Source organism: Cupriavidus sp. 21MJTG02-4, assembly GCF_057798975.1.
Genome location: NZ_JBYOJP010000001.1, coordinates 521,622 through 579,292, shown reverse-complemented (window position 1 = coordinate 579,292; position 57,671 = coordinate 521,622). Strand labels below are relative to the sequence as shown.

Annotated in this window: 45 protein-coding genes (1 of these 45 only partly in view); 27 read left to right on the top strand and 18 right to left on the bottom strand. The window is 61.1% G+C overall.

Annotated features, from left to right (window positions below; translation table 11 throughout):
- Positions 1–456: 456 nt before the first annotated feature.
- The 5 genes from dnaA to AC3FKH_RS02770 all read left to right on the top strand — a co-directional run bounded on the left by dnaA (position 457) and on the right by AC3FKH_RS02770 (position 9,818).
- Complete coding sequence (gene dnaA, locus AC3FKH_RS02790) at positions 457–2,184, top strand: chromosomal replication initiator protein DnaA (protein ID WP_488672709.1); 1,728 nt, start codon at positions 457–459, stop codon at positions 2,182–2,184.
- 384 nt (positions 2,185–2,568) lie between these two features.
- The gene (dnaN, locus tag AC3FKH_RS02785; protein WP_483730823.1) at positions 2,569–3,684 is read left to right on the top strand and encodes a DNA polymerase III subunit beta; all 1,116 of its coding nucleotides are present in this window, start codon (positions 2,569–2,571) and stop codon (positions 3,682–3,684) included.
- A 214-nt stretch (positions 3,685–3,898) separates the two neighbouring features.
- Entirely contained in the window at positions 3,899–6,424 is a 2,526-nt protein-coding gene (gene gyrB, locus AC3FKH_RS02780; RefSeq protein WP_488672706.1) for a DNA topoisomerase (ATP-hydrolyzing) subunit B, read from the top strand.
- 599 nt (positions 6,425–7,023) lie between these two features.
- Positions 7,024–8,562 (top strand): AAA family ATPase, encoded by a 1,539-nt coding sequence (locus AC3FKH_RS02775; protein ID WP_488672705.1) that lies wholly within the window; start codon positions 7,024–7,026, stop codon positions 8,560–8,562.
- 176 nt (positions 8,563–8,738) lie between these two features.
- The gene (locus AC3FKH_RS02770; RefSeq protein ID WP_488672703.1) at positions 8,739–9,818 is read left to right on the top strand and encodes a hypothetical protein; all 1,080 of its coding nucleotides are present in this window, start codon (positions 8,739–8,741) and stop codon (positions 9,816–9,818) included.
- Between the two features lie 15 nt (positions 9,819–9,833).
- On the opposite strand, the gene AC3FKH_RS02765 is transcribed toward AC3FKH_RS02770, so the two are convergent.
- A complete protein-coding gene (locus AC3FKH_RS02765; RefSeq protein ID WP_488672701.1) occupies positions 9,834–10,937 on the bottom strand; it encodes a DNA-methyltransferase in 1,104 nt (367 codons plus the stop codon).
- A 241-nt stretch (positions 10,938–11,178) separates the two neighbouring features.
- Between AC3FKH_RS02765 and AC3FKH_RS02760 the strand changes: the two genes are divergently transcribed.
- The gene (locus AC3FKH_RS02760) at positions 11,179–12,156 is read left to right on the top strand and encodes an HNH endonuclease (RefSeq protein WP_488672700.1); all 978 of its coding nucleotides are present in this window, start codon (positions 11,179–11,181) and stop codon (positions 12,154–12,156) included.
- Positions 12,157–12,525: 369 nt separating this feature from the next.
- Here the strand turns inward: AC3FKH_RS02760 and AC3FKH_RS02755 are convergent, their stop codons facing one another.
- The 5 genes from AC3FKH_RS02755 to AC3FKH_RS02735 all read right to left on the bottom strand — a co-directional run bounded on the left by AC3FKH_RS02755 (position 12,526) and on the right by AC3FKH_RS02735 (position 19,577).
- Complete coding sequence (locus AC3FKH_RS02755) at positions 12,526–14,691, bottom strand: DNA-directed RNA polymerase subunit alpha C-terminal domain-containing protein (protein WP_488672698.1); 2,166 nt, start codon at positions 14,689–14,691, stop codon at positions 12,526–12,528.
- A 521-nt stretch (positions 14,692–15,212) separates the two neighbouring features.
- Positions 15,213–15,605 (bottom strand): hypothetical protein, encoded by a 393-nt coding sequence (locus AC3FKH_RS02750; RefSeq protein WP_488672696.1) that lies wholly within the window; start codon positions 15,603–15,605, stop codon positions 15,213–15,215.
- The gene (locus AC3FKH_RS02745; RefSeq protein WP_488672694.1) at positions 15,602–17,587 is read right to left on the bottom strand and encodes an AAA family ATPase; all 1,986 of its coding nucleotides are present in this window, start codon (positions 17,585–17,587) and stop codon (positions 15,602–15,604) included. The genes AC3FKH_RS02750 and AC3FKH_RS02745 overlap by 4 nt, the downstream gene beginning before the upstream one ends.
- Positions 17,584–17,787: a DNA modification system-associated small protein gene (locus AC3FKH_RS02740; protein WP_488672692.1), complete on the bottom strand. Its 204-nt coding sequence runs from the start codon at positions 17,785–17,787 to the stop codon at positions 17,584–17,586. The genes AC3FKH_RS02745 and AC3FKH_RS02740 overlap by 4 nt, the downstream gene beginning before the upstream one ends.
- Positions 17,784–19,577: a DEAD/DEAH box helicase family protein gene (locus AC3FKH_RS02735; protein WP_488672690.1), complete on the bottom strand. Its 1,794-nt coding sequence runs from the start codon at positions 19,575–19,577 to the stop codon at positions 17,784–17,786. The genes AC3FKH_RS02740 and AC3FKH_RS02735 overlap by 4 nt, the downstream gene beginning before the upstream one ends.
- Before the next feature lie 772 nt (positions 19,578–20,349).
- Between AC3FKH_RS02735 and AC3FKH_RS02730 the strand changes: the two genes are divergently transcribed.
- Positions 20,350–20,682, top strand: coding sequence for a DUF1484 family protein (locus AC3FKH_RS02730; RefSeq protein WP_488672689.1), 333 nt, complete (start codon positions 20,350–20,352; stop codon positions 20,680–20,682).
- A gap of 106 nt (positions 20,683–20,788) precedes the next feature.
- Here the strand turns inward: AC3FKH_RS02730 and AC3FKH_RS02725 are convergent, their stop codons facing one another.
- Positions 20,789–21,376, bottom strand: coding sequence for a YdcF family protein (locus tag AC3FKH_RS02725; protein ID WP_488672892.1), 588 nt, complete (start codon positions 21,374–21,376; stop codon positions 20,789–20,791).
- Entirely contained in the window at positions 21,331–21,600 is a 270-nt protein-coding gene (locus tag AC3FKH_RS02720) for a hypothetical protein (RefSeq protein WP_488672687.1), read from the bottom strand. The genes AC3FKH_RS02725 and AC3FKH_RS02720 overlap by 46 nt, the downstream gene beginning before the upstream one ends.
- A 460-nt stretch (positions 21,601–22,060) precedes the next feature.
- Between AC3FKH_RS02720 and AC3FKH_RS02715 the strand changes: the two genes are divergently transcribed.
- From AC3FKH_RS02715 to AC3FKH_RS02700, 4 genes are all read left to right on the top strand, one after another.
- Positions 22,061–23,650 carry a B12-binding domain-containing radical SAM protein gene (locus AC3FKH_RS02715; protein WP_488672685.1) on the top strand — a complete coding sequence of 530 codons (1,590 nt, stop codon included), beginning with the start codon at positions 22,061–22,063 and terminating at the stop codon, positions 23,648–23,650.
- Positions 23,650–24,264, top strand: coding sequence for a LysE family translocator (locus tag AC3FKH_RS02710; protein ID WP_488672684.1), 615 nt, complete (start codon positions 23,650–23,652; stop codon positions 24,262–24,264). Before AC3FKH_RS02715 ends, AC3FKH_RS02710 begins: the two co-directional genes overlap by 1 nt.
- Positions 24,265–24,305: 41 nt before the next feature.
- A complete protein-coding gene (locus AC3FKH_RS02705; protein ID WP_488672683.1) occupies positions 24,306–24,629 on the top strand; it encodes a hypothetical protein in 324 nt (107 codons plus the stop codon).
- 67 nt (positions 24,630–24,696) lie between these two features.
- Positions 24,697–25,239: a hypothetical protein gene (locus AC3FKH_RS02700; RefSeq protein WP_488672681.1), complete on the top strand. Its 543-nt coding sequence runs from the start codon at positions 24,697–24,699 to the stop codon at positions 25,237–25,239.
- A gap of 119 nt (positions 25,240–25,358) precedes the next feature.
- Here AC3FKH_RS02700 and AC3FKH_RS02695 read toward each other — a convergent pair whose 3' ends face one another.
- A complete protein-coding gene (locus tag AC3FKH_RS02695) occupies positions 25,359–27,254 on the bottom strand; it encodes an SWIM zinc finger family protein (protein ID WP_488672679.1) in 1,896 nt (631 codons plus the stop codon).
- 266 nt (positions 27,255–27,520) lie between these two features.
- Here AC3FKH_RS02695 and AC3FKH_RS02690 point away from each other — a divergent pair, with 266 nt between their 5' ends.
- The 13 genes from AC3FKH_RS02690 (at position 27,521) to AC3FKH_RS02630 (ending at position 45,674) form a co-directional block, all read left to right on the top strand.
- Positions 27,521–28,159, top strand: a complete 639-nt coding sequence (locus AC3FKH_RS02690) for a hypothetical protein (RefSeq protein WP_488672678.1) — start codon at positions 27,521–27,523, stop codon at positions 28,157–28,159.
- Complete coding sequence (locus tag AC3FKH_RS02685) at positions 28,156–28,284, top strand: hypothetical protein (RefSeq protein WP_488672676.1); 129 nt, start codon at positions 28,156–28,158, stop codon at positions 28,282–28,284. The genes AC3FKH_RS02690 and AC3FKH_RS02685 overlap by 4 nt, the downstream gene beginning before the upstream one ends.
- Positions 28,285–28,631: 347 nt before the next feature.
- Complete coding sequence (locus AC3FKH_RS02680; protein WP_488672674.1) at positions 28,632–31,103, top strand: two-partner secretion domain-containing protein; 2,472 nt, start codon at positions 28,632–28,634, stop codon at positions 31,101–31,103.
- Positions 31,100–32,851, top strand: a complete 1,752-nt coding sequence (locus AC3FKH_RS02675; RefSeq protein ID WP_488672672.1) for a ShlB/FhaC/HecB family hemolysin secretion/activation protein — start codon at positions 31,100–31,102, stop codon at positions 32,849–32,851. The genes AC3FKH_RS02680 and AC3FKH_RS02675 overlap by 4 nt, the downstream gene beginning before the upstream one ends.
- 23 nt (positions 32,852–32,874) lie before the next feature.
- Positions 32,875–33,693 carry a peptidylprolyl isomerase gene (locus AC3FKH_RS02670; RefSeq protein WP_488672670.1) on the top strand — a complete coding sequence of 273 codons (819 nt, stop codon included), beginning with the start codon at positions 32,875–32,877 and terminating at the stop codon, positions 33,691–33,693.
- A gap of 112 nt (positions 33,694–33,805) precedes the next feature.
- The gene (locus AC3FKH_RS02665; RefSeq protein WP_488672668.1) at positions 33,806–41,470 is read left to right on the top strand and encodes a two-partner secretion domain-containing protein; all 7,665 of its coding nucleotides are present in this window, start codon (positions 33,806–33,808) and stop codon (positions 41,468–41,470) included.
- A gap of 388 nt (positions 41,471–41,858) precedes the next feature.
- Positions 41,859–42,200: an Imm40 family immunity protein gene (gene imm40, locus AC3FKH_RS02660; protein WP_488672666.1), complete on the top strand. Its 342-nt coding sequence runs from the start codon at positions 41,859–41,861 to the stop codon at positions 42,198–42,200.
- 90 nt (positions 42,201–42,290) lie between these two features.
- Positions 42,291–42,581 carry a hypothetical protein gene (locus AC3FKH_RS02655; RefSeq protein ID WP_488672664.1) on the top strand — a complete coding sequence of 97 codons (291 nt, stop codon included), beginning with the start codon at positions 42,291–42,293 and terminating at the stop codon, positions 42,579–42,581.
- A 413-nt stretch (positions 42,582–42,994) separates the two neighbouring features.
- Entirely contained in the window at positions 42,995–43,291 is a 297-nt protein-coding gene (locus AC3FKH_RS02650) for a hypothetical protein (RefSeq protein WP_488672662.1), read from the top strand.
- On the top strand, positions 43,200–43,742 hold the full coding sequence (locus AC3FKH_RS02645) for a hypothetical protein (RefSeq protein WP_488672902.1): 543 nt from the start codon (positions 43,200–43,202) through the stop codon (positions 43,740–43,742). Before AC3FKH_RS02650 ends, AC3FKH_RS02645 begins: the two co-directional genes overlap by 92 nt.
- Positions 43,739–43,942: a DUF4926 domain-containing protein gene (locus tag AC3FKH_RS02640; protein WP_488672661.1), complete on the top strand. Its 204-nt coding sequence runs from the start codon at positions 43,739–43,741 to the stop codon at positions 43,940–43,942. Before AC3FKH_RS02645 ends, AC3FKH_RS02640 begins: the two co-directional genes overlap by 4 nt.
- A gap of 29 nt (positions 43,943–43,971) precedes the next feature.
- The gene (locus AC3FKH_RS02635) at positions 43,972–44,292 is read left to right on the top strand and encodes a DUF4926 domain-containing protein (RefSeq protein ID WP_488672659.1); all 321 of its coding nucleotides are present in this window, start codon (positions 43,972–43,974) and stop codon (positions 44,290–44,292) included.
- A gap of 113 nt (positions 44,293–44,405) precedes the next feature.
- Positions 44,406–45,674, top strand: coding sequence for a DUF445 domain-containing protein (locus tag AC3FKH_RS02630; protein ID WP_488672657.1), 1,269 nt, complete (start codon positions 44,406–44,408; stop codon positions 45,672–45,674).
- 28 nt (positions 45,675–45,702) lie between these two features.
- Here AC3FKH_RS02630 and AC3FKH_RS02625 read toward each other — a convergent pair whose 3' ends face one another.
- The 3 genes from AC3FKH_RS02625 to AC3FKH_RS02615 all read right to left on the bottom strand — a co-directional run bounded on the left by AC3FKH_RS02625 (position 45,703) and on the right by AC3FKH_RS02615 (position 50,417).
- Positions 45,703–48,198: an EAL domain-containing protein gene (locus AC3FKH_RS02625; protein ID WP_488672655.1), complete on the bottom strand. Its 2,496-nt coding sequence runs from the start codon at positions 48,196–48,198 to the stop codon at positions 45,703–45,705.
- A 227-nt stretch (positions 48,199–48,425) separates the two neighbouring features.
- The gene (locus AC3FKH_RS02620; RefSeq protein ID WP_488672653.1) at positions 48,426–49,490 is read right to left on the bottom strand and encodes a beta-keto acid cleavage family enzyme; all 1,065 of its coding nucleotides are present in this window, start codon (positions 49,488–49,490) and stop codon (positions 48,426–48,428) included.
- Between the two features lie 24 nt (positions 49,491–49,514).
- Positions 49,515–50,417: a TauD/TfdA dioxygenase family protein gene (locus tag AC3FKH_RS02615; RefSeq protein ID WP_488672891.1), complete on the bottom strand. Its 903-nt coding sequence runs from the start codon at positions 50,415–50,417 to the stop codon at positions 49,515–49,517.
- A gap of 299 nt (positions 50,418–50,716) precedes the next feature.
- On the opposite strand from AC3FKH_RS02615, the gene AC3FKH_RS02610 reads away from it, so the two are divergent.
- Positions 50,717–51,766: an AraC family transcriptional regulator gene (locus AC3FKH_RS02610; RefSeq protein ID WP_488672651.1), complete on the top strand. Its 1,050-nt coding sequence runs from the start codon at positions 50,717–50,719 to the stop codon at positions 51,764–51,766.
- A gap of 106 nt (positions 51,767–51,872) precedes the next feature.
- Here the strand turns inward: AC3FKH_RS02610 and AC3FKH_RS02605 are convergent, their stop codons facing one another.
- Positions 51,873–52,697 carry a YdcF family protein gene (locus AC3FKH_RS02605; RefSeq protein ID WP_488672649.1) on the bottom strand — a complete coding sequence of 275 codons (825 nt, stop codon included), beginning with the start codon at positions 52,695–52,697 and terminating at the stop codon, positions 51,873–51,875.
- Positions 52,698–53,116: 419 nt separating this feature from the next.
- Between AC3FKH_RS02605 and AC3FKH_RS02600 the strand changes: the two genes are divergently transcribed.
- Positions 53,117–53,800 carry a type 1 glutamine amidotransferase domain-containing protein gene (locus tag AC3FKH_RS02600; protein WP_488672647.1) on the top strand — a complete coding sequence of 228 codons (684 nt, stop codon included), beginning with the start codon at positions 53,117–53,119 and terminating at the stop codon, positions 53,798–53,800.
- Between the two features lie 70 nt (positions 53,801–53,870).
- Here the strand turns inward: AC3FKH_RS02600 and AC3FKH_RS02595 are convergent, their stop codons facing one another.
- The gene (locus tag AC3FKH_RS02595) at positions 53,871–54,530 is read right to left on the bottom strand and encodes a methyltransferase family protein (protein ID WP_488672646.1); all 660 of its coding nucleotides are present in this window, start codon (positions 54,528–54,530) and stop codon (positions 53,871–53,873) included.
- A gap of 117 nt (positions 54,531–54,647) precedes the next feature.
- Here AC3FKH_RS02595 and AC3FKH_RS02590 point away from each other — a divergent pair, with 117 nt between their 5' ends.
- On the top strand, positions 54,648–54,980 hold the full coding sequence (locus AC3FKH_RS02590; protein ID WP_488672645.1) for a nucleotide pyrophosphohydrolase: 333 nt from the start codon (positions 54,648–54,650) through the stop codon (positions 54,978–54,980).
- A gap of 135 nt (positions 54,981–55,115) precedes the next feature.
- Here the strand turns inward: AC3FKH_RS02590 and AC3FKH_RS02585 are convergent, their stop codons facing one another.
- The 4 genes from AC3FKH_RS02585 to AC3FKH_RS02570 all read right to left on the bottom strand — a co-directional run.
- A complete protein-coding gene (locus AC3FKH_RS02585) occupies positions 55,116–55,865 on the bottom strand; it encodes a carbonic anhydrase (RefSeq protein ID WP_488672644.1) in 750 nt (249 codons plus the stop codon).
- 268 nt (positions 55,866–56,133) lie between these two features.
- Positions 56,134–56,469 (bottom strand): hydroxyisourate hydrolase, encoded by a 336-nt coding sequence (gene uraH, locus AC3FKH_RS02580; protein WP_488672642.1) that lies wholly within the window; start codon positions 56,467–56,469, stop codon positions 56,134–56,136.
- A gap of 30 nt (positions 56,470–56,499) precedes the next feature.
- Positions 56,500–57,006 (bottom strand): hydroxyisourate hydrolase, encoded by a 507-nt coding sequence (gene uraH, locus AC3FKH_RS02575; RefSeq protein WP_488672641.1) that lies wholly within the window; start codon positions 57,004–57,006, stop codon positions 56,500–56,502.
- Position 57,007: 1 nt separating this feature from the next.
- Positions 57,008–57,671, bottom strand: partial view of an MFS transporter gene (locus AC3FKH_RS02570; protein WP_488672640.1) — the 3' end only. It continues 677 nt past the right edge of the window; only the last 664 of its 1,341 coding nucleotides appear in the window; its start codon lies off the right edge, out of view — the gene reads right to left on this strand; its stop codon occupies positions 57,008–57,010.

Here is a 57,671-nt window from a genome sequence, read left to right as displayed (position 1 = left end):
CGACAGCGCTACGTAAACCATCGTGCGTCATTGTCCACAACAGCCTGTTAACAAGTTTGTATACGGTTTTATGCACTGCGACAGGCTTGGTAATTGAGCGAAGTCCCTGTTTCCGCTGGATTTTCCGGCACTGCAGCATGCCGGAAACCCGCGCCACTGCTTGGGTTGTGCACATCAATCCACTGAATTTGCACAAGTTGTCCACAGACTTATCCTTTGTGGATAACTTGGGGCCGGGGGTACAATCCCGGTCCAATCACAACACGGGCTGCGTGGCGCAGGCGCATCCCGGGCTTCCCCCCAATGTTTTGCAGGTCGTCGCGGCGGACCGTATACATCTACGTATACGTAAGTCGCTGCCGGCGTTGCAGACATGGGTACGGGGAAGGCCGGGCTGACGAGGCGCGACAGCAGCCAGTGGCGCACCCTGGGGATGCGCTTACTTAACAAAAAACAATGCAAGACTTCTGGCAGGCGGCAGCCGCGCAGCTCGAGCGCGAACTGACGCCGCAACAGTTCAAAACCTGGATCAAGCCGTTGGCGCCCGTCGGTTTCGACGAGGAAGCGCTCACGCTGCGCATTGCTGCGCCGAACCGGTTCAAGCTGGATTGGGTCAAGAGCCAGTTTTCGGGGCGTATTACTGCCCTTGCCTGCGAATATTGGGAAGCGCAGGTCAGTGTTCACTTTGTCCTGGATCCTTCTGCATCGGGCCGTGCCGCGGCCTATGCGCAGCCGCCGGTGGGCGGCGGCATGGGGGCCGGACAGGACGGTCACGCAGCACCGGGTACGGGTATGCAGGGCTATGGCGGCCAGTCGACGGCGCAACCCATGGGGCAGCCGATGGGCCAGCAGTTCGCCCAGCCGGGCTATGGCGAGTACCAGTCTCCCCGTGGCCAGGCTGGCTACGGGCAGGGTCAGGCGCCCTACCCTGGCCATCCGCTGCAAGGCGGTTCCCGCCAGCAGCCGGCGCAAGGTGTGCAGCACGGTTCGGACGTGGGCGAGATCGATGTGGTCCAGATGGATCCGTCTGAAGCCGCGGCCCGCTCCTACCGCATGCAGCAGCAACAGCAGCCGACGATGCAGTCGGGCCCGATCGTGCAGCACCCCAGCGGGCCCGGTGCCCAGCCCGGCCAGCCGAACCAGTCCAGCGACACGGTGCATGAGCGCTCGCGCCTGAACCCGATCCTGACGTTCGACAACTTCGTCACCGGTAAAGCCAACCAGCTGGCGCGCGCCGCCGCCATTCAGGTAGCCAACAACCCGGGCAAGTCCTACAACCCGCTGTATCTCTATGGCGGCGTAGGCCTGGGTAAGACGCACTTGATCCACGCCATCGGCAATTTCATGCTGCTGGAGAACCCGCGCGCGCGCATCCGCTACATCCACGCCGAACAATACGTGTCCGACGTGGTGAAGGCCTACCAGCGCAAGGCGTTCGACGAGTTCAAGCGCTATTACCACTCGCTCGATCTGCTGCTGATCGACGATATTCAGTTCTTCTCCGGCAAGAACCGCACGCAGGAAGAATTTTTCTACGCGTTCGAAGCACTGATCGCCAACCGGGCGCAGGTGATCATCACCAGCGATACGTACCCGAAGGAGATCACCGGCATCGACGATCGCCTGATCTCGCGTTTCGACTCCGGCCTGACCGTGGCCATCGAGCCGCCCGAGCTGGAAATGCGCGTGGCGATTCTGATGAAGAAGGCCGCCGTCGAGAACGTGAGCGTTCCGGAAGATGTCGCCTTCTTCGTCGCCAAGCACCTGCGCTCCAACGTGCGCGAGCTCGAAGGCGCGCTGCGCAAGATCCTGGCGTTCTCGAACTTCCACGGCCGCGACATCACCATCGAGGTGACGCGCGAGGCGCTGAAGGACCTGCTGACGGTGCAGAACCGCCAGATCTCGGTCGAGAACATCCAGAAGACGTGCGCGGACTTCTACAACATCAAGGTCGCGGACATGTATTCCAAGAAGCGGCCTGCCAACATTGCCCGGCCGCGCCAGATCGCGATGTACCTGGCCAAGGAACTCACGCAGAAGAGCCTGCCCGAGATCGGCGAGCTCTTCGGCGGGCGCGATCACACGACCGTGCTGCACGCGGTGCGCAAGATTGCCGACGAGCGCAGCAAGGACGCGCAGCTCAACCACGAACTGCACGTGCTGGAGCAGACGCTCAAGGGTTGAGTTTGGATGGATCCGACCCGAGAAACCGGGCCGGATGGATTTTGAAGGGCCACCCCGAACGGGGTGGCATACTGTAGGTTCGGCGTCACTGGAGACCTCTCCGTGGCGCCAGTTAAACAACATCGGTCCAGCCGCAGCCGAGTGCAGTGTCAGCCACAGATAAGGCTTTGCGGTGAGTCGGGACGAAATGCCGAAAGTGCGGTAGGAAGTGCGCAGCGAGCATCGTCGCTTTTTGTGCACAGACCCCACTTCCGGCGGTTTCGCCCCGCTTCACCGCAGCGGCTTATCCTTGGTACAATGGCATATTAACTCCTTGATTTCTAAGTGAATTGGAGTTGCCTGGAGTTTGCGGTCGCCGACGACAAACGACGAAGGATAAATTCAATGCAATTGGTCAAAACCTCGCGAGACAATCTGCTGCGTCCGCTGCAAATCGTGAGCGGCATCGTGGAGCGCCGCCACACCCTCCCGATCCTGGCCAACCTGCTGATTCGCAAGTCCGGCTCGAACGTATCCTTCCTCTCGACCGACATCGAGATCCAGATCACCACGCACGCCGAATGCGGCGTGGGCAATGACGGCGTGGCCACCACCGTGGCCGCACGCAAGCTGCTCGATATCCTGCGCGCCATGCCCGACGGCGACGTCGCCCTGTCGCTCAACGACAAGCGCATGACCGTGCAGTCCGGCAAGAGCCGCTTCGCACTGCAGACGCTGGCCGCGGAAGAATTCCCGACCGTTGCCGAAGCCACCGAATTCAACGCCAGCGTCTCGCTGCCGCAGAAGACCTTCAAGCACCTACTGGCGATGGTCCACTTCGCCATGGCGCAGCAAGACATCCGTTACTACCTGAACGGCATGCTGCTCGTCGTCGACGGCAAGAAGGTCATGGCAGTCGCCACCGACGGCCACCGCCTGGCGTACTGCGGCGTGGAGCTGGACACCGAAGCCGCCGGCGTGGGCGCGCGCCAGGAAGTCATCATCCCGCGCAAGACCATCCTGGAACTGCAACGCCTGCTCGAAGACAACGACGATCCCGTGCAGGTGCAGCTGGCCGCCAACCAGGTCAAGTTCAGCTTCGCCAATATCGAGCTGATCTCCAAGCTGGTGGAAGGCAAGTTCCCCGACTTCCAGCGCGTCATTCCCAAGGGCTACAAGAACGCCTTTGCGATCGACCGCGTGAAGCTGCAGCAAGCGCTGCAACGCACCGCCATCCTGACGACCGACAAGTTCAAGGGCGTGCGCTGCATCATGGACACGCACATGCTGAAGATCAGCTCCACCAACGCCGATCAGGAAGAGGCGCAGGAAGAGCTGGAACTCGATTACTCGGGCGACGCGCTCGACATCGGCTTCAACGTGACCTACCTGCTCGACGTCCTCGCCAACCTGAAGAGCGAGCAAGTGCAGGTCAGCCTCGGCGACTCGAATTCGAGCGCGCTGATCACCGTGCCGGAAGACGACAACTTCAAGTACGTCGTCATGCCGATGCGTATCTGATGCCCCGGTAACAGGACACGCAGACAACGAGATACCGGAGCAGCAAACGGCACGCACCGACACCCGAGTCATTCCGGGCAGTCTTCTCGCAGCGGGGGCAGGATCGAAAGCGGTCCGCCCCTTTTGCCGTTTTTAGTAACCGCCTTGCGGAAGCCCCTGGCCTGGCAAATTTGCCGACATGGCCGGTTTCCGTATTTGCCGTGAGTAGGAAAACATGACCCAAGCGCAAGCACCACAACAGGAAAACACCTACGGAGCCTCGTCGATCCAGATCCTGGAAGGCCTGGAGGCGGTACGCAAGCGTCCGGGCATGTACATCGGCGACACCTCCGACGGCACCGGCCTGCACCACCTGGTGTTCGAGGTGCTGGACAACTCCATCGATGAAGCGCTGGCCGGCTACTGCACCGAGATCCAGGTCACCATCCACAGCGACAACTCGATCTCCATCGTCGACAACGGCCGCGGCATCCCGCCCCTGGTCAAGTTCGACGACAAGCACGAACCCAAGCGCAGCGCGGCGGAAATCGCCATGACCGAGCTGCACGCCGGCGGCAAGTTCAACCAGAACAGCTACAAGGTGTCCGGCGGCCTGCACGGCGTGGGCGTGTCTTGCGTGAACGCGCTGTCCAAGTGGCTGCGCCTGACCGTGCGCCGTGACGGCAAGGTCCACCTGATCGAATTCGCCCGCGGCGACGTGCAGAACCGCATCGTCGAAACCGTCAATGGCCCGGACGGCCAGCCGGTCGAAGTGTCCCCGATGAAGGTCATCGGCGACACCGACAAGCGTGGCACCGAAGTCCACTTCCTGGCGGATGAGGAAATCTTCACCAACGTCGAGTTCCACTACGAGGTGCTGTCCAAGCGCATCCGCGAACTCTCGTTCCTGAACAACGGCGTCCACATCAAGCTGGTCGACCAGCGCACCGGCAAGGAAGAAGACTTTGCCTTCTCCGGCGGCGTGAAGGGCTTTGTGGAATACATCAACCGTTCCAAGACCGTCCTGCACCCGAACATCTTCTACGCCAACGCCGAGAAAGACGGCATTGCCGTGGAAGTGGCCATGCAGTGGAACGACGGCTACAACGAGCAGGTGCTCTGCTTCACCAACAACATCCCGCAGCGGGATGGCGGCACCCACCTCACCGGCCTGCGCGCCGCGATGACCCGCGTCATCAACAAGTACATCGAAGAAAACGAGATCGCCAAGAAGGCGAAGATCGAAACCAGCGGCGACGACATGCGCGAAGGCCTGGCCTGCGTGCTGTCCGTCAAGGTGCCCGAGCCCAAGTTCAGCTCGCAGACCAAGGACAAGCTGGTCTCGTCCGAAGTGCGCCTGCCCGTGGAAGAGTTGGTCGGCAAGGCGCTGACCGACTTCCTGCTGGAAACGCCCAACGACGCCAAGACCATCTGCGGCAAGATCGTCGACGCCGCCCGCGCGCGCGAAGCCGCCCGCAAGGCCCGCGAAATGACCCGCCGCAAGGGCGTCATGGACGGCATGGGCCTGCCCGGCAAGCTGGCCGACTGCCAGGAAAAAGACCCGGCCCAGTCCGAACTCTTCCTGGTGGAGGGTGACTCCGCAGGCGGCTCCGCCAAGCAGGGCCGCGACCGTAAGTTCCAGGCCATCCTGCCGCTCAAGGGCAAGATCCTGAACGTCGAGCGCGCGCGCTTCGACAAGATGCTCTCCAGCCAGGAAGTGCTCACGCTCATCACCGCGCTGGGCACCGGCATCGGCAAGGACGACTACAACCTGGACAAGCTGCGCTACCACCGCATCATCATCATGACTGACGCGGACGTGGACGGCTCGCACATCCGCACGCTGCTGCTGACGTTCTTCTACCGCCAGATGCCCGACATCATCGAGCGCGGCTACGTGTACATCGCCCAGCCGCCGCTCTACAAGATCAAGCACGGCAAGGAAGAGCGCTACATCAAGGACGACGTCGAGCTCAACGCCTACCTGCTCAAGCTGGCCATGGAAAAGGCCGTGCTGGTGCGCCCGGATAGCACGGAGATCAATGGCGAAGCGCTGACCGAGCTGGCGCGGCAGTACCAGCTGACGGAAGGCGTGATCGGCCGTCTGTCACGCATCGTGGATACGGATGCGCTGCGCGCGATTGCTGATGGCGTGACGCTGGATCTGGACAGCGCGCCGGCGGCTGAGGCATCGGCCGTGGCGCTGAAGACCAAGCTGGCGGAGATGCATGCCAAGACGTTGATTGGCGCCGCGGTCAATGACGATGGCACGGCGGATGTGTATGCCCAGTTTGATGAGAAGACGGACAAGCATCGGCTGATGATTGCGCGTCGTCATCATGGCAACGTGCGGCTGTCGCACCTGGATGCGGACTTTGTCCACGGGGCGGATTACGCGGCGCTGGCCAATGCGGCCAAGACGTTCCAGGGGCTGACGCCTGAGGGGACCAAGGTGCAGCGCGGGGAAGGGGACAAGCTGAGGGATCAGACTGTCAATGACTTCCATGGGGCGATGCAGTGGTTGCTCTCCGAAGCCGAACGTGGGGTGTCGCGTCAGCGCTATAAGGGTCTTGGGGAGATGAACCCTGAGCAGTTGTTTGAGACGACGCTGGATGTTACGCAGCGGCGTTTGCTGAAGGTGCAGATTGAGGACGCTATTGCTGCTGACCAGATCTTCACCACCCTTATGGGGGATGAGGTGGAGCCGCGGCGGAACTTTATTGAATCTAATGCGTTGGTGGCACGGAATATTGATGTCTAAACATTCTTGAGGGGCGTAGCGCCGAAATAGTTGCGCCTCGCGCCATAGTTTTCTGGCTGCCGGGTACTCGTTTGCGTATCCGGGCTTACGTCTCCGACCGCACTCGCGCGACCACGTAGGCGAATGCCACTCGCTGAAGTCGCGGGCCCCGAAGTTCCCGGGCCTACGTAAAGGTCCACGCAGCGTAGTGTCCGGTCCATTTACGCAGATTAGAAAGGGGTTACAGGACGTTTTCCTGTAACCCCTTTTCACTTCTACTATTGCTGTCACGGATTTCGCATGGAATAGGCTGACGGCGCGTCCCACGCTTTGGACCAATATTTATGGTCGCCGCGGTCGCTAGATTTGACGAGGCGGAATCGCGTAACATATTGGTAATCACAAAACTAGGGGATGACTTGGCAACCGCTTCGCCTCTCAAGAACATCCTGGGCGCTGAGTCAGTAGCGAAGGCTGCTAGTTCCGCCCCTTTGCGGCCTTTCGCATATACGCGCCGTTCGTCAGGAACGAGGGACCTCACCCTCAGTGAACCGATTTCAGAGACCACTGGCTATTGGAAGAATCCGGCTAGCATCACGAGCAAGCCGCCTCGGTGGATTGTGCAAATTGACGCCACTGGTGAGACGCCGGTTGCGCGGCTGGCCCAAGACTCTTCCGGTCATCGAATGCCCGGTGCCGGCACACCTGGATACATTAATAACGGTTCTGGCAAGTGCGCGCTGGCTGCTTTCCGCCTTATGCCGGCCGTGAAAATCGGACCCACAGACTTCAAGTTTCCAAGCGAATGGGAGTGGATCGTTCAGTTTGCGTTCGCGAAAGCCCTTCCCGTTGGAACATCCGGCGATACGCTGACTGATTTTAGCGCGGAGAGCAGCCAGCTGGGCTATAAAGGGCGAGAGACGGATAAATCAATGCATCCCATCTCGCACATAAGCTTGGTGAAGACTCTCGCAGAACCAGCGCCTCTGGTTTTGCCGTCCGGGACGCTTTTTACATATGACGATGCGACTGGCGTGCTTGCTCATTGGCTTAACGCAGGTCCGGCAGCCTTCGGTGTTTACACCCCGGCCAGTGGCGCGGATATGGAGCGCCTTCAGTTCGATTTAGGCACCATTTTTGGAGCGGAAGCTGATGCGGCCATTGAGCCTACAGAGACCCTGCAAGTTACGCCTGCGCCGGAGTTGGTCGGTGTTTCGCCAGTTATTTACCGGTTAATCAACGCCGCACTGGCGGCAGGCAAGCGCCACTTCGTTTTCCACGGGCCACCGGGAACAGGCAAGACCACTCTTGCGGAATACGTCGCCGAGCAGATTGCCGGAGATGCCCTATCCGAGGGGGAAGGGGCATACACCTTGTTGACCGCGTCATCGTCATGGAGCTCTCAAGATCTGGTCGGAGGTTACCAGCCACTGGGCCCCGGGAAAATGGGCTTCGTTCCGGGTGCAATGCTTCGCGATTTTCACAAGCCGATCATCATCGACGAGTTGAATCGCTGCCCGATAGACAAGGTGATTGGGCCATTGTTCTCCGTACTGAGTGGACAGTCGACGACCCTACCTTATCGGGTGAAGGTCGAGGACGCGTCCAGTGAAAACTATCGCATCTTGCCGAAGCCGAACCCATCTAAGGAAAGCCACGAGTTCGCTCCTGGGCCGGCGTGGGCTATGTTGTGCACGCTCAACCAAGTCGACAAGTCACAATTGGAGCAGATCAGCTTCGCACTGTCGCGGCGTTTTACATGGATCCGAATTGGCATACCGGACGATCCGCCCGCTTTTGTGCGGGAAATGTTGGAGAAGCTCGGCCTGTTGAAAGGTATCGCCAACACCACATTCCCCAACCCGGTGGCAGACTTATGGTCGATTGTGAATCGGCACCGCGAGCTAGGTGGGGCTCCGGTGATCGATTTCCTGAAGCTCGCCGCTGCGATGGATCCTGAAATTGACTTTCTTGCGGCGCCAACAGCGGCTGTTCAAGAAACCTTTGTTGTTGTGATGGCATCGACCTTCTTGCCGCTGCTTGACGGTATTAGCCGCGCGGAAGCGATGGATTGCTCTTCAGCCATCGTATCCGCGTGGGGGTTGTCGGGTGTTGTGGCCGCCGATGTCGAACAACGCTTTATGGAGCTCGCGCCCTGAGTATTCCACTTAGCTCTACGCTATCCGACCATTGCCTCGCCGCGCTATTGCGCTGTCATCGATCCCCCCAAGGTAGCGGTTGGGAGGCCAAGGCGCCTCGCGCTGATATTGAAGAGCGCGAGGAGCTATTGCTTAGATGGGCGCTTTCAGATGGGATTCGTCGTATCGCGGAGCATGTGATCAGCAGCCCACGCGACATTCGATCATCGATCGCGTTTGAAACTCAGACCCATTCGGGCCAAATACCCGGAGTTGTTGATGCGCGCGCAACGCTTTGCGAGCAGGAACTTTCAGGCGATTCGACACTCTTCGTCGTGTCCGAACCCGCCACCTCCCTTCTGACCCGGCGCAACCACGTGCTTGCTTGGGTTCTCCGAGAGGCCGAGTCGCTCGCCCTTTCTGCTATTCGGCGGCACAAGCTCGGGCCCGATCAAGATTGGATTCACGCACGGGTGGGACTTCTTGAGCGAGCCGCTCGCACCCGCATGCTTCGCGAGGTGATGTTGTCCCCCACAGGAAGACGCAGGCCCGGAAGTGCCGCTATCAGAGACGCGCGTAAAGGCCTGTCGCCTCTCTACCGAATGGCGGCGGACGCCTTGCTCTTGTTTGAGGCGGTCGAGCGCATGGAGACGGACGCAATACGCGCTATTTTGTCGAACACGCTCGTCGCTCAATTGGAAGACTGGCAAAAACTTGAGTTGGCGACGGCGCTCTCAGTAGCCGAAGCCCTGGCAATGCAAACAGGCGAGCGGGTTCGATGGAAGGGTTCCATTGCCGGGGGGGCTGAGATTGTCGCGGTGGGCCGTTACCGCGTCAGGTGGCAGAATGCGCTGCCCAAGCGGCTTGCTGTGGATCTCGATCCTTCGGAGGTAATGATTAGAGAGGCCGCCGAAGCGCTGCGAGCGGGCATGGGTCTAGCACGTGCAGACGTTTCAATTAGGGACGCTGAAAAAGGGGTAGACGTCGCCCATTTCGAATGCAAATGGTTCAGTTCCCCCCTGTCGGCCTCAGCGGCGATCGTGGACGCCATTGCGCAGCTAGTTCGGTACTGTAGAGACTCTAGACCTGGCAATGTGGAGCAATCGAAATCGATGCTACGTAATTGCGTCATAGTGTGTTCCGGCCTATTCGACTTCGAAGAGGTCATGGACAACTCAAAGCCGGTCGGGCTAACAGATTTTTCGGGTTTGACAAACGGGAGCCTGTCGGTATGGGCAGCAAGTTTGCATGGCAAAGTCACCCACAATGCTGGCTAACACCTTCGTGAGTGCCTACCTTGTTGCGCCACCGTTTGCAACTAGTGGTACATCGGCCTCATTTGCGGGCTGCGAGCACGGCGTACTGATCGAGTAATTCGCTGGACGCGAGCGCGTCGTTTCCACGCCATCCTGAAAGCGCGCCATGCCACCGCGAATGTATTCGCTCGATAGCTCGATGCAAGCCCACTTACGACGCAAATTTTCCGCGACCATACCGGTCACACACGATCCCGCGAACGGATCAATCACCAGGTCCCCTGGATCGGTCAGCATTCGTATGAAGTACTCTGGCAGCAAGGCGGGAAATCGAGCAGGGTGAATATCGATTTCGTTTGTGCGGCAATAGTCTTGGTACTGCCCGTTACTTTCCGTATTTGCGATGGCGAGCAAGTTGGGTGGCACGGATCCACCATTGTCCTTGGAGAATTTCTCAGAGATGTCGTGTCCCGAGGGGCGAAGCTTTGCTTTGTAGCCGTTCTTCAAGAGCCCCTTCATCGAGTCCGAATATGGTGCGAGAACTCGCTTGTTGTTCGCCTTCGGGTAGGGCGTTTTCGAGAGCCACCACACGCAGTTGACCGCGTCTTTCACTCGTACTCGACGAATGTTCACCCACTCGGCGGGCGACGGCAACTTCGCAGGATTCCACCAATAGTGCTCCTGCGCAAGATGAAACCCAAACTCTTCGCAAAGCATGATCAAGAGCTTGAAATGGTAAAGTGACCGTGTTGGCATGCCAGGCTTCCAGGCGCCGCCGATATCGATCACCAAACTGCCGTCATCGCGCAACACTCGATTGAATCCCTCAGCAAACGGCCGAAACCAGTCACAATAGGCGGCTGCATCTTCGTTGCCATAGGACTTCTTGCGGACCAAGCCAAATGGGGGCGAGGTCATGATCAAGTTGACGGAATTGGGCTTCGCGCGGTGATGCAGGTATTCAAGCGAGTTTCCGTTGTATATCTTCCCGAGCCTTGTCTCATGGGCGATGGAGAAAGGACCATAGCTTTCTCCATTCACGCGCTCGGGTTTCTTGCCCTGCTTAATGGCTACGTTGTGTAGATGGCGAATGTAGTCGCTCAGCGACTTGAACCCCAATACATTGGAGATTGCTTCCATCTCATGTCGCTCATTCAGTGTAAGCCGGAGACTTGCGATGTTGTCTCGCGGTTCGGAGACGTGCGGACGGGCCATTCTATTCCTCTAGGTTTGCACGCTCATTTCGAGCATGCATCTAACTGACAGGTTATTGTATTACAATAACCTGTCAGGGTCGAGTAGGTTTGTTGATCTCCTTGCACGCAGGCATGGCTTTGTAAGGCGGTATGATTCGATCTGGTGAACGGGGGATGAAAAGACTATGGCAACAATTTCGAAAGACGATCTCCTAGCGAAGGTGCTGGATGGGGTAAGAGAAGGGGGTTGGCTTCCATTCGTTATGGAGGGTCAGCATCCCTTCTTGGTTAGGGCTGTGCGCGCCGATAAGATCATCGAGTTTCGGGTCTATATCTGGAACTGCACGCATGGTGGCAAGAATCGCGCACGCGACGAGTATCGGATCCAATTCACAGGGAAGATGCCGCGTCAGCGGCGTGAAGAGACTACTTTGCTGCTAGGTTGGCACGATGAGGCTCAGGTGTTTGCTGCTTGGGACATTTCTGCACACGACGGTCAAAATTCCTCATCACCATCGGCACAAATCAAGCAAGGTACTCTGCAGGCGGCACATGACCGAGCATTCGCGACGCAAAAAAAAGACAACGAGATTGTTGTCGCGTTTCAGCCGTTTCTGCTTATTGAGTACGTTCAAGCATCAGCCTTGTTGCATAGAACGGGCAAAGTGCATCGAGACATGATTCTGCTAGATGATCTAGATTCCTTGGGCGATGATGAAATCTCGTCTGTCAAGGATAAGGAGCGCCGAACAGTGATTGCCACAATCAGGAGGCGGTACCGGGAAAGGGATTTCCGCAAGAAGGTGCTGCAGGCGTATAGCAATCGGTGCGCCTTCTGCCGTGTTCAGTTGGGCTTGCTGGACGCAGCACACATCATTCCAGTCTCGGTACCAGGAAGCACGGATGAGATCGTGAATGGCGTAGCCTTATGCAAGCTTCATCACTTGGCATTCGACACTAACTTGGTGGCGTTTGATCATGCTTACAAAATTCGGGTGAGTTCGGCCCGGGTGCGGCAACTGACAAAGGCAGATCTGGCAGGGGGTTTGAAAGACTTCAAAGTCGCTCTCGGGGAGGTCCTCGCACTTCCCGCTAAGGCTCTCCATCATCCGAATCGTGATTACATAAGGACTGCACTTCGGATTCGCGGTTGGAGGCCATAGAGCAGCTTTGACGGCAACATGTCCCCCTGCGGGCACTTGGTTGGGCTATCGATCAGAACATGTCTAGCGTCCTGGTTCAGCTGATCCTCACCATCTGACTGCAGGAGATTTACCGTCTGCGAGCTCGGAAACGCGTCAAGAAGCCGCCCCCAGCGGCAAGCGTCGCGGCTGCCATGATTCACTGAGTCCTAAGCTCTTCGACGCAATATGAGTGTAAAGCTCCACGAAGTCGTTGCAGGCCACCGCCCCGGCTAACGACTGCTCTTGACCCGGACATCGGCATCAACCACCACAGCGCTTTGTATGCATTGCGCGAATAGACGATTCCACACGGTGCATTTCGCGCAGTATGTCCTCGATCGCTCAGCCTCAGGAATCAACCTGGGCGGACATCTCGTCCTCGGAAATTGTCTTTGGGATGCCACTAAAGTGCCCGGCGGAGACTTCTACGGCCTCCGAATCTACCTCGTCCTCCGCCTCTTCGCCCGGCTCAGGGAGATACCACCTCCCGGTGTTCTCGTCGAACTGGGCTCCTACACTCTTACATGACGATCCATACAGGCTCTTGCCCAAGGGTCTTTCTATGAGGGCCTCGATCCTTGGCACCCCATCTTCTGCGCAAAGTCCCCGGCGGCCGGCTGAGCGGAGGACGGAGATCGTCGCCTCATAGATCGTCATTCTCCGGGGCCCTTCCCATTCGGAGAGATAGAGATATTGTCCTCTTCCAATGGAGAAGCCATCACGCTTCTGGGCTAGACCAAGGAGTAGCACGGGATCCACCACGTTGCGGGCAGATGGAATGGCGGGGGCCACGGCGTCCACCACTTCCGTCACATGCAGTCCCTTGCCCCTAGCTGAGAGGGTCTTCCGAAGTTCCGAGATGATCTTCTCGGCGTCATCGCGTGGGAACGGCAGGTCGCGTTCCTCTAAGCCCCACAGCCCGGTGCCGACCCGGACGACAGAGCCCTCGGGCTGGATCTGGAAGTAAACATTGAGGCCTCTCTCGCGCGAGAGGCGAGCCTTTATCTCCTCGGTGGAAAGCGGCCGACCTTCCGTCATGAGCGTCGCGACGACTGCTTGATGTAGGTCCAGCCGATCGGACGTTCCCTTGGCACCGCTCGATGTGCTGGCCCAAACCATTCGGCCGAGATATGCAAGGTGACTAGACTCGCGCAAGGCGATTGATACGATGTACGGGTCGAGCCTTCCTCCGAAGTCAAAACCTTGCTCCTGAAGGCCTATGCAAATTTCTCGGGCGTGCCATTGGCGATCCTGTCCGGTCCCAGCGATAAGATCCTCGGCCTCGCTCACCAAGAGACAGCGTTCGGGCTCGCTGAGCGGAAAGTGGCGCGCGGTCCCATAGAGTCCCCTACCATAAAGAAGACCAACGTTACGCGCGGCCGAATGGACCCTACGCAGCTCGACTTGTTCGCCAGCCTCGACTATGCGTCGATGAATTTCCGTATAGTGGATTGGCACTTCGGCCGCCGCTAGTACGGCCTCGACGATGTGTTCCGCTCCGTGCCCGAAGCTGACGAGGCCATCATCGTTCCCCGGCCCGGCAAATCGGGCCTGCCGCGACGACGCGAACCATAACTCCGATCGCAACTCGGCGCCATGATCTGGAAGCAGTCCTTCGACTAGTCGCCTGGCCTCCTGTCGCGAAGTGTTCTGCCCGACCAGGCTTTCCAACAACATTCGAGCGGATCGCTTCGCGGCCTCCCACTCTTGCTGACGCAGCCTGGACACGAACGTTTCAGCCCCCTCGGAGACGATGTGTAGGCGTGGAATAGAAAGCCGCTCCGCAGCGAATTCGAACACTTGGGGTCGTTCCGAGGCTCCATCGAACCAGGGATCGAGGACACTGAGCCCATCCACTGGGAGTGGATCTTCTCGTCCTTCAAGCAGGCCGAAAAGCCGCGTGCCGAATTCATCGAACCACACGGGCAGAGTCTTCATTTTTGAAAGGCAACGGCTCTCAATTTGTCGAACACGCTCGCGTGTCAGGTTCACGCCGTTGGCAATTGCATCAAGTGTACGTTTGGGACCATCAAGTCCCATGCGCAAGGCAATCAATCGGCGTTCGTGCTCAGTTAGCAACGACAGGGAAACATCGATGGCGTGTCTAAAGCAGTGACACGGCTGCCCTGATGAGGTGTCGACGTGATCAGGGTTGCCCTGCTCTCTGGTTGTTCCGTCGTCCTTTTCGCCTTGGAAGCGGGCGATACGGTCGAGATGGATTGCAACGGCGGCGCTGGATGGTCCTGCCGTCAATACGGACAGGATCTTCTCGCCAATTTCATGAAGCGACTTTCGGCCGAGACTCTGGAACTTGAGAACTTGCGCAGTGCTGAATCGCGAAAAATCGCCGATGTTCAATATTTTTTCGGCATTCAGACAGTTTCTCGCTCTTGTGGAAATGTCGAGAATAGCGATGGGGAGTGAGAGAAGCCAAGGCGGCGCGACCGTCATGAAGTCGATGACGCAGTTGGCGTCTGGTAACGATCCGCCCGCATAGTGTAGGAGTCTGGCCATCCCGAGCGACTCCCGCAGACGGGGAGTCAGTGTGCCCTCAGCGGCAAGATACGACTCGTCGTCCCGAATTCCGGCGGCGAGGGCTGTTGACGCGACATCCGGGGCACTAACGGCCAAATCGGCGAGCCAGTCGACCAACTGGGAGGCGGAGTGCGACTCCACGGATGGCTGTGAAGAGGGCGCCTGGGTTAGCGTCGGGTCTTCACACACGTATTCCCATCCACCCAAGGCCAGATGTAGCCTGAGTGGGCCTGCAGTGGCGACTGGAAGCTTGGACGCAGGGAACCCTTGTGGCAGCGCTCCGATTGCAGCCTCGCTTAAGAGCATCTTGCCTGGATGGGCTGAAAGCGCGGACGAAAACTCGCTCGTGTCAGGACGCCAGAAGCCGATATGGAGCACGGCGGCGGCTTCGGCAGATTTGCGTGATCTCCACCCGTCCTCGACCGATTCCAGATCTCTGAGCGCGAAGACTTCGCAATCTGCACCGGGCTCCGAGACGAGCAGATATGCTCGAAGATGTCTCACGCGGCGCTTCCGGAGAGGTTAACTGCCTCATCGACCAATGAAGCGATATCGATTTCGCCGGCCTCCGCCCTCCGGGACAGTTCGATGATCCCCCATTCGGCTAGCCTTTCAGCCAACCGATAAATGGGTAGATCCTCAGTGTCCATGAGTGCCTCGATCGCCGTGGCGATTTCCCGATCCGGGTCAATGGTCGCCACGCTAAAGATTGTTGTCCTTGGGGTAGGGGGTTCACTCGGAATGACTCCATGGGCGAGCGCTAGGGCGATCCCGAAACGGTAGGCATCTGCCATCTCCGCGAAGTGCCCATCCTCCTTCAGACGCTTGAGGAGCGGATGCGTCTTTTCGCTTAGGCCAATTGTCGTCGGCTCGTATGTTTGCGCGGCGGTCATGATGTCACTCTCTCGATTCTCGATTGCCTTGGCGAAATTTCGCGGATTTCATATGCGGCCCCAATGCGTTCCGCCACCGGTGCAAGGTCGGTTTCCCTACGGATCTCACCATCGTGTACGAGAAGAACGAGTTGCCCCGTCGCGGTTGGCAGGTAGCGCAGAATGTTATCCCTGTGCCTTAGGTCAAGGCGGCCGAAGGGCGTGTCCATCACCACCGGACCCGCTGCACGACCTGTCCGGGAAAGGCCGTCAATGAGGGAGAGGGCTACGATCTGCTCTGCCCCGGCGCTACGAACAGTTACCTTTGTTCCCTTTTCGTCGAGGATCGTTAGACCGTAGTTGTCATTGATTTCCAAGCCAGAGTACGATTTCTGTGTCGTCAGTTGTCCGAACGCTTCCGATGCCCGGCTTTGGACATGACGCCTTAAGTCTCCACGCAAGCGCTCGATACTTTCGCCGAACACTCTTTCGATCGCCATGCACACCTTTACCATGGCGGTGCTTCGGCTCGCCCTTGCCTCAGGAAGATTCTGCAGAGACTTGGCGATGACGTTCAGTTCCCGCCGGGCCTCATCTGCCTTTGCGCTCCGGTCGTCGATGTCGCGTTCAAGTTGCCCTTCTTCTCGGAGGAGCCCGTCGCGATATGCTCTCTTGCGGGCAATATCGACCGTGTCGAAGCCCTTTATCTCGTCGGTGAGCCGCTCGGCCTCATTTTCGTTCTTGGTTAGTTCGACCCCAAGCCGGCGGGCCTCGGAATCGAGCTCCCTGAGCCTCCCGGCGGTGCCTGGCTGGGAAAGGCGGTCAATCTCCTTTATCCGCGTCGCGACCTCCACAAGGTTGGAATGATCGAACCCCGTCTTGCGCAGTTGAGCCTCCAAGTGGCCAAGCTCCGCTGCCGCCTCTAGGCGAGAAGACTCTTCAGTAGGCCTTTTACAGGTGGGACACGTGGAGTTCTCTAAGACCCGACGAAGGTCGGCAGCCCTTGATTCCAAGCGGCTGCGCTCCTCCATCTTGCGTGTAAGCGAGAGTTGCTCATCGAGAAGCGCGGCTTTTCGGGTATTCAGCTTCGGGCGTAGTAAATCCCGCCAAGCATCTTTGAGCAGAGCTAGGCGCTCGCCAGTAGCCTCCTTCTGCCGAGCGACGATTTCGCCCTGACGTTGCTCCAGCATATCCAGCTTTGATTTCGCCTGATGGATGGAATCGAGCTTCTTAAGCTCGTCATCCAGAGCAGACCTCTCGGCCCTCGTCTTCGCGAGCCTTTCATGCAGATCCTTCAGATCCTTATCGTAGGATTCCTGCCGCGCCTGCCATTGGGCCTGCTTTTCTGCCTGCCGTTCTAGCCCCGCGACATGGGCCAGATCCTTGGCCTGCTGGCGTTGGAATTGTCTAAGCAGGGTGGAAGCCTCATCCCGGCCGTGGATGAGAGTGGGTACGCCAAGAACCTGTTCGATGGCCTCCTTGATCCGTCGGCCTTGGTCACTGCCCTCGATGAGGAGTGTCTCGTACTCCTGAAGCAACTCCCCGTCGAATAGGAAGAACCTTGACACTTGTTCGGGAGCGAAACGGTTGATCTCTGCTTCGATTAGGTGGCCTGGAATGGCCACACCATCCCGCTTCAGTCCCACTGTAATCTCGAAGTCTTCCGGTCGTGACGGGAAAGCGACCATTTGGCGTTTCACTGCCCTGCGCCGAAGGTCATAGGCGTGCCCGTCGGCTGTGAATTCAACAGACGCCTCGATGGTGAAGTCACCCTCCAGACCTGCTTCTTTGTTCAGAATCTCATGCAGGGGGATTTCCCTTAAGTGCCGACCGAGGGCCTTTCCGTAAAACACCCAACGCAGCGCGTTCAGCAGACTCGTCTTACCACGCATGTTGTCGCCGAAGACGACCATGACATTTCTTGTCGGGTCCTGCGGAAAGGAAATGGTTGAGCGCCCCTTGTAGGGCATGAAATTCTCCATTCCGAGCGTGACGAGCTTCATTGGCCTCCCCCTTCAATTTCCGCAGCCAGGGACTCGATCAACCGCTGCATTTCCTGAGAGGATGCCGATCTGTCGGCGTCAAATTGGTGGCGCTTTTGAATGGCGTAAATGCGTTCTATGGCCCCATTGGGTAAATCGGTTCCGATCCCTTTGGCCACGGTATTCAGGGTTTCAAGCGCAAAATCTTTTGTCCCGTTCATTGCTCTTCCTCATCCTCCTCGAATCCTTCTTCCCGCGCGCGTTCGGGGTCAAAGCCGATCTCAGCGGCTAGCGCTCTCAATTCGGCGGCGGCTCCACGGTTGATGGCCGATTCCGCAAATTCCAGGGCCCGTGCGAACTCCGAACGAAGTAGGGCGATTTGCTCCGGCTCGTCTTCGAGGCTTACAGGGACGACGATTTGGTCGTGAATGACTGCGATGTCCTTCCCTGGGGCCTTGCGTAGCACACGCCCCCGCCTCTGGATGAACTGTCTGGGGTTTTGCGACGAGGCTAGTATCATGGCGTGATCCACTGAAGGAATGTCCACCCCCTCGTCGAGGCAGCGAATGGATACCAATACGCCTCCGAAGGTCTTGAACCAGTCGAGCGTGGCTCCCGGGTCGCCGGCCATTCCAGTGTGGTACTCGACTGGAGATATGCCCATTACGGATAGAGCCGCCATCATATCGGCAAGGTGGCCTGCATCTTCACAGTAAACCAGCCAGCGCTGTCCCTCCCGATATACCTTTGCAATTGTATTCGCGGCCAGTGGAACCTTGTTTTGCGCCTTTTTGGCGATCCGTGCTCTCTGAATGAGAAGCATCTTAGCTCTTTCCGTGAGAGGCCTCCTCCCTCCATCCGCGCTCTTGCCGCCTATTTCGCGAACGATTCTTAGAGTCAGGGACTTCCACTCTTCGGCCTCATCGGCTGTCAATCTGACCGGGTGCGGGTAATATTCGTATTCGACAAGCCTACCGGCTTCGATTGCATCTTGGAGCGTAACAGGCGGCGGTATGGCGGGCCCGAAATAATCGAACATCCTCGCAGTACCATCAGGGTCGCCATAACGCGTTGGCGTCGCGCTCAAACCAAGCCTGGGTCCAGAGTCGAGCGTGAATAGTTTGGAGTTGAAGGCGCTTCCGGATTGGTGAACCTCGTCGGCAACCACCATAAGGTGCCTGCCACCCCGAGCCAGTTTGAGAAATTCGTCGGTTGCGGCAGTCTGCATGGTGGCCAGGACGATCCTCTGCCCATAGGAGGATGCCGGATCCGTCATCGCGCGGAGGCGACCTGAGGCCCTCCACCTTTGGTTGCCGGCGCCCGCGAGGAGCAATGCCACATCTGGAAGTTCCGTTCGAATCTCGTCGGCCCATTGCATGAGCAATAATTTGCTCGGGACAACGATGAGAATGGGTTGTCCGGTGTTTAGGTGTGGGCGCATTGCTGTGATAGCGGTGAATGTCTTTCCGCTACCTGTGGCGTGTTCGAATATACCGCGCCTTCCGGCTACCTCCCAGGCGGCAATTGCCCGGCTTTGGTGTGGGAGGGGCTGACGTCCTTTAACTGGTGGCTGGTCTGCTAGCTTGGAAATGTCAATGTCACCGGCATTTCCCAAGGAAGCACTAACAAGCTTACGTTTGGCAGCTTCCGGGAAAGCGACTATATCGACGCCATCAACGCCACCTGTCCAAAGGCGCTCAAAGTAAGCATCATGTCTTGCGACTCTCTGCGCTTCGGTTTCTCCAGCCCAAGAACGGAAAACCTCGATTGCCTCATGGTTGCCCAAGAAATGCCATCCGTTCCAAGTCTCATTCGCGGAACCGAGGAATGAGACGCAAGAGCCCGCGTTGTCTAAGAACAGGCCGATCTTCTCATGGTAGAGGCCGTACGCTTCGGGGCGAAGAGCCACCCTAATGTCGAGCACGCCAGTTGCGACAAGGGTTGCGAGAACCTTGGTACGATAAGAAGTAGCCTCTTCGGAAAGGAGGCGATCAACCTGATCGGAAAGCATTTTGGCCGCGCGAGTCTCGCGCTCTGCATAGCCGGCCGCAATGCTTGAAGCGTCTTCATCCGAAATCGAAGGGGAGCAAACCAGCCGCATTCTTCCACCCCGACGCGCGAAATCCACGGTATCAGGGCCAATAATCAAGAAAACACTTGATCTGAAGTAGCCGACCGCGCGCTTGTATTCGCATGCCCGACGAAGGCACGGGCGGTAAAACCCCGCTACCGGATCCAATTCGCCGGTTCGGTATTGGGTGGAGAGTGTCAGTGAGGCTAGGCCTGCATTTACTGGCAACTTTCGTATCCCCTGATTTTTATTTGCGTCTTATTGAGAACTATCCAATGGTCATTTTTGCAGACAGATAACGTCCGCGCAACTCAAGATGACCGATTGTCGGGCACATTTTAGGGCAGTCGATAAGCTAAGAGGGCTCAAAGATCATCCCAGCAGGGGCGCCACCGACGTGGCTCTTTGCGTTGAAGGCAGGAGCGAATATTGAGATTTCACCCATTGAGTAACAAGAGCAGGACGGGGAAGCTTGCGATGTCGCCGCCATTCTTGGCCGACCAGGTTTGACAGCCTGACCCACGTACACCGGACGAGCAGCGAAGCGGTAAGCTCTCGTTCTTCGCCTACGCACACCCTTTCGGGTGAGCCGAGGCGGGGGAGCCTTCCGGCTCGCCGGTGGTACGTGCCGGTCTGTCAACCCTGCCTCGTGCTCGCCCACCCGATTGACAGCGGATGACGAGCCTCGATTAGCCACGTACCGGAGGTCGCCATGCAGCCCACCACCCCAGCTCCCCAAGAGCCCACCCTCGCCCAAAAAGAAGCCTATCTAGCCCAATACCTCTCCAAAGCCGACCGCGCCCTGGCCCGCCGCCTCGCCAGAACCCCCCTGCCCCCACCCAGCACGCCCGTCACCCTCGAGGACCACATCCTCGAAGCCAGCGACGACCTCCTGCGCGTCAGCGCCGGCCTGCGTTCCGTCCTGACCCTGCTGAGGTTGCAGAGCGACGACAGCCCCGATTGCATGGGCCTCCACGCCCTGCTCTTGCCGCTCCAGGAGCAGATTGACGAAAACGCCGACCGCCTGCAGGCGCTGGTCGACTGACGAGGGACCGGGCCCGCGCAACGCGGGCCCAAAAGTCAAACGGCGCGAGCCACCTGGTCTCGCGCCGTTCGCATTCCGGCACCACAAGGCGCCGCCACCCAACGCCTCAATACTCCCCCAACACCCACCCACTGATCGCCGCAAAATACTCCCGCAACCACGCATTGAACCGCAGGTACAAAGGCGTCTGCGCCCCCACGCCGGACACCTCGCCGAACCCTGCCTTGCGCGCAATCCGCACCGCTCGCCATACGTGGAAATCACTGGTCACCACGACAATGGGCGCTGCGGCCGTCACGCCCTGCTCGCCAAGCAAGCGCTGGCTGAACACCAGGTTCTCCTCGGTACTGGTACTCCGTCCCTCGCGCAGGATCCGGTCCGGCGCCACCCCGCGCGCGATCAGGGTGTCGGCCATGATGTCAGCCTCCCGGCATCGCCCGCCGAAGTCCAGGCCGCCACTCACGACGACCTTGGCCGACGGCCAGCGGCGCGCTTGCGCCATGCCTTGCTCCAGTCGTGCCATCAACGTTGGCGAGGCCTCGCAGTCCGGCGAGCCGGAACCGAGCACGATGATGGCTGCGGGCGGCGATGCACGGCGCGTGGCGGGTTCCATGCCGCTGCGGATGCCATGGAAGAACCATCCCACCGTCACCAGCCACGCGGCAAAGGCCCCCAGCCTGCCGCCCAGATCCATTGGCGCCACGGCTTCGCCGCGCGCCATTGCGCCACTTGCCGCCAGCGCCATGACAGCGCGAGAAAGGCCGCGCCAATGGCCAGCGGTAGAACGATCCCGAAATTGAACAGGCCCATGAGCATCAGTGCGATGGCATCGCCCAGCAGCAAGGCGCCCGCTAATGCCAGTCCGATGCGCAGCCACGGGGCGCGGTCTTTTATGTCATGCGTTGTGGTTCGTGCCAACTTCGTCCTTTGCGGTGAACTCGTTGGCGTCAAGCATACCGCGCCGTGATGGGGGCCGGTCGTGACAGGCGGGGAGCTTGCTCAGAGTCTGTTTGCGAACGCCAGGTCCGCCCCAATGCGTCCAGCTTTCAAGTACCGCATCTGTCAACGTGCCCCGCCTTTAGGTTCCTCGCAGATGCTGCACTGACGAAGTCCCAGGCCTCGGCAGCGCACTCTGGCCCGATGCAGCAACTAGGTTAGCGCCACCTGCAGCGGCGTCAGCCTATCGCTTTCGCGGAAGACGTCACCAGCAGCAGTCAATCAACAGTCCCCTGATTGTGAAAAAACGCATTAGTGCTTAAGACTTTTCCCACATTGGCTTCAATGCCTTCCTGCTAGGTTGACCTCTCCGTCGTTCCTGCGAGCGTCGGGCTGTGGCGCAAGCCGACTTTCCGGCCAGGTCAAAAGTGGGAGGGCTAACGTGAGAGAACCCAGAGATCTTATCTTCTTCGTCAATCCACCAAACAGCAACGACATTGACGCTGCACCGACGGTCGGCGAAACGGTGTCGAAAGGTGCGCAGCACACCGATTGGGCCAACTTTCCGCATCTGGGAATCCTGTCGCTGGCGTCATACGTCGATTCGTTGCCAGATTTGCAGGCGTCTTACATTGACGGTGTCGTGTATCCGATCAATGTCATCACGTCTGAAATCCAGTCCAAAGCAGCGACCACCTTAGCCGTTTGTCTCAGTGCAATCACCGCCAATTACGAGGCAGCACTTCGAATCGCGCACGCCGTAAAGACAATCGATCCGGCCATTTCGGTCATCATCGGAAATGATCACTTCACGGCCTTGAGCCGGGAAATCCTATCGCGCCACCATATGCTTATCGATTGTGGATTTGCTGGAAACGAGGTTTACACGGGTCTCGGTGAGTACTTGCAGGACCTTCGTCGCCATACGGTGAACGGGATATATCCAGGCGCTGTGCGATGGCTAGATGGTCAGATCGTCGCCGATCCGCAGATTTGCGAAGAGGTGAACCGCGTGATCGATTACGGACTGATCGACCGCGCACTGCCCCACACCTCGCTCTATTCCGCAAATTTCACCCGTCGCCTTGGGCGTCGGATTCTTGATCTCACGGGCCGGCATGCGAGTCGTGGAGTGCCCATTGAGATCGGTCGCGGTTGCATCAAGTTCAGCGGGGATGATGCGTGTTCATTCTGCTCAATCCAATATGGCGGCATGTGGAAGAACGGGCTTCACGCTGAGCATGCCTGGCAGGCGATTCATAACGCATGGTCGGCGGGATATGACTATCTGTACGTCACAGCCGACGAGCTGCCTCTTACGTTTGCCCGCCAGATGCTCGACATGGCGAACGCACCACCCAAATGGTGGCAGGAGCTGGCCCCCGACGAGAGGCCGATCCTTGTCGGCTATGCGCGAGCCGATGGCATGGAGAAGGAACACGTACTGAAAGCCATGAGGCAGATCGGCTTCCGGACCCTGTTTGTCGGTGTCGATGCGGGCGCACCACTGTCATTGCGCGCGCTCAACAAGCCCCTCAGGAATGTAGACCCGCGACTCGCGTCTCGGCGGATGCACGCGTCGAATCTGCGCGCGCTGCAGAACGCCAGAGACCATCAGGTGCTGATCAAGGCAGGATTTGTGTTGGGCCACATCGGAATGAATGACGTGCTACTCGACGAGAACGTGCGGACCTATGTCGAATTCCTGCGCAGCGGGCAAGACGTCGTGGTCAGTGCTGACATCGAACTCTTGTCGCCTGAACCGGGCTCGAAGGATTTCTATTACCTGACTCACCCTGACGCGGCCGAGACGGTTGCTAGCGATCTCGGACTCGATATCGCGGCGCCCGAATTGCGAGAGCGAACGGCTGCTGACTATCGCGGCATCGACATCTTCGACCGCGAGCGTGCGATCGAGGACTATATCCGGGTGTTCATGCCAAGACTGTCGAAGAACACTCTTGCGCAAGCCCGTGACTATGTGAGGTCCGCATGTAAAGGACTTGGCATCATGATAGGGGACGAAATCTGATGACAACCACACAGGCTCTCGCCTTCACTGCCGCTTGCATCGGTTTCGGCTTCATCCCCGGGCCGGCCCTGCTGCAAACAATTTCTATAACTCTTCAGCACGGTCGGCGTGCCGGCTTGCTCTCTGCATTCGGCATTCATCTTGGCGCGCTATTACAGATCGGCCTTGTCGCGATCGGTGCGGCCGTTGTGCTGAGGACGTCGCCTTGGCTCTATCACGCGCTGCGTGTAGCGGCGGGCGGATACTTGGTCTGGCTTGGCATTCAGCGTATCCGCACCCGATCCGGCGCGGGCGGCGAACCGTCCGGCATGCCAAAGAACGTAGTTTCGTCAAGCGCGCTGATTGAGGCAATGAATCCGAAATCCGCGCTGTTCTATCTGTCGTTCCTGCTGCAGTTCGTCGATACGTCGATGTCGCTCGATATCGGTTGGCAATTGTTCTTCTTGGGCGTCAGCGCAAACTTGCTGTTCTCTGTCGCTGACCTTGTTGGTATTGCACTCGCACATCAGCTGCAAAAGAGAGCGGCGCCGGGTGGCACTGCATTGACCGTTGGCCGCTATCTTGCGGGCGCACTCTTCATCACGCTTGGCATGGTCGCGATAGCCGAGGTTTGAGGCCTAACGTGTCGCGCACGCCTGGCAGCCGAGGGTTTGAGATGAGCGCCAAACCGCGGCTCGTCCGATACGTCGATCTTGCGGTCTGCCTGCTGGCGCTGGATGGAATTGGCTATGCAATCGCCATTCTGCTGACGCCGTTCCAGCGGGGTGATCTGTATGCCGGCGCGCCTGTGGTCTATCTGGGCGTCTCCCTGGCTGTCGCCGCGCTATTGCTGCTGTCGGGGTTGCTCATGCTCCTTATGGCATTGATCCACCAGCATCCCTATCGGCGCCGCTTGCTCGTCTCATACATTAGGGGGTTTCTGCTGTATGCGCTGGGCCTTTCGCTTGCACATGGTTGGATCGCGTGCAGGCTAGCGTGATCAAAATGCTGTGATTGCACGGCAGCATATTTGTCGCCACCAGCCACACTGGGGCGAAGGAGCACGAATGATACGAGCTGTTCTTCTGCCTTTCCTCATCGCACTTTCAGCCTCTGCCTACGCTGGACAGGTGCCAGAAGCGATCATCGATAGTTGCCTGTTATTCGACAGATCGATCGATGCCTCGATTTCGATCACTCCAATTGAAGGGGAGGTGCAGCTGATAGATGATGTCACTGTGCCGGGCTATCAATTATTTTTCCCCGCAAGTGACGGCGATAAGCTTCCGGTTGGCTATGCAACCAGTAAGCACGGAATCAACGACTACATCTTCGCCGGCCCGCATCGCGGCTACATCATGCAGGCGTCTGCTATGGGAAAGTACAGGCCAGCAAGGATCGAGCAATCGAGCCTTGCCGCCTTTGCCGTGCTGCGCCAGCATGGGCACCAATATGTGTGCGTGATGGAAAGCAACGGCAACGGCAGTGCCGCCTTTTTGAGATCGGCCTTTGTGGGCCGAATTCCACTATCAAGAGGCTCCACGCTGAAGTTGTTCTACAAGGTGGCAGACGTGAAGAGGTTCAAGGCCTTCAATGACGCTCAGTGTTGAAGTCTGTGGTGTCCAACGCCAGGGTAGCGCCGCTCCAGTCAGGCCGTACGACATATTCGAGCTCGCTGCCGACAGCGTGCTGTGCCGCACGGTTCGTGAGCCGCCAGACCTGGATGCGCTCAAGACAACGTGGCCAGCAATTTGATGAAGTTGCGCTTCGCGCGAAACGTGGCGCGAATCTTTTCCAGTTCGCTGGTGAACTTCGCGCGCTCCCCCAGCTTTGCCCTCAGCTTGCCGATGGCGCGCACGATTTCAAACGCCTCGTCATAGCGCGCGTTGCGCGCGCTTCCCGTAGCGACCGGCAGCAGCTGATGATAGAGGGCAATCGCGTCACGCGGATGTGTGCTGCCGCGAACCGCTCCCATCCGCCGCCACAGCTGCGTCGAAACCGGGCCACCAATGAAAGCGTCCCAGGCCATGTCGTTCTTGTCCTCGAAGAGGAAGATACTGACCAGTTCGGTGCGCGCCGACGTGTGCCAGCCAGGGCGATTCGAGTCTCCTGCCGACTCCTCCTGCTGGATCAGCGTCCCAATATGCCTGAGTGCACGGTCCCGGGTTTCGTCGTGCTTGCCAGTCGCCGTAGCGACCTTCATCAACGCGGGAAACGCCTCGGCCGTCGGACGCAACTCGAAACGACGCCATGCGTACGCGTCGGCCTGTTCAAACTGCTTTCCTTGCAGATAAGCCTCGACACAGAAGTCGATCAGGCGCGGGTCAACATGCTTGCCCTCCCTGAGGCCACGTTCCGCCCAAACGATTCCCTCGTCCAGGCGACCATGCTTCATGCAAAGCTCCGCTACCTGCAAATAGCGGTATGGGCTCGACAGGTCGCTTGCGCAAATGCGAATGATTGCATCAACGTCGCCGTCAAGCTCCGCCAGCGACAGTATGGCGGTCTCCAGCCTCATACGCCGCGGGTCCATTGAGTAGCGAGACACGTTGCCGCCAAGCACCGGCAAGGCCTCCCAGGCCGCGGTCACCAGTTGTCGGTAGCGTTTCAACCCGCTCTCGCCCAGAGGTTCCTCATACGCTGGCAAGACATTGTAGAAGGTGTCCTTGTCCCCCTCAGTCTGCAGGAGGAAGAGTCGCTCCGCGAGCTTCACAGGGTCGGGTCGGGTCTGTTTGCATGCGTCCAGATGGACAGACGCCAGCTCGAAGATGCCAGGCATCACGCCGCCGTTGGAATCGTCAATCTGCTCGAGACTCTTCTCCGCGCCGGCAATCGCCAGTTCCGACAGTTCGACCACTTGCGCTGCGTGCGGTCCGGCAAGCCGCTCGCGCAACACGTCAGCCAGCGACATCAGGCCGTCGCCGTATGCGTCTGCTTCCCTCCAGTCCAGTGGCCGGGGTATGCGGGTTGCCTGTCGCACAGTGGTTTTCATGCTGGGCAAGTCGGATGCCTGCGCCGTGCGCGCGGCGAGCAGAAGCTTGTCGCGAAACGTCCGGTCGAGCTCGACAGCTTCCAGCAGCAGTTCCTGAAGTGTGTCCCTGTCCAGCGTTGCCACGTATTCGCGAATCGCTTCCCCGTAGGTCTTTCGCTTCTTGCGCGGCTTTTCCTGGGGTGCCTCTTTGGCATGGAACACCTCTGCGCCGGAGTTTTCGAGCCAGGCGAGTGCAACGGATACCGCGTGCTTGCAGAAAATGCCGTCGCCGCCTACCGGACAGTTGCATGAATAGGCGAGGGTGCCATCGCGAGCGACGGCCAGCTCGACCTGATAACGGTGCGTGCCGCGCACACTGGCGTGAACAGCGTCTTCGCGTTCCTCAAGACGGGACACTGCGCCGTCGTGAAAGTAGGCCATGCCGCGCGCGAAAGTCTTCGGGTCGGCTAGCGACTGGATGTCGTCTAGCGTGAGAATTTCGGCAAGCTTTGAAGGTTCTGGCATGAAAAGGGGCACTCCATCGAAGGCATTCCGCAAAGGGCGGCGGACGGTCACGATGATACCTGCCCGAATGCGCGCGGCCTGAGCACCGGTCGATGTCTGGCGCAGGTCGACGACATCCAGCACCTCCACAGCCAAGATTGCGCAGGTTACCTTGGCAACGGCCTTCGAAATCTCACGAAGTGCGCACAGTTGTCAAAATTGTCTGCATTCGGGAGGACGTATTTGTTGGCAAATGGCATGTGGTCGATTGCGCGACGGGTCTACGGGCGAACCGTGGCAGGGGAGCTCAAATCGGAAACTTCAAAGCTCTCTTTCGGAACCCTTCTATTGATGGAACCTCATGCAAGCGATACACATACCGGTTCCCAGTTCACCCGCAGCATGAAGCTGCCACGATGATGAATCACAACCAGCGGAGAACCTTCCTTGCCCTTTCCGTTGTCGCATTGCTGAGCACGGGCGGCTGTGCCACGCCAGCGTTGATCAAGGAAGCGAACAAGCAGGAGTATCGCGGTTACCAGGAGACCATCAGCCAGGTTCTTCTCACGGCGGACGGTACGAAGCTGGTGATTATTGGCCCGACGTACCACTACATCTTCGACACGCCTGACGGATTTGCCACGTTGCTTGATTCACCGCTTCACTCCAGGTTGTCGGCTACGTTCGGTCTCTTTCGCGTCAACCAGGACGCCGACGTCGAAGGTCGGTTCGCGTTAGTCCTCGATCATCCGAGCGATGACGAGCGACAGGCCGCAAGTGCGCTTGGCTTCAAGGGCTCGCAAGCCGGCGTCAAGCGGATTTTCGAGCTGCGCGGCAAGCGTTATGCCGCGGGTAACTTCAGCATGCCGGCCAGTGCAAGGACGCTGAACAAGTCATACAAGATCGACGTCAGGGAGGCCTTGCCAAAGGGTGGAAGACAAGCGCTTGTGTTGATGACGCCGATCACGCTGGCTGTCGATGGTGTACTCGTTGTGCTCGGCATCCCTTTGGTGCCAGTTGTGCTGGCGCTATTTTCCAGCAGCAGACGGCTTTGACTTCCGGAGTCCCAGCCAATGTGCCGGCGCGGTATTGCATCGTGCTGGAGCTTGAAACACCGGAAACGGCCAACGAGGAACTACCCGGACTCAGCCATACCGGCGATTTGATGAAGGGCAAGTAAGTTGCGTTGTCGAGCGATGAGCTTCAGATGAATACGGGGCAGCGCCAGGATTCGAAAGAACCAGAATGTTGGTGCCAATCTCGCCGCACAACGCAAATTTTTGTGATCTGTCATAAAGATTAAGCGTTCTCCTAAAGACTTCCGTAACCCCCCCTGATAGCTTGCCTCCCGTTCTCGCGCGGGAGGGTGCACACCGAACCTTACGCATCGGGCGAAGCCCGGATCCTTCGGTGGCACCCTGAGACATCCTGTTCCCGCGCCATTCTGAAAGGAGCGGGTCAGTGCGTTACGGTTCCAGTGCGAAAGCGCGCAGGGCTTTTTGTCCGCGCGCATCGCGGCAAGCGGCAATGTGGTTGTTCGCCATGGCATGCGCCAAGGCATGGTCCGGAGGCATCACTCCAGATGGCGCTACTACCACCAAGGTGAGCATTGGCGCAAATGGCCGCGTCACGGTCAGCATTGCGGATGCCATCGGCGGTGTCTCGACCAATACCTTTCGCGATTTCAATGTCTCGCGTGCAGGCGTTGACCTGGACAACAACAAAGCGCTCGCACGCACCATCCTGAACCGGGTCACCAGCACCAATCCCTCGGTGCTGGAAGGCCCGCTCTCCGTGCTGGGACAGCTGCACGCGAACGTAATCGTGGCCAATCCGAATGGTGTAACGGTGAATGGCCTGAGCGTGCAGAACGTGGGCAATCTCGCCATTACGACCGGCCAGGTTTCGTTCAACGATTTCATCACGGCAAACAAGCAGCTGCAGCGCAACGTCATCCTGGAGACCGGCCAAGGCATGATTGCCATCGGCGCCGAAGGCTTGTCTGGCTCACTCCTGAATCTGGAACTGATCGCCAGCCAAATTCGCATTGGCGGACCGGTCACCAACCTGTATAGCGATGCGAATGCCAAGGTGCGGCTGATAGCTGGCACAAGCCGCGTCGAGATCGATACCAGCGTCTCTCCCACGGACAATCTGACGCCGTGGCTTACCTACACGGCGCCATTGGCCACGCCCGGCCAGGGCGTCGCCATTGACATCAGCGCAGCAGGCAGTCTCAGTTCCGGCCGCATTGAACTCCTGGTGACAGACCAGGGAGCAGGGGTACATCATGCCGGCGCGGCTTTTGCCACCGCGGGCGACTTCGTGGTGACGGGCAGCGGTGACTTGCAGCTGGCTTCGGGCACGATCCAGGCCAGGCGTGACCTGCTGGTCCAGAGCGGCGGCCTGGTGGGCGCCGGGAGCGTCAGTGCCGGCCGGCACCTGCAGGTGAGTTCCGACCGCGTGGACCTGGCGCAGTCGCGTCTGTCGGCCGGAACGAACGAGCCCGGCGATATCGTGATCGGGGCAACGGGGCAGGTACATAGCCAGCCCATCCGCCTTGTCGAATCCACGCTCGACACCAGCGGCGGTATCGGGATCTTCGACGCAGGCGAAGGATTGTCGCTCACCGGCACGCAGGCGAAGGCCGCCGGTAACGTCTTGATCCAGACGCCGAGCCTCGCGATGGAAGGGGGTGTCCAGCGCGGCGCACTGGTATCCACCAGCGGGACTGTGACAGTGGCCACCGGGGACGCGACGGTTTCCCGAGCCGATATCGACGGCGTTGCCGGCACGCGCATCCAGTCGCGAAACCTGACCATGCGGGAGGCGGAGGTCAGGTCTTCCGGCGAATCCGTCATCATGGATGCCGCCGGCACCTACACGCAGCACGACAGCAGCGTGCTGGCAGCTACCAATGTGCGCGTGCACGGCGACGCCGTGACGATCGATTCAGCCAGCACGCAGGCGTCACTGGTGGCAAAGAGCGGGGGCGTGCTGATCGAGTCCGATACCGACATCACCAACGATGGAGCCCTGATTCAAGGCCAGACCCGCATCGCCGGCGAGCCATTGTCCACGGGCGCGGTGACCGTGCGTGCCGGCGGCAATGTCACGAACCAGTCCACGCCCACTTACCTCGGCATCCTGTTTGGCGCGGCGGAAGATGTCGATGTGCAAGCGGGTGGCAACGTCGTGAACCGCCATGCTCGCATGCTCTCGAACGGATTCCTGCGCATTCACGCGGATGGCGACGTCTCCAATGAGATCACAAAACAGCCCGGCAGCAATGGCGAGCAGCCGGCGTTCTACACAGCATCCGGTCAACGCTGGCTGGTGCTCTCCAGGCGCACCGCGGGATTCGATGTGGACTATGGTTTGGCCGATCAGCCTGGCCAGATCGCTTACCTGAGCTCGGACAAGGGCACGATCATTTCCGCGCGGAACGTGGTCAACGATGGCGGCGATATCTACGCCAACGACGGACCGATCCGCATCACAGCCGCTGACACATTCCGTACACAAGGCGTGGCCACCGGCACTGCGCACTACGAGCGCTCCTGCCTGATCTTCTGCCGAACTTCGGCATCGTCAACGACGACGGTAACTGGCGGCCTGCTCTCCGCGGGCGGTGACATCGACATCCAGGCCGGTAAGGCGGCCTATAACGTGGGTGGCCGTGTGCTGGCCATGGGCGACCTGACTGTTACTGCGCCGGTCACCTATGCGAGCGGCATCACCGGTTACACGGCGATTGCCCGCGATCGCGGCTTCAGGGCCTTTCTTGGGGACAGCTGGGCGCGCCTGTACGCGACGGACGTGGGTGGCAGTTGGATGGCCGCCGGCCAGACGCAGATCGACGGCGACACCGTCACCGATGGCGGCAGCTTCGACGGCAACGTCACGGTCAGCGGCCTGTCCTCCGTGATTCGAGCGCGCCATCGCGATCCGGTATCGATCGATAGCCATCTCGGTCTCACCAGCTGGTTCTGGCAATGATGCGGAAATCAATTTCGCTGCGTGCAGCCGCGTGGGCGGCCATGGCCATGGCGTGCGCGCCAGCGTGGGCTCAGGTGCCACCGGCCGCGCTCGTGCCTGAGGATCCCGCGCAACGGCTGTTGCGCGAGCAGCGTCAGCGCGAGCTTGAGCGCGAGGCGACCCAGCCTCCGGCCAAGATTGAAGTGCCCGCTGTGGTGCCTGCCGATGCATCGGTGGAGGCGGTGCCCGAAACCTCCGCCACCTTCGAGATCCGGCGCATTGGCGTCGTCGGCAATACGGTACTGAGCGACGGCGAGGTCGAGGCCATCACCGCACCGTTCGTCGGCCACGCGCTGGGCACCAACCGCATCAATCTCTTGCTGCGGCGCTTCACCGAGGCGTTTGTCGCCAGGGGCTACATCACCACGCGCGCGTATCTGGGCGAGCAGAACCTTTCCAGCGGAGTGTTGGTCATTACCGTCGTGCCAGGCAAGGTGGTGGCCATCACGCTCAACGGCGAGACGATCCGGCCGAATGACCGCGCCCCGTTTGACACGCTGGGAGGCGGCTGGCTGACCGATGCCGGTACCGCTGCCCAGTTCCCTCCGCCCGGCGATACCTTGCGCTTGCAGGACCTGGAGCAGGGCGTGGACCAGATCAACCGGCTGCGCCGAAACCGCGCCGAGCTGCAGATCCAGCCTGGCCAGACGCCGGGCAGCTCGATCGTTGCGCTGACCAATCAACCGGGTGACCGCTTCCGGTTCAATGCCGGTGTGGACAACTATGGCAGCAAGACCACGGGGACTTCACGCACGCGGCTTGGCATCGACGCGGAAAACGCGCTTGGCTTTCAGGAGGCGCTGTCGGCGAGCTACGTGGGCACGCTGGACACCAACGCCGGCGTCGTGTCGGCAGCCGTGCCTTGGGGTTACAACACGTTCAGCTACACCGGATCGGTTTCCGAGTACCAGAACGTCATCGGCGACACGGCGCTGCTGTATGGCCGCACCTTCGGTCATACGGTCGGCTGGAACCGGGTTCTTACCCGTAGCCAGCGTGGCAGGCAGGCCTTCGACCTGACGCTGACGCACCGCAAGACAGAGCGCGAGATCAACAATCTCCAGCTCGACCCCCAGCGCCTGACCGTGCTTCGTGCGGCCTGGAGCGGGCTGCAGCGCTTCATGGCCAATAGCCAGCCTGGCTACGGCACGGCCGAAGTCGGCATCTCGCGTGGCCTGCCCGGCGTCAATGCCACCCGCGACCCATCGGACATCCGATCCGACGAGGCTCACGCCCAGTTCACCAAGCTGGATGGCAACGTGGGCTGGCAGCTGCCATTGCCTTTGGAGTCCGACAGTGCGCGCCTTGCCTGGCGCGCCCAGTTGGTCGGGCAGTGGACCACTGTGGCGCTGTTTGGCTCCGAGCAGATCTATGCCGGCGGCATGAGCACGGTGCGCGGTTTTCGTGAAGGGGTGATCGCCGGCGACCGCGGCGCCTACTGGCGCAACGAACTGGCGTGGGCCAACGCGCCAATGCTGGCGGGCCTGCGCATGGAGCCGTATCTCTTTCTCGATGGCGGCCAGACGATGTACGTGGCCACCCGTCACTGGCAATACGTGGCCGGCACGGGCGCCGGCCTTCGCCTTTCGGCCCAGTGGGCCCGACAAACCTTCACCAGCGAGCTTCTGGTTGGCGTACCGCTGGCCCAGCCGGCCGTGCTGGGTGGCAAGCGCCCGATCGTGCTGGCCACGCTCAACTGGCTCTACTGAGCTCCATCTCCAGGGAATTCACCATGTCGTCCAACTCCGCCCGTTTCCTGATCACCACCGCCATGGCCTTGGGCCTGCAGGCATACCTGCCCGCCGCCGATGCGGCTTCCGTCAATGGCGTGACCATCCCGGACAGCCAGGTCACGGCGGCGCTGCAGCAGGCGCATCTCCCCGATACGCCGCAAGCGCGCAGTGCCATCACACAGCAACTGATTGCGCGGGAGCTGTTCCGCCAGGAGGCAGCCAAGGACAAGTCTCTCGAATCGCGCGCCGAGGTGCAGCAGGCCATCCGTGACGCCAGGTCGGCGATCCTCACCCAAGCCTGGCTGAAGCACCACATCAAGCCGGCCTCCGTCACCGGCGCGGAGGTCAGGGCACGCTACGACGCCATCGTGGCCAGTCTCGGCGACAAGGAATACAAGGCACGCCTCATTCAGGTGGCCGACGAGGCGGGGGCCGCGGCGGCACTCGCGCGTATCAAGAGCGGCGAGGATTTCGGCAAGGTGGCGCAGCAGGTCAGCCTCGCGCCTTCAAAGGCCGCCGGTGGCGCGATGGACTGGGTCAGCTTCAAGGTGCCGGCGCAGGACGGCAAGACGCAAGGGCTGCCGTTGCCGCTCGCGCAAGCCATCGCGACTTTGCCTGCCGGCGCGGTCAGCGCCGCGCCGATCGCTTTCGACAACCGCTTCTACCTGCTCAAAGTCGACGAGGTACGTGCCACGCAAGTGCCGGCCTTCGATCAGGTAAAGCCTGGCATCCAGCAAGCCTTGCAGGCGCAGGCGCTGGAGCGCGCGACCACCGCGCTGGTCACGCAGCTGCTGGCCAAGGCCAGGATCGCCCAGTAAGCAAGCGGGCAGGGCGGGGCGCAGCCTTGCCAGATTGCCCGCGGCGCGTGAGCCAACGCGCCGCGCCAACCCCGACGCAAGACAAGCAGCAAACCGCATCGTCAGGATCGCTATGACCCGCACGCAGTCGGCCGCCACGGCCTCCGCAGCACAGATCCCCGCTGGACTCCAGGCCGGCGCCACGACGCGCGAAGCGACGTCAGGCATGACGCCTGACGTCTCGATGGCTGAGCGCATCCGCCGTAGCTTTGCGGCGCGCACCCTGGCCGGGGTCGTGGCGTTGACGCTGTGGCTGGCGCCGCTGCAAGTGTCGCTCCAGCAGGCGCGCCAGGCAGCCGGCGTGCTGGCTGCGGGCGCGGTTGCGGTCGACACACCGGCGGTGCTGGCCGGCGCGGCACGCCAGGGCTTGATGCAATGGGCGGTCAATCACTTGCCGGTGACGGTCAGCTTCGGCGTGCGCGAGGCCAATGCCGCGCCTATCGTCGATCCCACGGCACCGATCCGATTCCAGCCGGCGATCAGTGCCACCACGGGATCCGGTGCGCCAGAAGGAGGCGTGCCAGTCGTGGGCATCACGACGCCGAACGCTGCGGGCATTTCGCTGAACCAGTACCGCGCGTTCGTGGTCGATCCGGTTGGCCTGATCCTGAACAACAGCACCACGGGTGGGGGCACCTTCCTTGGTGGCCAGGTGGCGGCGAATCCGAACCTTGCCGGCTCGGGACCGGCTAGCCTGATCATCAACCAGGTCACCAGTACGGCGCCGGCACAGGTCAACGGCACGGTGGAGATCTTCGGCGCGCCCGCCGGACTCGTCATTGCAGCACCGGGCGGCGTCTATACAAGCGGTGCAGGCTTTACCAATGCGACGCAGGTGACGCTCACCACGGGCGTGCCGCAATTCCTGTCCACCACTGGCGCCCCGAGCAGCTTTGATGCGGCCTCCGCGGCCGGCTTCCTGGTGGCAGGCGGGCGCATCCAGATTGCCAATCCGGCCCCAGGCAACCCCAACGGTGTCGGCATCGAAGGCACGGTCGGGAACATCAACCTGATCGGCGAATCCGTCGGCATCGATGCGGCGCTCTACGCCGGCAATCAGATCAACGTCGTGGCCGGACGCCAGTTGGTGGCACCGGCCGGCAGCGGCTTCACCACTACTGCTACCGGCCCGAACAATGCCGTCGCCAACACCACGGCGTCCAATGGACTGGCGATCGATGCCACAGCGTTTGGTGCCATGACCGCGGGCCAGATCACCATCCTCTCGACGGCGGCTGGCGTGGGTGTCCGCGCCGACGGCAACCTGGCTGCCTCCGCCGGCAACCTGACGCTGGATTCGGCGGGCAATCTCAAGGTCGGCAAGACCTACGGCAAGGGCGACGTCGTCCTGTCGGCCGCAGGCAGCGCCAATGCCGCAGGGAATGGACAGGCTGAGGGCAACTACAGCCTGCGTTCGGGCCTGGACGCGACGGTGGGTGGCACGCTCAGCGCCAACCAGGCGGTGACCGTCAACGCAGGCGGATCGATCACTGGCGCCGGCGGCGTCAGCGCCCAGCAGGCGGTGACGCTGGCCGCCGGCGCCAGCGTCGATATCGGTGGCGCAGTATCGGGTTCGCAGGTATCGGTCTCGGCGGCGGGCAATGATGGCCGCGGCGACGTGCATCTGGGCGGTGACGTGACCGCGCCGGGGATCATTGCGCTCAATGCGGCCCGCGATACCACCATCGATGGAAGCGTGGTGTCGGCGGGCGACCTGAACCTGTCCAGCCAGCGTAACCTGACCATCCACGGCGCAGCAGGCAGCACCGGCGGCAATGTCACGCTCACTGGTGTCAGCGGTGCCGTGACGACCACAGGCGATGTGGTCTCGCCCGGCTCGCTGACTGTGAGTGCCGGCACGGACGCCAACCTCGGCGGCCAGGTGGCGGCCACCGGCCCGGTATCGGTGACGGCGCAAGGCGGCAGCATCACGACCAGTGGCCAGGTTGGCAGCAACGCGGACCTGACGCTAGCCGCCGCGCAGAACGTGACCGTGGGCGGGCAGGCGCAGAGCCAGGGCAAGACCACGATTACCGCGATGCGTGGCAGCGCCACCATCAACGGCGCGCTCACCAGCAACGGCGACGCGGCCATCACCGCTGCGCAGGACGCGACGGTGGCGGGCAGCCTTGACAGCGGCGGCAACACCACCATCCAGGCCACCAGCGGCTCGGCTACGGTGAACGTATCGCTCCTGAGCATGGGCGATACGAGCGTGAGTGCAGGCCAGAACGCAAACCTGAGCGGCAGCGTGCTGACCGTGGGAAATCTCAACGCCAGGGCAGGGCAGACCTTGACCGTGGGCAGCCTGCCCTATGTGGGCGGCAATGCCACGCTGCGCGGCCAGGACGTGAGCCTCGGCTCAGCCACCGGACAGGACAACCAGATCGGCGGCGCACTGGATGTAGCGGCCACCAATAGCCTGACGCTGACCGGCAACACGCAGACCGCCAACGCGACGCTCGCGGGCCAGGCGGTGAGCAATGCCGGCACGACAGTCGCCACGCAGACGCTCGCCGTCAATGGCGGCAGCGTCTCCAACGCGAGCACGGGCGCACTGGTCGGCAATACGGTCAACGTGAACGCAAGCGATGTGGTCAACCGGGGCACGCTGGGCGGCCAGATCGTCGACGTCAATGCGGCCAGCAGCCTGGACAACGCGGGCGGGCTGCTGGTCGGCGCGCAGAGACTGAATGTCACCACCGGGGCGCTGGTCAGCAACACAGGCGGCACGCTTTTCGCGGGCGATCTGTCGGGCCTGAACCCGACCGTGGGCGACCTGACGCTGACGGTCAACGGTGGCGCGGGCAGTTTCAATAACGCGTTGGGCCAGATTCAGGCGGGCAACAACCTGACGGTCAACGCGCCCAACCAGGTATTCGACCCCTCGGCGGCCACCACCGGGACGCTGAATGCCAACGGGACGCTGACGCTTTCGGCCCAGGCAATCCGGAACACCGGCACCTGGGATGTGCTGCCGGGTAACGTGGTCCTCAACGGCGCACAAGGTGTCAGCAACACCGGCACCATCCAGAAGGCTGGCGACCTGACCTTGAGCACCGCCGGCACGTTGGATAACAGCGGGCAGATCGTGGGCGGGGGCAACTTGAGCCTGTCAGCGGGGGCGCTCACGAACGCCGGGACCATCCACGCCAACGGCGACCTGGCGCTGGCCGGCAACACGACCAATGCCGGCACGGTGGAGGCGCTGGGCAACATCGCCATCACGGGTGGCGACTATGACAACCGGGGTGGTACCACGCAGGCCGGCAGGAATCTCGCCGTCGACATCAGCGGCGCGCTGAACAACACCGCAAGTGTGATCGGCGCCCGGGGCGACATCCATATCGCCGCGCAGCAGGTCATCAACGACCGGGGGGCACCGGTCAATACGGGGAGCAGCGTCTCGGGGAAGGTCATCAACGATGCGCTGGTCAATTCGGTGGTGATTGGCAGCCATGCGACACAGGATACGACCTGCGCGGGCGATGCCGGATGCAACACAACCATGACCGGCCCGCCGGTCAATGTGACGCTTGGCGACCTGATCCGCAATCCGGACGGCACCATTCCGCTCCTGCTGGGCAATGTGCAGGTCTCGACCGGTGACCTGAATGGTTCCATGCAATGGGTGCTGATGTGGCACCTCGGCGTGGACCCGACGTGGTATCCGAACCTCACCTCCTCCTGGCAACAGACCCTGTCCCTGTCCTCCGTGACGGTGGACCGCACGGTGGTGCAGCAGTCCGAGGGCGCCGCCGGCCAGATCATCAGCGGCGGCAAGCTGGACATGACCGCTGCCTCGCTCTCGAACAAGGGCGGCGTGATCTCGGCCGTCCGGGATGCGACGTTCGACGTGGGGACGCTGGACAACGGCCATTCGGCGTCGCTGCTCGACGGCGTGACCGACACCGTGAACCAGGGCAGCCTGTCGGCGTTCCTCGCGCAATTGCAGGCCATTGGCGGCACCACCATGGGTGGGCTCGCTGCGCCCGGCAACACCTTGATGTTCGGGCCGCTCGTCCAGTCCGACTGCAATGGCGATAACGGGTGCACCATATCGGCCGCTGCCGACACCCCCTTCATCATCGGCAAGGCAGCGGACGGCTCCGCCGTCACGGGCGCAGTACAGAACAGCGTCACCGAGCGCGTCGGCAAGGCGGGCCAGATTCTGGCCGGCGGCAATCTGGCGCTGAACGGTACCGGCAACCTGACCAACGCCGGTGACCTGGCGGCGCTCGGCAATATCACGATCACCACGCCTGGAACCTTCACCAACCAGGGCTTCTACGATGCCAAGGTCACGACCACACCGGGGTGCATGCCGGGCTCGACCACGTGCAAGATCGCCAATGCGCACTATGACGACCTGACCTGGCAGCAGACGAACAACACGGTGGCGGCGGGACAAGGGCTGACCATCAACGCAGCGAGCATCCAGAACCTGAATGGCACGCTGGCCGCGCAGGGCAATGTGAACCTGACCGCTCAGGCCGGCGTCACCAACCAGAGCGGCACCATCCAGTCGGTGAACAGCGACGTGTCGATCAACGCGCCGACGCTGGTCAACAAGGCGATGGACCCGGTGACGCTGCACAAGGACTACGGCGACCTGAACCCGCCTTACGCGGGCGGCTGCAACGGTGGTGGCAGCTACAAGGGCAGCAACTGCTCGGCCAGCGAGACCGTGGCGGCGGGACCGGCAGGCGTCATCCAGGGCGCGCGCGACGTGACCCTCTCCGGCACGACACTGGCCAACAACGGGGGCCTGATCTCGGGCGGGCGCAACGTCACGGTCACCATGACCGGCGGCGTGGACAACACCAGCCTGGTGCAGAACGCGAACTGGGCCGGCATGTGGGTCGAAAAGACCGGCATGTTCAGCTCGGACAAGACCCACAGCACGGGCGGCACGACGGTGCTGGGCAGCCAGGAATCGCTGATCCGGGCCGGCAACGCGCTGACGGTGACGTCGGGGGGCCAGGTGATGAACACCGGCAACCTGATGGGCAACTCGGTGGACCTGAGTGGCGCGGACCTGGTCAACGGCTACACCAGCCCGAACCAGCCGACGCCGCCGGCCACCGTGCCAAAGCAGGTGATCTCGCTGGGCCCGGCCCCGGTGCCGGCCGGATCGCTGCCGCCGGCCAATCCGGCGGCGGACCCGACCCAGCCGTGGCAGTTCAACCCTGTCATCGTGGCCACGCCTGGCACGCCGACGACGGGCGGTGCGCAGACCATCGACTGGCACTTCACCGCCAACCTGGGCGGCAATCCGCTCACCGCGCCTGGGGCCAATACCGACCGTACGCAGTACCTGACGGGGTCCGCAGCCACGTCAGTGCTGGCAGGTGTGACGCCGGACGACCTGCTGTCGCAACTGCCGCAGAACCTGCGCCCCGGCAACAACGTCAGCTTCTACTACGACCCGTACACGGAGAACCAGAAACTGCAGCAAGCGGCGCTGCAGCAGACTGGGCAGGACAGCTTCATCAGCGGCCTGGCCTATGACAGCCAGCACCAGCTGTCGGTGACCGACCAGGAGAAGCAGGACCTGTACCGGAACGCGGCGGCCTATGCGGCGGCCAACAACATCCCGCTCGGCACCGCGCTGACGCAGGCGCAGATCAATGCGCTGGACAAGCCGATGTTGTGGTACGTCGAGCAGACGGTGCCCGACCCCAATTGCGACACTGTCAGCAGCCTTGTGTGTCCGGGCGTGACGGCACTGGTGCCGCAGGTGTACCTGCCGGAAGGCTATGCGCAAGCGCTGGCCAAGGCGACCGGCGGCAATATCGTCGGGGACAACGCCAATCTGGACTTCGCGGGCGGGACGATCCGCGACAGTGGGGTGATCGCGGCCACCGACACGCTTACCGTCAAAGCGGCGAGCCTGGACCTCGCGCCCAACGTGGTCGATATCGGCAAGTCGGCCTATGCGATGAAGGGCGGCTGGCTGGAGGTGAGTGGCACGCAGGTGCAGCCGGGCGGGTTCCTGAGCGCAGCCAATATGGACCTGCAGGTCGGGGCCATCAACGCTGTCAATGACGCGCTGCGCATCACCAACCCGGATGGCTCGACGAACCACGCGGCGACTGATGCGCTGATTGCGCAGTTGCAGGCCAACCTCGGCGGTGACTACACCGCCGGGACGGTGGCCGATGACATTCACCAGAACTTCATCAAGAAGGAAAGCGCGGTACCGAGCTGGGTCGTGATGGCGGCGGCGGTGGTGATTGCCATCGTCACCTATGGCGCGGCGAGCTACGCGATTGGTGCCGCCGCAGCGACTGAAGGTGCTGCGGTCGGAGCGGCCGCAGCCGGCACTGCTGCTGTCGGGGAAACCGCTGTAGCTGTAGGCGGCACTTGGGCGGCGGCGACGGCAACCGCGTCGGCGGGGCTGGGCAACGTAATGGTGTCATCGGCGCTGGCCAGCATGGCCAGCAGTGCCTTCTCGCAGGTGGCCTCCGGCCAGGGCTTCAATCTGGGCAAGACTTTTGAAGCCGGGGCGGTCGGTGCCATCACGGCGGGCCTGACCAACGGGATTACCTTGGACGGCGCCGGCAACATCGGCTTTAACACTGGCGTCAACGTCGCCGGATCGGGCACGCAGAGCCTCGCTGGTCTGGCCGGCGTCAGCAATGCCAGCGGGGTCATGCAGGCCGCGCAGAACGGTTCGACCTCGACGCTGCTTTGGCAGCAAGGTGCTGCCATTCTGGGCACGGGCCTCATTGCGTCGAGCGTTGGCACGGCGTTCTACGGAGGTAGCTTTGGCAAGGCCCTGGCAGGTAGCTTGGTCGCACAAGGCGCTGCGCTCGGGGCATATGCCATCGGTGACAAGATTCCTGGCATCGGTGACGTCCGGGCGACCACCAGCACAGAAATTGGCAACGTGCTCGCGCACGCAGCCCTTGGCTGTGCCTCCAGCGCGGCGCTGGGCACTGGCTGTGGAGGGGGTGCCATTGGCGGGGCGACCAGCGCGCTGGTGGCGGGCACGCTGGTTGACCAAGCAGGCGGGGCCGCCAACCTGACTGATGTCCAGCAGGCTGCGATCGCTGCCGCTGCGATGCTGGCAGGTGGTGGTATTGCGGCGGGGCTACGCCAGAATCCGGACGCGGCAGCCAGTGCAGCTGAGAATGAGGCGCTGAACAACTCAGAACGGGTGCACAGTTTTGGAGGATCTGCCTTGGTGAAAGCGTGCGGCAACGGTGACCAGTCGTGCAACACGAATGTGTTGGGCGCGATCTTGCAGGCGGACGGAGATAATGCGAGCCGGGCGTTGGGGAATATGGAAACCGGGGCCAAGTATGGCTTGCCAGCCGTGGCTGTGGCGCTGCTGGGTCCGGAAATACTGGCAGGAGCATCGGACGTGTTTGCAGCCTACAAGGCAGCCCAAGCGGGGTACTCGCTCACGACAGCGGCCGCGACCGGAGCCGCGGTATCAGGGGGAAGCTACACTGCTACTGCAGCAGCAAATGCGACGTACAACTATTTCCAGACCGGACAAAGCTTCATGGATACATTCGATCAAAAGTTCTCCACCGCGGGGCTCGCGGCGGCGTCAACTATAGGTGCATTTAACAGCATGTTCGGGACGTCGATGTTTAACTGGGCGGGCATACCAAACAGTATTGCCAACATTTCCACTGTGCCGGGAGCTGTGATTCGTTTGAATGGTGTTTTTCTTGGGCAAGCCGCTGGAAAGGCTGCGCAGGCTGCGGTCAATCAGTCAAGGTAACCGGAGTGCGTAATGCATAACGAGACGTTGCACGGAATCCTGCACGGCATATTCGGACCTGTCGTGGCTCGGTTTGTTACAAGATTTCGCTATATAAGTATTTTTTGTTCGGTCGTTTCGGCTATTTACATTGCGTCTTTGGTAGTCTTGATAAAGAACAACGGCTTGGGCGACGGAAGCCGGATTTTTCTCTCAAGGTTGTTGACGCCAACGGGTATCCTTGCCCCCTTGGGTTGTGGTCTTCTCATTGTGTTATGTGTCTTTGTTGCATCTATCGGAGCGCGGGAAAAAAGGAACTGATATCTAAAATCGATAGCCGCTGGCCTCCGGTTCGGGATCCCCGACATCGTCTACATCGGGCTACAACTTGATCATCGCGCGATGAGAAATGCCGATATCGAAAATACTTGAGCTTTACGCCAGAAGTGGACACAGCCTCATTGAAATTGGCCTGAATGAGGCAGCGCTCTCTGTAAGCGACGCCAAAATTGTGCTGGATCTGTTCGGCCAACAGCGATGGCGGGTGCTTGGGGGCGATGTGTATCGCTTGATTGAAGGTAACCGATTTGAGTCAACGCGCAGGCCTTCAACACATCATAGTGGAGCATGGTTCGGAGTTTGCGAAAATGGGTGTGTCGCCGACTCAGATTCCCGATGTTGTTATGGAAGCTGTAACGCGAGGAAAGATCGTTGGTTACCAAGGTTCCGGGACCGGGCGGCCGATTTATGAGGTGACCGTGAATGGCCAACAACAACGAATCGCGGTTACAGTTGGAAGCAATGGGTTTATCGTGGGTGCGAACCCGCGGGGGAGTGTGAAATGAGAAAAATAAAGGTAATGGCCGACTACCAATGCCACCCCTTGTGGGACATGTCACCAGGGGCATATGGCGACATCGACCCAAATGCCCTGCCTATTTCTGACCGGCTAAAGCAACGACTCGCTGACTGGGCACGCGCGTTTGATGAAACTTTGAATATGGCGGACCCTGCGAGTTCTGGCTTCAAAAGCATCGAAGCAGAGGCGGCATTCAAAGAGAGGGGTATTCAGCTTGCGGAACAGTTACAAAACGAACTCGGTCCGGAATTCTTAATTTCCATCAAGCTGTAACTCGCCACAAACGGAGCAGGTCAGACGAGTAAATCAGTCAGTTGTTCGGGTGTTGACGAGTAATGGCTCCAACATCGCCGATTGGGGCAAATATACGACCCAGTCCGTGGCTGCACCCAATGGGCAATCGCTGAAAATTCATTACTATCGGAATTCCGTGGCGAGGAAAATTGACTACCTCACACCAGACTTCAATGTGAAAGGGAGCGTTCTACCATGATCGTTCGTTATGCAAGGGAGCGCGTCTATAGTGGCTCGGGAGAAGATCCATTTCTAACGATTGGAAGAGATTATGTCAGTCTCGGCATCGTGTTTCGACCTGTTCCGTATACCACGCAGGTATGCCTCGAAACCGATGTTGATACCGGGAATCATTTAGATGGGAACCCTGTTAGTACGTGGAAGGCCATAAAATGAAAAATGTTCGCGTAGGCGTAGTTTATGGCGCGCCGCCAATCTTTTATGCTGATGTTGACAAAATGGGGTACGTAGAGCCAGAGTCGCTATCGTTGAGCCAATCACTTCTTGCCGATCTAGGAGCTTGGAATCAGGAGTATCAGGAAACCTTCTGCGAGGATTACCCTCCTGATTCGCAATTCCCCTCGGATAGTGACCGGATTGAGCACAATCGACGTGGACTGGAACTTTGTCGGCGACTTGAGCAGGAACTGGGCTCCGATACATCCGTCGAGTTTCGTCCGCAAAAATAGGCAGTGGCTCCTTTCGCAATTGGTCGCTGTACCGCGCGGGTCGTCAGGTGAATGCACAGATGGTGCGATTGGTGGCGGATTCATTGAGAGTGGCGAAATCTATACCAGCTTCCCTTCGGCTAAGGGCAAAAATTTTCTGGACTGCATCTTCAAGCCCGGCGCTGACCACGGAAAAGACGCGGTATTTGAGTCTCTAGGCTACACTGGCGCGGATTCAACTGGTCTGGCACAGATCTGGCAGGAACAGGCGACACAAAAGTTCGCAAGTGGTCAGTTCATTTTGGGAAAGGCCGACCAATACGGTCAGCGGGTGAATATTGAGATTGCTTTGCCGGGAAAGGGTGCTGCGAGTGGCCAGACAAGTTACCTCCAGTCAGGGTGGATGATCCGGCCGGATGGGTCCCTAAAGCTTAATACCCCATTCTCCGGCTTTACGAGGAGTCGCCAATGAGACTCTCGATCTACGACCGAGTGCGCTTTATCGGCCAAGCAAACATTATTGATGGCGTCAGTCCTGGTGATATCGGATACATCATTGAGGACTACGGAGACGGCAACTTTGAAGTCGAGTTCTCAGCGCCAGACGGAACAACAAGGGCGCTTGCAGTAATAGGCGGACATGCCTTGGAGGTGGCAGAGACGGCAGTGTAGTTGATGCCATTCAACGGTTCACCGTCGATATGCCGATCACGGGACCAAATGGCAACACTGCGACAGTTCGCAGGGGTTGGATATACGACCCCGGTTCATCCGTTCCTCGACTGGACTACGCTGTACGTGAAGTGACCTCTATGACTAACGCGAACCTATTAGACGTTGTGGTCTTGTTGGAAGACCTTCCGGAAGACGGGCTTCAAGCGGGTATGAGGGGTACGGTGGTTGACATTCACCGTAGGCCATGTCTCGCCTATGAAGTTGAGTTTTGCGATGACCGAGGTGGGACAATTGCACTAGTTGCTCTGCTCCCGAATCAGATTGAACGAGTATGGACTCGTCGCTGAACTGACGAACCCGGCTTCGGCCGGATTCATCGTTTCTGCAGAGTGTTGATACAGCCTGCTGGAAAGACCGGATATCCCATCCATCGTTCTGTACTCTGGATCTCCAATTTTTCATGACTCAGGAACTAGAACTCCGCAACGCCAAACGTAAGGCGATGGCCCTGCTGCTCGCGGCGACGCTCGTCTTTGCGATCACGATCTTCCTCCCACACGGCTTTGCCACCGATTGGGTGCGCGCTGCGGCCGAGGCTGCCATGGTTGGCGGCATGGCCGACTGGTTTGCGGTAGTCGCATTGTTCCGCCGTATTCCGGTACCGGGGCTCGCCAGCCACACCAACATCATCATCCGCAAGCGCGACGACATCGCCGATGGGCTTGCTGTCTTCGTCAAGGAAAAATTCCTCGATGTGAACTCGGTGGTCGCGCTGATCGACAAGCACAACCCTGCACAGGTCGTCACCGATTGGCTCGATTCCGCATCCAATACGCGCCGCATGGGCGATGCCGTGGCCCGCTTCGCACGAAGTGCGCTCGACCTGTTGGACGAAAAGACAGTCCAGGCGTTTGCCAAGGACGCCGTCGATGCCATGATCGATCAGGTGGATCTCACACAGTCAGCGGCGGGAATCCTGGAAACGCTGACGCGAGACAATCGGCACCAGGCGCTGCTGCGGGAATCGATCACGCATCTGGTGGAGCTGCTCAAGCGTCCGGACACGCGCGACATGATTGCCGGGCGAATCGCGGAATGGCTCAAGCTGGAGCATCCGTACAAGGAGAAGGTGTTACCGACTGAATGGATCAGCGGTCATGGCGCGGAAATGATCTCGGCGGGATTGTCGCGCGTGCTGACGCAAGTCGAGAAGGACGACGGCCATGAGCTGCGCAGGAAGTTCGATGAGGTGACCAATAGCTTGATCAAGCGCCTGAAGGAAGATGCGTCGTTTCGCGCCAAGGCCAATGACATCAAGCGTTATCTGCGGGAACATCCGGCGTTCAATGCCTACATAGGGGAGCTTTGGGGCGAATGGAGAGCGCGGCTCAAGGCAGACCTGGCGCGCGAGGACTCCGCCATCTATCGCAAGGTGGCGGGCGCAGGACAGTGGATTGGCGAGGAGCTGGCCCGCAACGAATCCCTGCGGCAGGCGCTGAACCAGCACCTGAGGGATGCCGCGCGCACGATGGCGCCCGACTTTGCGGACTTCATCACGCGTCATATCAGCAATACGGTGCGCAGCTGGGACGCGAAGGATATGTCACGGCAGATCGAACTCAACGTCGGCAAGGACCTGCAGTACATTCGCATGAACGGGACCATCGTTGGCGGGCTGATCGGAGCGACGCTCTATCTGCTTGCCCAGGCGCCAGCGCTGATGCGATGAGGCGTGTCGGTGGCGGCCGGTCTCGATGTCAGCCGCCAATGCCCGCACGCTGTAACCGCTCAGCCTTGACAGGCCGTGCCAGCAAAAACCCCTGCGCACGATCACACCCGATCTCCCGCAGGAACTGCAACTGCTCCTCGTTCTCGACCCCTTCAGCCACCACGGTCAACCCAAGCGAATGCGCCATGGCAACAATGGCGCGCAGGATCGCTCCATCACGCCGCTGTGCATCGATACCAGCAAGAAAGGACCGATCCACTTTCAGCGTATCGACCGGCAAGGTCTGCAAATACGTGAATGACGAGTACCCCGTTCCGAAATCGTCGATAGCAAGGCTCACCCCACGCCGGGCGAGTTCGCCCAGCAGCGATTCCGTCATCCCATTGCCCGTCATGGCCATGCTCTCCACCAGTTCGAGTTGCATCCTGGCCGACGGCACGCCGGTATCGCTCAGGATTGTGGTGAAGTCATGCAGGAACTGTTCATGGCGGCATTGCCGCGCGGAGAGGTTGACCGCCATCCGGCCGAACGCGAAGCCCTCTTCAATCCAGAGGCGAGCCTGCCTGCAGGCTTCGCGCAGTACCCAGGCGCCGATGGGCACGATCAGGGCCGAGTCTTCAGCGGTGGTAATGAACGCACCCGGTGCCAGCAGTCCCCGCGTCGGATGCTGCCAGCGCAGCAGCGCCTCCACGCTGACGATGGCCCCGCTGCGCAAGTCATAGACCGGCTGGTAGTGCAGGCGGAACTCGTCCGCCGCCAGGGCGTTGCGCAACTCGCTTTCGAGCGTGATCCGCTCCATCGAGGACGAGGTCATCTGCGCGGCGAAGAAACGGAAGTTGTTCTTGCCCTCGTCCTTGGCCTCGTACATGGCGCGATCGGCCTGCATCAGCAACTGCTTCGAGTCGGCGCCGTCGTCGGGATAGATGCTGATGCCGATGCTCGGTGTCACGAACACGGTGCTTCCGTTTGCGTCGATCGGCTGCCCGACCACGTTCAGCAAGGCCTGCGCAATCTGCGCGACGTGGCGGATGTCTTCGATGTCCTCGATGATCACGGTGAATTCGTCTCCGCCCAGGCGCGCCACCGTGTCGCTTTCGCGAATGGCTTCCTTCAACCGGCGGGCGATGACCTTGAGCGCCTGGTCGCCCACGCCATGTCCCATGGTGTCGTTGATCAGCTTGAAGCGGTCCAGGTCGATGAACAGCACGGCCACCCGCCGCGCGGCACGCTTGGCGCGTGCGATGGCCTGCTTCAGGCGCTCGCTGAACAGGGTACGGTTCGGCAAGGCCGTGAGCGCGTCGTGCATCGCCAGGTGGTTCAGGCGCTCTTCGTCAATCCGGCGCTGCGTGATGTCCGAGAAGATGGCGGCGTAGTGCGTGCATTTGCCATCGTGGTTGTAGATGCCCGAGATCGACAGGTACTCCAGGTAGAGTTCGCCGTTCTTGCGGCGGTTCCAGATCTCGCCCTGCCAGCAGCCGGTCTCGCGCAACTGGCGCCACAGGGACTGATAGAACGCGGGGCCCTGTTCTCCCGAGTGCAGCATTCGCGGGGTCTGGCCGACGGCCTCGTCGCGGGAATAGCCGGTCAGTTGCGTAAAGGCCGGATTGACTCGCTCGATCACCCCGTTCAGGTCGGTCACCATGACGCCATCGAGCGTGGCCTCGAATACGCGGTCGGCCAGCTTCAGGTGATACGCTGACTCGAGCAGGGCCTCGTCGCGTTCGCGCAGCGCGAGCTGGAGCTCGTGCACGTACTCGTATTCGATATTGCTCAGGATGTCGGCCAGGCTCAGCACGCCCGCCAGCTCATTGTGGTCGTCGAGAACGCCGACATGGCGGATGCGGTGTTCGACCAGGATCTGGCGGGCCGCATAGAGGGTTTGCGAACGCCTCAGGGCGCGCAGCGGGCGTGTCGCATGCTCGGCCACTGTGCCGGCGAGTGCATTGGCGGCCGCCAGCCGGACAATGTCGCGCTCGGTCAGGATGCCATACTCATCCCCGGGGTAGCGCACGACGACGGCACTCAGCCCGCCCGAGCGCATGATGCGCATGGCGTCGCGCAGCGTGGTGGCCGGCGGGACCAGGGCCGGCTGGGACAAGCTGACTGAATCGATCGGCTTGGTGCGCAGGAAGAATTCCGCGCCGTGGCCCATGACGAGGTCGGTCTGCGTGAGCATGCCGAGCGGCCGCTCGGAGTCGTCGACCACCAGGCAATGCCGGATGCCACGATTCTTGAAATGGACCACCGCGTCACCAAGGCGCGTGCCGCCGGACAGGAACTGCACGGGATGGCTCATCAGCGCGCTGATCGGCCGGGACAGGGCATTGACGTCATCGCCGAGTGCCAGTGCATCGCGTTCGGTCCAGATGCCAACGGCGCGCCCCTGGTCCACCACGACAATCGAACTGCAGCGGCGCCTTGCCATCCTGGTCACCACTTCGCTGACCGGAGTCAGCAGCTCACACTCCAGCGTCGATCTGGATACCAGGCGCTCGATCTCGATATCCATAGTGTGATGCGGCATGTCGCTCCCCTGGTCCCTGAGTGTTGTTGTTAAGCCTGCCCGACAGCGCCCGCCAGAATAGTGGCGAGGCCGGTGGCGACTCTTGATGCAAATCAAGGTGGAATTAGCAGGTGCCAAAGCGCAACACGTCGATGGCGGACCGGAATAAACAATGCCCGCCGTGCCGCCCCTCCTGGGATGTGGGGCGGCACGGCGGGCATCCGGCTGACGCCCGGCGCAGAGGCCGGTCAGGCGCGGCTACCGTGCCGCGTGAATCCAACCTGCCCAGGCTTTCGATTGGGCGCGAACCCGTTCTCAGCCAGCGTCTCCGTAGCACTGTCATAGAACGTGCCGATCTTGTAGATCTCCCGCGCTTCCTCGCCGTTGGCCACATCGCGCCCGAACTCGCGCGACATGCGCACCAGTTGCTCGATCTGCGCCACGGTGCCCGTCTTGCGGTCGCGGCGCTGGGTCCAGATGTTGTCCTCGATGCCGCAACGCACGTGCAGGCCCAGGGCGATGGCCATCATGTTCAGCGGCAGCACGTTGAGCATGGAGGTCTCCAGCGTCAGCACCGAGCCATTTGGGCAGGCACGCACGAAGTTCGCCAGGTTGTAGAGGTTGGGCGCCTCGAAGCCGCCGCCGATCGCCACCCAGGTCAGGATCAGGGGCACGTTGCAGGTGCCCTTGCGCATCATCCGCTCCACCGTTTCCAGCTGCGCGATGGTGGCAAGCTGGAAGTGGGTCTGGATGCCGTTGCTGCTGAGGCGGCGGATGTGTTCTTCCACCCATTCCGGCCCGGCGGGGATGGTCATCTCGCGATAGGCGCGATAGTTCGCCGGCTCGGCCAGCGAGGTGCCAGCCACGTCGGCCGCGCACATCTGCTCGACCACGTTCATCTGGTTGGTGTTGACGGCGATCGTCACCTGGTCGGGCCTCGGCTTCAGCTCCGCCAGCATATGGCGGGTATCGTCCGACAGCCACTTGGCCACGTCACCGTCATTCTCGGGCGCAAAGGAAATCGAGCCCCCCACCTGCAGGATCATATCCGGCACGCGGGCGCGGATGCCTGCCAGCAGTTCGTTGAACTTGGACAGGCGCTTGGAGCCCTTGCCGTCCGCCTCACGCACATGCACGTGCAGCACGGTGGCGCCGGCGTTGTAGCAGTCCACGGCCTTCTGGATCTGCGCTTCCATGGACACCGGGATGTCTTCCGGGAAATCCGAAGGCATCCATTCCGGGCCATAAGGGGCTGCCGTTATCACCAGCTTCTGCTGGTTCTCGGGGAACAGCGAACCGTCGATGAAATCCATGTCTCTCTCCTCGTGATGGTTGGCTCAGGCAGCCAGTGCGGGTTCGGTGGTGTTGGTATTGATGGCGCGTTCGCCAATGCCAAAGGGCTTGTCGCCGATGATGCCGGCGCGCTCCATCCTGCGATGGCAGGGCGCGTAGTCCATCACCGCGTAGTGCTGGGTGCTGCGGTTGTCCCAGATGGCCATGCTGTTGGCCTTCCAGCGCCAGCGGACCTGGTACTCGGGAATGAACGCCTGCGACACCAGGTAACGCAGCAGTTCGAGCGCGCCCGGGTTGTAGTCCTGGCCGTAACGCACGTTTGCCGGGGCGTGGAAGTTGGTGAAGTGGGTGGTGAAGGCGTTGACGAAGAGGAGCTTTTCACCCGTCTCGGGGTGGATGCGCACCACCGGGTGCTCGGGATCGGGGTACTGCTCCTTCAGTGCCAGCCGCCGCTCGATCGGCATGGCAGCGCCAAAGCTGGCCTCGATGCTGTGCCGGGCGCGCAGGCCGGCAATCTGCGTCTTCACATGCTCGGGCAGGTTCTCGTAGGCGAGCGCCATGTTGGCCCACATCGTGTCGCCCCCGACGGCAGGGCCTTCCACGCAGCGCAGCACGCAACCCATGGGAGGCGCTTCACGCCAGGTCGCATCGGTGTGCCAGGCGTTCTCGTAGCGGTCCATCGGCTGGTCCGGCTGCTTGTAGATCTGCACCAGGCCGGGGTATTTCGGATGGCTGCCGGCTACCGGGTGATTCTCCAGGCGGCCGAACCGCTCGGCAAACGCGACATGCTCGGCGCGGGAGATGTGCTGGTCACGCAGGAACAGCACCTTGTGCTGAAGCAGGGCGGCCCGGATCTCCCCGAACAGTCCGTCATCGTGGATGGCATCGGCCAGGCTCACGCCCGTCAGTTCGGCGCCAATGGTGGCGGTCAGTTGTTCTACGCGCATCATGCGGCCTTCGTGCGGGTAATGACGGAAGCCGGGCATGCGATACCGTGCCCTGCCGGGCGATGGGAAATGCTGGTTGAAGTCACTCTTTGTCTCCTGCCGTATGGTCTGGGGTCAGTCAACGCGTCTGGCGTCAAGTGAAAACTACTGTCAGGACCACCGCTGGACTTGTCATTGCGCGTCAAGCGCATTGCGTTTGATGCCACGGCCGGGCTCATGGCCGCAGCGATTTGATCGCCGTCAAATTTTTTGCGTCCGGTCGACACCATCCTTCCAGGCAGAGCCAGAGGGAGAGAGCAATGGAGACAAGAGTTCGCGCGGCGGCGTTGACGGGGTACTTCGACGTGGCGTCGCAATTGGGGCTGGATACGGAGCCCATCCTGCGAGCGGCAGGCGTCTCGCGCGCTTTGCTCGATGACCCGGACCAGCGCCTTCCGGTGACCACGGTCATGACCTTGCTGGACGAGGCGGCGCGCGCAAGCGGATGCCAGTCGTTCGGCCTGCGCATGGCCGCGACGCGCCAGCTCGCGGACCTGGGCGCCATCAGCCTGTTGCTGATGCACCAGGCCACCCTGCGTGATGCGCTACGTACGCTGATCCGCTATCGCAGCCTGATGAATGAATCGCTGGCGATGCTGGTGGAGGATGCCGGCACGACCGTGATCGTGCGTGAGGAAATCGTACTGGAGAAAGCACCAGTATCACGCCAGGCCATCGAGCTTGCGACCGGTACGCTGCATCGCGCGTGCAATGTGCTGCTAGGTCTTCAGTGGAACCCGCACAGCGTTCATTTCACGCATGACGCGCCGGCCGATCCGCAGCTGCATCAGCGGATCTTTGGCTGCAAGCTGAAGTTTCGCAGCGAGTTCAACGGGATCGCCTGTGCCGCCGCGGATCTCGACCATCCCAACCCGATCGCGGACCCGGTGATGGCGGAGTATGCGCGCCGCTGTCTGGAGGCGCAGTCGGTGGCCTGCGCGACATCGTGCGTCCTTGAGGTCCGCAAGGCCATCTATCTGCTGCTGCCAATGGGCCACGCGTCAATCGAACAGGTGGCCCGGGGGCTGGAGATGGAAGTGCGAACGCTGCAGCGCAGGCTCAAATCGGCGGGCACCGTGTTCTCCCATCAGGTCAATGACGTGCGGCGCGAACTGGTGGTCCGGTACCTTGTCAGCGGCGGTCATCTGCTGGCCGAGGTGGCGGAGCTGCTCGGCTTTTCGATGCCGAGTTCCTTCACGCGCTGGTTCTCGGCGGAGTTCGGTGTGGCACCGTCGCAGTGGCGTCAGCGGCTGGTGCAAGTCGGGACACCAGTGGACTATCGCACGCCAGTGTGCCTTCGGCATGGTTAGGCAACAGTTTTCAGGGCGTTTCTTTACCATCCCGGGCGAAGGCATCTGCCTGCGTCGTTGCGGGATTTTATGAAAACAGGCCAGAGTGGAGCAGCAGCCCTAAGCCTCAATACTCGCGCAGGATCCAGCTGCTGATCGATGCAAAGTACTCACGCAGCCATGCATTGAAGCGCAGGTACAGCGGCGTGCCGGCGCCCACGCCGAAGACGTTGCTGAATCCCGCCTTCCGTGCAATGCCCAGGGCGCGCCGCACGTGGAAATCGCTGGTCACCACGATGATCGATCCAGTGTCATCAACACCTTGCTCTTCCAGCATGCGCCGGCTGAACACAAGGTTCTCCGCGGTACTGGTGCTGCGGCGCTCGCGCATCAACCTCTCCGCCGCAATGCCACGCGCCATCAGGTAGTCGGCCATGATGTCCGCCTCCGTGCAATGCCGCTCGAAGTCCTGTCCGCCACTCACCACCACCTTCGCCGCCGGCCATCGCCGGGCTTGCACCAGGCCCTTGTCCAGTCGCGCTTTCAACGCGGGCGATGCCGTGCAGTCTGGTGTGCCGGAGCCAAGGACGATGATCGCCTTGATCGTAACTCCCGCGGGCACGGTCACGCCGGCGTCGCTGCGGATACCGTGGAAGTACACACCCACAGTCAGAAGCCAGACGGCAAACGCGGTCCACGCTGCACGCCATAGCCACTGCCTGCGCCGATTGGCCTGACGCCAGCGTGCGACACGATGCCAGCCCAGCGCGAGCAGCAGGAACGCGATGCCGATGCCGGCGGGGAGCACGATGCCGAAGCTGAACAACCCCATGGACATCAGCCCGATGGCGTCGCCAAGCAGTACGGCGCCCACAAGCGCCAGGGCAAGGCGTATCCATTGCCTGCCGGGATTCGGTGACCGCGCCATGGTCGTCCTCTTGTTAGCTGCCATGGTGCATGTGCAACGTGTCTTTGCTGAACTTCATGTTTGTCCCTGATTGATGGGCTCGCCGCAGCGGGTGGCTGAGCAAAGGCGAAGGCGACACTATAGCGGCGGGTCGATAACGTTGACTGGCTTGTGGCTGCAAGTAGCCTATCGCAGACTCCATCACTATCGATTCTGCGCGTTTCTGCAATGAACTGCCGAACGCGAGCGATGCAGCGTCGCTTGCTTCGCCTGCAAGCCGAGTCGGCCTTTGACTTTGAAGGCGCATGCACCATGCTTACCAGGGTCCGTATGCCGCAAGGCAGTCCCGCAGGAAGTCCGTGTGCCGAAAGCGACGCGACCAGCCGATCCAGGGCGCCGCATAGTTCCTGGCGGTCTCTCGCACAGCATGGACATATCCCGCTACATCTCCCGGAGATTCGAACATGAAAGTCCTGATTGTCCTGACCTCTCACGACCAACTTGGCAACACTGGTGAAAAGACCGGCTTCTGGCTGGAAGAACTCGCGGCCCCGTACTATGTGCTGAAGGATGCTGGTGTCGAAGTCACGCTCGCATCGGTAAAGGGCGGGCAGCCGCCGCTCGACCCGAAGAGCAATGACCCCGCCTTCCAGACCGCCGCGACCCGCCGCTTCGACGCCGATGCCGACGCAAAGGCCGTACTGGCGTCGACGCGGAAGCTGTCCGATGTCTCGGCCGGCGACTACGACGCGGTGTTCTATCCAGGGGGCCACGGTCCGATGTGGGATCTCGCCGAAGATGCCCACTCCAAAGCCCTGATCGAAACCACGCTAGCGAGCGGCAAGCCCGTCGCTCTGGTCTGCCATGCGCCGGGTGTGCTGCGTCATGTGAAGGCGAAGGACGGCAGCGCCATGGTCAAGGGCAAGAACGTCACGGGATTTACGAACAGCGAAGAGGCCGCGGTCGGCCTGACGGATGTCGTGCCGTTCCTCGTCGAGGACATGCTGAAGGCGAACGGTGCGAACTATTCCAAGGCCGGAGACTGGCAACCGTATGTGGTCACGGACGGCCTGCTGGTCACGGGCCAGAATCCTGCATCCTCGGATCCCGTTGCCCATGCGCTGCTGACGATGTTGAAGCATCGCTGACACGGAACAGCGAAGAGCGGGCCCAAGGCGCCGTTGCCGTGGCGCCCCTTTGGCACCGCCGGCCGTCCTTCTAATACACACCCGGCACCATCCTCCAGGTCCTCGCGCAATACGCCTCATATTGCGCCCCAAACTCCGACCGCAACATAGCTTCTTCCGCACGGATACGTGCCACCAGCGGCGGGATCATCAGCAATGTCAGGATCACGCCCACACCTGAGCGAAACGCCAGTACCCATCCCAGCGAACTGACGACGAAGCCGAGATAGCTTGGGTGCCGGATCACGCCATACAGGCCGGTGGTCACGAGCTTGTGCCCGCGCTGGATCGCGACCAGCCCGCTGAATCGCTTGCCCAGGATGAAGACAGGCACCAGCCGCAATACGCCGCCACCGGCGAACAGCGCCACGCCGATCCAGCGCAGGGTGTCGCCGTCGATGACCCAGAAACCGATGCGATCGTTCCACGCTGGCACGTAGCCGGCCAGCAGGCCGAGCACGCCGAACGCCGCGAGCACCCAGCGGTTGCCGCGGTCTTCACGTTCGCCGCTGCTGATGTTGCCTTGGGAGAAGACGGCGACCACGGCGAGCGCCATGGTCGCCTCGGCCAGTACGATTCGCGCCGGATGGGCAAAGAACGGCGCGATGCCGCCCCAGCCGAGAACGGGAAGCGCCAGGTAGGCAAGGGTGCCCGCCAGCGTGAAGACAGCCATGCCGATGGATGAACGCATGCCGGGCCGCCATGAGGAGGATGCCGAACCTCCAGCGTATGCCGTTTTGCCACCGGTTGCTGGCCGCCCTGGCATGTTTCAATACGGCTTTGCCGAAGACACCTCATGCAGCAGACCATGCCTCTCATCGATATCAAGAATCTCCAGCAAGCCGCCATCGCCTTCGGCGAAGCGCGCGGCTGGGGCAAGTATCACAGCCCCAAGAACCTGGCCATGGCGCTGAGCGTGGAGGTGGCCGAACTGGTCGAGATCTTCCAGTGGCAGACCGAAGAGGAATCGCGCGGGATCATGTCGACGGACGAGCGCGCGCATGTGGAGCAGGAACTGGCGGATATCACCATCTACCTGACGCAGCTGGTGACGGCGCTGGGTGTGGACCTGGACGCGGCGGTGCGGACGAAGATGGAGATGAATGCGAAGAAGTATCCGATTCGCGACGTCGGTGCCTGACTTGCAGTCATTTTTTCTATCCAAGCCAGGAATGACGGTCGCCTATTACGGCGGTGAATCATAAATAGCTGTGATAGTTGTGGCGCCATGCCCCAGACGCGTGACGGGCCATGGCATCCGTCACGCATCGATACGTTAGCGCCCCACCAACACCTCCCGCCCATTCACCGCCTGCACCGGCCGCGCATTCATCTTGTACAGCTTCCTGAACGCTGCAAGCTGCGCGGACGAAAACGACACCGGCGTCTTCATCACCACCCATCTCACATCTTCGCTGCATGGTGGCGTGGTGAGCGAGCCGATGAACGTGTAGTTGTCGCGTTTTGCCGGCAGAAGTTCGTCGACGTTGATGGTGCCGTCCAGCGCTTGCTTGTCACCCGCTTTCGCCGGCAGGCTCGCGAACACCGGCTGCAGCGTCGCATTGGCCTTGCCCGTGCGGAACAGCACGGCGATCACGGCAAGCTTGCCTTCGGCACTCTTGTGCACAAGGTGGGCCACCAGCGGATAGGACTTGCCGTCGATCTTCTCCTCGCTTGGCGTGTGGAAGTGGAACTGCGCAAGCTTGTACTGCACGCCATCGATGGTGAGCGTGCCGCCATTGGCCGGTTCGACCTGAACGGTGTGGCCGTTGTTGATGACCTCGGCATTCGCGGGCGCATAGGACAGATCGATGGCCTGTGCCGTGGTGCCGGTCACCTTGCGGGTCTCGATGTTGATCGGCGACTGGCGCTGGCCCGTCCCGCACACGGCGTAGTCCGCTTCAAGGTGGGCCCACTGGCTCGCGCCAGTCTTGCCCTGGTAGGTCCAGTGCGGCGCTTCGGTGGCGCTGGCAATCGACATGAGAAGCAGTGTGCCCAATGCTGCAATCGCAATGCGTGTCTTCATCAGATGGTTACCGTTGTGGAAACTAAGGGATGAGCAGGCGGCCGCATGCCTGAACGGACCGATGCCCATGGCTCCGGAACGCTGCCTGCAGGGCAGGGTTGACCGGGGGAATGCATCAAACCGTCTCATTGGACTGGGGAAGTGTAGCGGGCTATCGAGCGCGACCACGCGAATCCCATGACGCCGGTATGAATGATGTGCCACAAACAAAAACGGGCGGCCTTGTTCAGCCGCCCGGGCGCAGAAGCGCGCAGTACCACATGAACACTCAACTACCCCGATACGTCCCGAAGCTCCACGGCGAGCACAGCAGCGGCACATGGTAGTGCTGCGCGGCATCGGCAACCGTGAAACGCACGGGCACGATATCGGCGAACACGTCCGGCGTCTTGAAGTAATCGGCAACCCAGAAACGCAGTTCGAAGTCTCCGGTGCGCGCCTGCGTGGCGGGCAGCATCGGCGAATCGGTACGGCCGTCGCTGTTGGTGCGCGCGCGGGTAATCAGTTTGGGCGGCTGCGTGCCCATGTCGAACAGTTCGATCTGCATGCCGGCGATCGGCCTGCCGAGCGATACGTCGAGTACGTGAGTGCTGATGCCTGCCATGTCGGTCTCCTTGTCAGCAAACGGGCCGCATCAGCTGCCGCGATAGTAGTTGTAGCTCCACGGCCCGAACAGCACGGGCAGGTGGATGCGCTGGCTGGCGTCGGTCACGCGGAAGCGCAGCGGGATCTTCGACAGGAACAGCGGCTGCGGCAGGTTAGCCTTGCGCGCGGCGAAGTATTCGTCCACATGCAGCAGCAGTTCGTAGGTGCCCGTGCGATAGGTGTCGCCGATCAGCAGCGGCGGTTCGCTGCGGCCGTTGGCGGCCAGCGCCACTGTCTGCATGTGGCGCGGCTGGCCGTTGTCGATGCGGTACATGTCGACGCGCATGCCGGCAGCCGGCGTGCCGTGCCAGGTGTCAAGCGCGTGCATGGTCAGGCGCGGGCTCAGGCCGCCTTGCTGCACGGGCCCGGTGGTCTGGTTGGGCGCGGTCTCGGCCAGCGCGTTGCCAGCCAGGAGGGCGCTGCCGCCCAGCGTGAGCGATTGCAGCGCGAAGCGGCGGCGGCTGGCGTCGAAGTCGGGATCTTGCTGGTCGCGCATATCAGGCTCCACGCTTGTTGGCGAGCTGGCGAATGCCGAACACCACCAGCACCGCAGCCGCGATTTCGATGACGGCCACCACGTACAGGCCGGTGGTGACCTTGCCCGTGGCGGTCTTGATCAGACCCATCGCATACGGCGCGCCGAAGCCTGCGAGGTTCGATACGGAGTTGATCAGTGCCACGCCCACCGCGGCGGCGCTGCCGGCCAGGTAGCGGTTGGGCAATTGCCAGAACACGGGAATCGCGCTCATGGTGCCAACCAGCGAGGCGGTCATGGCGAGCAGGGCGATCACCGGCGACAGCGCGTTCATGCCGAGCAGAATGGCGAGCACCGCCATGGCGCCGCCACCGACCAGCGCCGCGGTGCTGAAGTGCCAGCGCACTTCATTGCGGCGATCGGAGTGCGCGCCGTTGGCGATCATGCCGATGGCGCCGCACAGGTAAGCCACCGCTGCGATCCAGCCGACCGCCATCGGCGTGGTGAAGCCCACGTCCTTGATGATCGTCGGGATCCAGAACGTCAGCGTGGAGTTGGCGCACAGTAGGCAGAAGTAGATCGCAATCAGCAGCCACACCTTGGGGTTGGTGAACACGCTGCGCCAGTCGTGGCCGCGTTCACCCATGGCCGCGTTGTCGCGCTTCAGGGCGTCGAGGACCACGCGC

Bases quoted from the DNA above. Each gene is read 5' to 3' on its own strand.
- dnaA (WP_488672709.1), top strand. From the start codon at position 457: ATGCAAGACTTCTGGCAGGCGGCAGCCGCGCAGCTCGAGCGCGAACTG.
- dnaN (WP_483730823.1), top strand. From the start codon at position 2,569: ATGCAATTGGTCAAAACCTCGCGAGACAATCTGCTGCGTCCGCTGCAA.
- gyrB (WP_488672706.1), top strand. From the start codon at position 3,899: ATGACCCAAGCGCAAGCACCACAACAGGAAAACACCTACGGAGCCTCG.
- AC3FKH_RS02765 (WP_488672701.1), bottom strand. From the start codon at position 10,937: ATGGAAGCAATCTCCAATGTATTGGGGTTCAAGTCGCTGAGCGACTAC.
- AC3FKH_RS02760 (WP_488672700.1), top strand. From the start codon at position 11,179: ATGGCAACAATTTCGAAAGACGATCTCCTAGCGAAGGTGCTGGATGGG.
- AC3FKH_RS02755 (WP_488672698.1), bottom strand. From the start codon at position 14,691: ATGGCCAGACTCCTACACTATGCGGGCGGATCGTTACCAGACGCCAAC.
- AC3FKH_RS02750 (WP_488672696.1), bottom strand. From the start codon at position 15,605: ATGACCGCCGCGCAAACATACGAGCCGACGACAATTGGCCTAAGCGAA.
- AC3FKH_RS02745 (WP_488672694.1), bottom strand. From the start codon at position 17,587: ATGAAGCTCGTCACGCTCGGAATGGAGAATTTCATGCCCTACAAGGGG.
- AC3FKH_RS02740 (WP_488672692.1), bottom strand. From the start codon at position 17,787: ATGAACGGGACAAAAGATTTTGCGCTTGAAACCCTGAATACCGTGGCC.
- AC3FKH_RS02735 (WP_488672690.1), bottom strand. From the start codon at position 19,577: ATGCTTTCCGATCAGGTTGATCGCCTCCTTTCCGAAGAGGCTACTTCT.
- AC3FKH_RS02730 (WP_488672689.1), top strand. From the start codon at position 20,350: ATGCAGCCCACCACCCCAGCTCCCCAAGAGCCCACCCTCGCCCAAAAA.
- AC3FKH_RS02725 (WP_488672892.1), bottom strand. From the start codon at position 21,376: ATGGATCTGGGCGGCAGGCTGGGGGCCTTTGCCGCGTGGCTGGTGACG.
- AC3FKH_RS02710 (WP_488672684.1), top strand. From the start codon at position 23,650: ATGACAACCACACAGGCTCTCGCCTTCACTGCCGCTTGCATCGGTTTC.
- AC3FKH_RS02705 (WP_488672683.1), top strand. From the start codon at position 24,306: ATGAGCGCCAAACCGCGGCTCGTCCGATACGTCGATCTTGCGGTCTGC.
- AC3FKH_RS02700 (WP_488672681.1), top strand. From the start codon at position 24,697: ATGATACGAGCTGTTCTTCTGCCTTTCCTCATCGCACTTTCAGCCTCT.
- AC3FKH_RS02690 (WP_488672678.1), top strand. From the start codon at position 27,521: ATGATGAATCACAACCAGCGGAGAACCTTCCTTGCCCTTTCCGTTGTC.
- AC3FKH_RS02680 (WP_488672674.1), top strand. From the start codon at position 28,632: ATGTGGTTGTTCGCCATGGCATGCGCCAAGGCATGGTCCGGAGGCATC.
- AC3FKH_RS02675 (WP_488672672.1), top strand. From the start codon at position 31,100: ATGATGCGGAAATCAATTTCGCTGCGTGCAGCCGCGTGGGCGGCCATG.
- AC3FKH_RS02670 (WP_488672670.1), top strand. From the start codon at position 32,875: ATGTCGTCCAACTCCGCCCGTTTCCTGATCACCACCGCCATGGCCTTG.
- AC3FKH_RS02665 (WP_488672668.1), top strand. From the start codon at position 33,806: ATGACCCGCACGCAGTCGGCCGCCACGGCCTCCGCAGCACAGATCCCC.
- imm40 (WP_488672666.1), top strand. From the start codon at position 41,859: ATGCCGATATCGAAAATACTTGAGCTTTACGCCAGAAGTGGACACAGC.
- AC3FKH_RS02655 (WP_488672664.1), top strand. From the start codon at position 42,291: ATGAGAAAAATAAAGGTAATGGCCGACTACCAATGCCACCCCTTGTGG.
- AC3FKH_RS02650 (WP_488672662.1), top strand. From the start codon at position 42,995: ATGAAAAATGTTCGCGTAGGCGTAGTTTATGGCGCGCCGCCAATCTTT.
- AC3FKH_RS02640 (WP_488672661.1), top strand. From the start codon at position 43,739: ATGAGACTCTCGATCTACGACCGAGTGCGCTTTATCGGCCAAGCAAAC.
- AC3FKH_RS02635 (WP_488672659.1), top strand. From the start codon at position 43,972: ATGCCGATCACGGGACCAAATGGCAACACTGCGACAGTTCGCAGGGGT.
- AC3FKH_RS02630 (WP_488672657.1), top strand. From the start codon at position 44,406: ATGACTCAGGAACTAGAACTCCGCAACGCCAAACGTAAGGCGATGGCC.
- AC3FKH_RS02625 (WP_488672655.1), bottom strand. From the start codon at position 48,198: ATGCCGCATCACACTATGGATATCGAGATCGAGCGCCTGGTATCCAGA.
- AC3FKH_RS02620 (WP_488672653.1), bottom strand. From the start codon at position 49,490: ATGGATTTCATCGACGGTTCGCTGTTCCCCGAGAACCAGCAGAAGCTG.
- AC3FKH_RS02615 (WP_488672891.1), bottom strand. From the start codon at position 50,417: ATGCGCGTAGAACAACTGACCGCCACCATTGGCGCCGAACTGACGGGC.
- AC3FKH_RS02610 (WP_488672651.1), top strand. From the start codon at position 50,717: ATGGAGACAAGAGTTCGCGCGGCGGCGTTGACGGGGTACTTCGACGTG.
- AC3FKH_RS02605 (WP_488672649.1), bottom strand. From the start codon at position 52,697: ATGGCAGCTAACAAGAGGACGACCATGGCGCGGTCACCGAATCCCGGC.
- AC3FKH_RS02600 (WP_488672647.1), top strand. From the start codon at position 53,117: ATGAAAGTCCTGATTGTCCTGACCTCTCACGACCAACTTGGCAACACT.
- AC3FKH_RS02595 (WP_488672646.1), bottom strand. From the start codon at position 54,530: ATGCGTTCATCCATCGGCATGGCTGTCTTCACGCTGGCGGGCACCCTT.
- AC3FKH_RS02590 (WP_488672645.1), top strand. From the start codon at position 54,648: ATGCCTCTCATCGATATCAAGAATCTCCAGCAAGCCGCCATCGCCTTC.
- AC3FKH_RS02585 (WP_488672644.1), bottom strand. From the start codon at position 55,865: ATGAAGACACGCATTGCGATTGCAGCATTGGGCACACTGCTTCTCATG.
- uraH (WP_488672642.1), bottom strand. From the start codon at position 56,469: ATGGCAGGCATCAGCACTCACGTACTCGACGTATCGCTCGGCAGGCCG.
- uraH (WP_488672641.1), bottom strand. From the start codon at position 57,006: ATGCGCGACCAGCAAGATCCCGACTTCGACGCCAGCCGCCGCCGCTTC.